39 protein-coding genes (1 of these 39 only partly in view) are annotated in these 40,810 nt (G+C 55.9%); 25 read left to right on the forward strand and 14 right to left on the reverse strand.

Features of this window, described 5'->3' with window-relative positions; genetic code table 11:
- Window positions 1-1,129, reverse strand: the 5' portion of a protein-coding gene (locus B5F76_RS02535) for a sigma 54-interacting transcriptional regulator (protein ID WP_162608641.1). It extends 1,001 nt beyond the left edge of the window; 1,129 of the gene's 2,130 nt are visible here — the first part of the coding sequence; the start codon lies at window positions 1,127-1,129; its stop codon lies beyond the left edge, outside the window.
- Window positions 1,130-1,521: 392 nt separating this feature from the next.
- On the opposite strand from B5F76_RS02535, the gene B5F76_RS02540 reads away from it, so the two are divergent.
- Window positions 1,522-2,463: an alpha/beta hydrolase gene (locus tag B5F76_RS02540; RefSeq protein WP_087350580.1), complete on the forward strand. Its 942-nt coding sequence runs from the start codon at window positions 1,522-1,524 to the stop codon at window positions 2,461-2,463.
- Between the two features lie 59 nt (window positions 2,464-2,522).
- Here the strand turns inward: B5F76_RS02540 and B5F76_RS14745 are convergent, their stop codons facing one another.
- Together B5F76_RS14745 and B5F76_RS14410 are read right to left on the reverse strand one after the other, a co-directional pair.
- Window positions 2,523-2,693 (reverse strand): hypothetical protein, encoded by a 171-nt coding sequence (locus B5F76_RS14745; RefSeq protein WP_162608642.1) that lies wholly within the window; start codon window positions 2,691-2,693, stop codon window positions 2,523-2,525.
- Window positions 2,683-3,699: an alpha/beta hydrolase gene (locus B5F76_RS14410; protein ID WP_144268370.1), complete on the reverse strand. Its 1,017-nt coding sequence runs from the start codon at window positions 3,697-3,699 to the stop codon at window positions 2,683-2,685. Before B5F76_RS14410 ends, B5F76_RS14745 begins: the two co-directional genes overlap by 11 nt.
- A gap of 116 nt (window positions 3,700-3,815) precedes the next feature.
- Between B5F76_RS14410 and B5F76_RS02555 the strand changes: the two genes are divergently transcribed.
- The 6 genes from B5F76_RS02555 to B5F76_RS02585 all read left to right on the forward strand — a co-directional run bounded on the left by B5F76_RS02555 (window position 3,816) and on the right by B5F76_RS02585 (window position 7,602).
- Window positions 3,816-4,409, forward strand: a complete 594-nt coding sequence (locus tag B5F76_RS02555; protein ID WP_087350588.1) for a LysR family transcriptional regulator — start codon at window positions 3,816-3,818, stop codon at window positions 4,407-4,409.
- Window positions 4,410-4,550: 141 nt separating this feature from the next.
- Window positions 4,551-5,303 carry a helix-turn-helix domain-containing protein gene (locus B5F76_RS02560; protein WP_087350591.1) on the forward strand — a complete coding sequence of 251 codons (753 nt, stop codon included), beginning with the start codon at window positions 4,551-4,553 and terminating at the stop codon, window positions 5,301-5,303.
- Window positions 5,296-5,766, forward strand: coding sequence for an IS630 family transposase (locus B5F76_RS02565; RefSeq protein ID WP_162608643.1), 471 nt, complete (start codon window positions 5,296-5,298; stop codon window positions 5,764-5,766). The genes B5F76_RS02560 and B5F76_RS02565 overlap by 8 nt, the downstream gene beginning before the upstream one ends.
- Before the next feature lie 329 nt (window positions 5,767-6,095).
- Window positions 6,096-6,404, forward strand: a complete 309-nt coding sequence (locus B5F76_RS02570; protein ID WP_087350594.1) for a hypothetical protein — start codon at window positions 6,096-6,098, stop codon at window positions 6,402-6,404.
- A gap of 225 nt (window positions 6,405-6,629) precedes the next feature.
- Complete coding sequence (locus tag B5F76_RS02580) at window positions 6,630-7,082, forward strand: hypothetical protein (protein ID WP_087350598.1); 453 nt, start codon at window positions 6,630-6,632, stop codon at window positions 7,080-7,082.
- 70 nt (window positions 7,083-7,152) lie between these two features.
- Window positions 7,153-7,602 carry a flavodoxin gene (locus B5F76_RS02585; protein ID WP_087350600.1) on the forward strand — a complete coding sequence of 150 codons (450 nt, stop codon included), beginning with the start codon at window positions 7,153-7,155 and terminating at the stop codon, window positions 7,600-7,602.
- Between the two features lie 74 nt (window positions 7,603-7,676).
- Here the strand turns inward: B5F76_RS02585 and nrdG are convergent, their stop codons facing one another.
- Window positions 7,677-8,201: an anaerobic ribonucleoside-triphosphate reductase activating protein gene (nrdG, locus tag B5F76_RS02590; protein ID WP_087350604.1), complete on the reverse strand. Its 525-nt coding sequence runs from the start codon at window positions 8,199-8,201 to the stop codon at window positions 7,677-7,679.
- 146 nt (window positions 8,202-8,347) lie between these two features.
- Between nrdG and B5F76_RS02595 the strand changes: the two genes are divergently transcribed.
- Window positions 8,348-8,638: an HU family DNA-binding protein gene (locus tag B5F76_RS02595; protein WP_087350607.1), complete on the forward strand. Its 291-nt coding sequence runs from the start codon at window positions 8,348-8,350 to the stop codon at window positions 8,636-8,638.
- A 122-nt stretch (window positions 8,639-8,760) separates the two neighbouring features.
- Here the strand turns inward: B5F76_RS02595 and B5F76_RS02600 are convergent, their stop codons facing one another.
- A complete protein-coding gene (locus tag B5F76_RS02600) occupies window positions 8,761-9,717 on the reverse strand; it encodes an AraC family transcriptional regulator (protein ID WP_162608644.1) in 957 nt (318 codons plus the stop codon).
- A 493-nt stretch (window positions 9,718-10,210) separates the two neighbouring features.
- On the opposite strand from B5F76_RS02600, the gene B5F76_RS02605 reads away from it, so the two are divergent.
- The 3 genes from B5F76_RS02605 to B5F76_RS02620 all read left to right on the forward strand — a co-directional run bounded on the left by B5F76_RS02605 (window position 10,211) and on the right by B5F76_RS02620 (window position 13,693).
- Complete coding sequence (locus tag B5F76_RS02605; protein WP_239406930.1) at window positions 10,211-10,657, forward strand: cupin domain-containing protein; 447 nt, start codon at window positions 10,211-10,213, stop codon at window positions 10,655-10,657.
- Between the two features lie 1,756 nt (window positions 10,658-12,413).
- Window positions 12,414-13,175, forward strand: coding sequence for a hypothetical protein (locus tag B5F76_RS02615; protein WP_087350615.1), 762 nt, complete (start codon window positions 12,414-12,416; stop codon window positions 13,173-13,175).
- A gap of 68 nt (window positions 13,176-13,243) precedes the next feature.
- The gene (locus B5F76_RS02620) at window positions 13,244-13,693 is read left to right on the forward strand and encodes an acyl-CoA thioesterase (protein ID WP_087350618.1); all 450 of its coding nucleotides are present in this window, start codon (window positions 13,244-13,246) and stop codon (window positions 13,691-13,693) included.
- Window positions 13,694-13,807: 114 nt separating this feature from the next.
- Here the strand turns inward: B5F76_RS02620 and B5F76_RS02625 are convergent, their stop codons facing one another.
- The 3 genes from B5F76_RS02625 to B5F76_RS15065 all read right to left on the reverse strand — a co-directional run bounded on the left by B5F76_RS02625 (window position 13,808) and on the right by B5F76_RS15065 (window position 16,719).
- Entirely contained in the window at window positions 13,808-14,929 is a 1,122-nt protein-coding gene (locus tag B5F76_RS02625) for a tyrosine-type recombinase/integrase (protein WP_239406931.1), read from the reverse strand.
- Window positions 14,930-15,759: 830 nt separating this feature from the next.
- On the reverse strand, window positions 15,760-16,155 hold the full coding sequence (locus tag B5F76_RS15060; protein ID WP_204218297.1) for a hypothetical protein: 396 nt from the start codon (window positions 16,153-16,155) through the stop codon (window positions 15,760-15,762).
- Window positions 16,156-16,221: 66 nt separating this feature from the next.
- Window positions 16,222-16,719, reverse strand: a complete 498-nt coding sequence (locus tag B5F76_RS15065; RefSeq protein ID WP_204218298.1) for a hypothetical protein — start codon at window positions 16,717-16,719, stop codon at window positions 16,222-16,224.
- A gap of 36 nt (window positions 16,720-16,755) precedes the next feature.
- Between B5F76_RS15065 and B5F76_RS15070 the strand changes: the two genes are divergently transcribed.
- From B5F76_RS15070 to B5F76_RS02685, 12 genes are all read left to right on the forward strand, one after another.
- Complete coding sequence (locus tag B5F76_RS15070) at window positions 16,756-17,676, forward strand: McrB family protein (protein ID WP_204218299.1); 921 nt, start codon at window positions 16,756-16,758, stop codon at window positions 17,674-17,676.
- A 2-nt stretch (window positions 17,677-17,678) separates the two neighbouring features.
- Entirely contained in the window at window positions 17,679-18,815 is a 1,137-nt protein-coding gene (mcrC, locus tag B5F76_RS02635) for a 5-methylcytosine-specific restriction endonuclease system specificity protein McrC (RefSeq protein WP_087350628.1), read from the forward strand.
- 400 nt (window positions 18,816-19,215) lie between these two features.
- Window positions 19,216-20,163: an HNH endonuclease gene (locus B5F76_RS15450; RefSeq protein ID WP_087350631.1), complete on the forward strand. Its 948-nt coding sequence runs from the start codon at window positions 19,216-19,218 to the stop codon at window positions 20,161-20,163.
- Window positions 20,164-20,633: 470 nt separating this feature from the next.
- Window positions 20,634-22,238, forward strand: a complete 1,605-nt coding sequence (gene nikA / locus B5F76_RS02645; RefSeq protein WP_087350634.1) for a nickel ABC transporter substrate-binding protein — start codon at window positions 20,634-20,636, stop codon at window positions 22,236-22,238.
- A gap of 192 nt (window positions 22,239-22,430) precedes the next feature.
- Window positions 22,431-23,372 (forward strand): nickel/cobalt ABC transporter permease, encoded by a 942-nt coding sequence (opp1B, locus tag B5F76_RS02650; protein WP_087350637.1) that lies wholly within the window; start codon window positions 22,431-22,433, stop codon window positions 23,370-23,372.
- Window positions 23,372-24,196 carry a nickel/cobalt ABC transporter permease gene (gene opp1C, locus B5F76_RS02655; RefSeq protein ID WP_087350639.1) on the forward strand — a complete coding sequence of 275 codons (825 nt, stop codon included), beginning with the start codon at window positions 23,372-23,374 and terminating at the stop codon, window positions 24,194-24,196. Before opp1B ends, opp1C begins: the two co-directional genes overlap by 1 nt.
- Window positions 24,193-25,074, forward strand: a complete 882-nt coding sequence (locus tag B5F76_RS02660) for an ABC transporter ATP-binding protein (protein WP_087350642.1) — start codon at window positions 24,193-24,195, stop codon at window positions 25,072-25,074. Before opp1C ends, B5F76_RS02660 begins: the two co-directional genes overlap by 4 nt.
- Window positions 25,071-25,895: an ABC transporter ATP-binding protein gene (locus tag B5F76_RS02665; protein WP_087350645.1), complete on the forward strand. Its 825-nt coding sequence runs from the start codon at window positions 25,071-25,073 to the stop codon at window positions 25,893-25,895. Before B5F76_RS02660 ends, B5F76_RS02665 begins: the two co-directional genes overlap by 4 nt.
- Window positions 25,896-25,956: 61 nt before the next feature.
- Window positions 25,957-27,351 carry an MATE family efflux transporter gene (locus B5F76_RS02670; protein ID WP_162608645.1) on the forward strand — a complete coding sequence of 465 codons (1,395 nt, stop codon included), beginning with the start codon at window positions 25,957-25,959 and terminating at the stop codon, window positions 27,349-27,351.
- Between the two features lie 42 nt (window positions 27,352-27,393).
- The gene (locus B5F76_RS02675) at window positions 27,394-28,350 is read left to right on the forward strand and encodes a M14 family metallopeptidase (protein ID WP_087350654.1); all 957 of its coding nucleotides are present in this window, start codon (window positions 27,394-27,396) and stop codon (window positions 28,348-28,350) included.
- A gap of 46 nt (window positions 28,351-28,396) precedes the next feature.
- A complete protein-coding gene (locus tag B5F76_RS02680) occupies window positions 28,397-29,350 on the forward strand; it encodes a LysR family transcriptional regulator (RefSeq protein ID WP_087350656.1) in 954 nt (317 codons plus the stop codon).
- Between the two features lie 273 nt (window positions 29,351-29,623).
- Window positions 29,624-31,162 carry an outer membrane homotrimeric porin gene (locus tag B5F76_RS02685; RefSeq protein WP_162608646.1) on the forward strand — a complete coding sequence of 513 codons (1,539 nt, stop codon included), beginning with the start codon at window positions 29,624-29,626 and terminating at the stop codon, window positions 31,160-31,162.
- Window positions 31,163-31,313: 151 nt separating this feature from the next.
- Here the strand turns inward: B5F76_RS02685 and B5F76_RS02690 are convergent, their stop codons facing one another.
- On the reverse strand, window positions 31,314-31,667 hold the full coding sequence (locus B5F76_RS02690) for a hypothetical protein (RefSeq protein ID WP_087350659.1): 354 nt from the start codon (window positions 31,665-31,667) through the stop codon (window positions 31,314-31,316).
- 415 nt (window positions 31,668-32,082) lie between these two features.
- On the opposite strand from B5F76_RS02690, the gene adhE reads away from it, so the two are divergent.
- Window positions 32,083-34,719 (forward strand): bifunctional acetaldehyde-CoA/alcohol dehydrogenase, encoded by a 2,637-nt coding sequence (adhE, locus tag B5F76_RS02695; protein WP_087350729.1) that lies wholly within the window; start codon window positions 32,083-32,085, stop codon window positions 34,717-34,719.
- A gap of 75 nt (window positions 34,720-34,794) precedes the next feature.
- Here the strand turns inward: adhE and B5F76_RS02700 are convergent, their stop codons facing one another.
- Together B5F76_RS02700 and B5F76_RS02705 are read right to left on the reverse strand one after the other, a co-directional pair.
- Window positions 34,795-35,949, reverse strand: coding sequence for an AAA family ATPase (locus B5F76_RS02700; RefSeq protein ID WP_162608647.1), 1,155 nt, complete (start codon window positions 35,947-35,949; stop codon window positions 34,795-34,797).
- Between the two features lie 53 nt (window positions 35,950-36,002).
- Window positions 36,003-36,935 (reverse strand): MerR family transcriptional regulator, encoded by a 933-nt coding sequence (locus B5F76_RS02705; protein ID WP_162608648.1) that lies wholly within the window; start codon window positions 36,933-36,935, stop codon window positions 36,003-36,005.
- Between the two features lie 629 nt (window positions 36,936-37,564).
- Here B5F76_RS02705 and B5F76_RS02715 point away from each other — a divergent pair.
- Window positions 37,565-38,653, forward strand: coding sequence for an MFS transporter (locus tag B5F76_RS02715; RefSeq protein ID WP_239406932.1), 1,089 nt, complete (start codon window positions 37,565-37,567; stop codon window positions 38,651-38,653).
- A 221-nt stretch (window positions 38,654-38,874) separates the two neighbouring features.
- Here the strand turns inward: B5F76_RS02715 and B5F76_RS02720 are convergent, their stop codons facing one another.
- The 3 genes from B5F76_RS02720 to B5F76_RS15455 all read right to left on the reverse strand — a co-directional run.
- The gene (locus B5F76_RS02720) at window positions 38,875-39,432 is read right to left on the reverse strand and encodes a hypothetical protein (protein ID WP_162608649.1); all 558 of its coding nucleotides are present in this window, start codon (window positions 39,430-39,432) and stop codon (window positions 38,875-38,877) included.
- Window positions 39,353-40,087, reverse strand: coding sequence for an AAA family ATPase (locus B5F76_RS02725; RefSeq protein WP_162608650.1), 735 nt, complete (start codon window positions 40,085-40,087; stop codon window positions 39,353-39,355). The genes B5F76_RS02720 and B5F76_RS02725 overlap by 80 nt, the downstream gene beginning before the upstream one ends.
- Window positions 40,036-40,810 (reverse strand): AAA family ATPase (locus tag B5F76_RS15455; protein ID WP_204218300.1); only part of this gene is annotated, 775 nt, incomplete at its 5' end. The genes B5F76_RS02725 and B5F76_RS15455, both read right to left, overlap by 52 nt.

Below are 40,810 nucleotides of genomic sequence, written 5' to 3' on the forward strand. Positions count from 1 at the left end.
CGATGATGGCGGCAAAGCGCCCGCTGTCGGAGGCAATGATGTCGCGCAGGGAGAGCAGGCGCACAGGGCACATGGCAATGAGGGTGAAAAGATCCTGCCTGAAAAGGCCAGCGCTCACATCCAGGGCAAGCTCCCTTGCCGTGGAGGCGACAATGCGCACATTGTCCACGCGCCTTTTTGCACCGCCTGGGACCTCGTACTCGCGTTCTGTCAGGGTGCGCACAAGAACGGCCTGCCACTCTGCGGGCAAATGTTCAACGCCGTTCAGGTAGAGGGTGCCGCCGCGGGCCTTCTCGAAGGCTCCGGGGCAAGGGCCTTCCTCGCTCTGTCTGCCAAAGAGGGCAGCAGCAAAGTCCGCAAACGGGCCTGCCGCAAGGGTTGCACAGTGGACCTCTGCAAAGTTGTTCCTGTGCCCGGCACAGGCCTCGTGGATCTGCCTGGCAAAGAAGGATTTGCCAACGCCTGTCTCGCCCGTGACGAGGATGCTTATGGCGCGCACGGGCGCGTAGATCTTGAGGATTTCCGAGGAGAGCGCTGCGTCGGCAAGGCAAACGTCCAGGGGAGCGGACCAGAGCTCTGCGGGCAGCCTGAAGGGCAGGCGAACCTCATGGCACTGTGTGCCGTCGGCAGCGGCATGGGCCGGGTCTACGGTGCGCCAGGCGTGACCACCGGCGTAGCGGACCTGGCTTGCGTAGAAAAGGGCCGCCTGCATGGCAGGTGTCCCGGCCGTGAGATGGAAGCTGAAGGAAGCGGCCTCATCGGCACTCCAGTTCCTGGCAAGGAAGGCCTCGGTGGCTTGCCACACCTCTTCGTGGGAGAAGGGATCCGTGACGCCTGTCTCGACCACTGTGCAGGCTGCCTTTGTTCCGCGTTCCACAAAGGCGCGCAAAAGCCCCGCGTCCCTGGCAGTGTCCGCTGCAGCAAGAAGATAGATCTGCCTTGCGGAAAGCCAGTCTGTCAGGGTGCGCACAGGGCCGTTTGCGCCCTCCCCGTCCAGCACGGTGCAGGAGCGGATGTCCTCTTCCCTTGTGCCGTCAATGCCGTTTCTTGCGCAAAAGGCGCGGGCAATTCGTACGTCCTCTGCTCCCACCCAGGAAACAATGACATTGTCTTTGGATGTGTTCTCCATGATACCCCCCAACTCCATATGCTGCGACATGTCCTGCCAGCCGCTAGTGTTTTCCCTGTGTGTCTTCACTGCGTCCAGGCTCCCCGCAAGGGACGCGGGACGCAACGGTCTGAAAATATGTGTCAGAATAGAGGACAAAGGCTCCAATAACAAGTGCCCGGTTTGCCTGTCCCATGGCAATTGCAAAAGCCGTAGAAGCAGGGGTACGCTTCGGGGTTGCTTCGGCAGGTACTTTGCTGGCATTGACAGGGCCTGCGGCTGGCGACTACTTTCTGTCCGTCAGGAATGCCTCTGACGTGAAGCCGTTTTTTCGGGAACACCCTCGGGAAAATGGCCTTTTTTGTGCACGAACCTTCTGTTTGTGGGCCATAGGCCCTCTGGAGATTTTGGATATGGACAGAAGAAACTTCATCAGGGTCGGCTCCCTTGCGGCCGCAGCCCTTGCCGGAGCCACTGTGGCCCATGCTGCGGAACCAAAGGTCTGGCTCAACATGACCCAAAAGGAACTGGACGACGCCTACACCCAGGACAGGTACGCTGCCAACGCAGTGCAGGTGAGCAGACGCTACGCCCTTGCCAGCGCCTACACACGTTCTCTTCTGGGGAAACCTGAGCGCATCCCCTATGGCAGGCAAATGGTCGAGGCCCTGGATCTCTTCAGGGCAAAAGGGGACAAGGCGCCCGTGAACATCTTCATCCACGGCGGAGCCTGGAAGACAGGGACAGCCGAAAAGTACAGCTTTGTGGCAGCCCCCTTTGTCATGGCGGGAGCTGCCTGCATCATTCCGGACTTTTCCTCTGTGGAAGACGCGGACGGGGATTTGGGCTATCTCGCAGGTCAGCTGCAAAGGCTTGTCCGCTTTGTGTACGCGGCGGCAGACAAGCTTGGCTGCGACAGGGAGCGCATCTTTGTGTCCGGCCATTCCTCTGGAGCGCATCTTGCCGCAGTACTGCTCACAACGGACTGGACGAAATACGGCCTTCCGGCAAATGTCCTCAAGGGAGGCATGTGCTGCAGCGGGATGTTCGACCTGAAGCCGGTTCGCCTCTCCATCAGAAGCAGCTATGTGCACATCACGGACGAGAGCGAGGAGGCCTTGAGTCCGCAAAGGCATATTGATCGCATCAATGCCCCGCTCCTTCTTGTCAGGGGCTCGCTGGAAACGCCGGAGTTCATTCGCCAGACGGACGAGTTTGCCCAAAAGTGCAGGGAGAAGGGAAAGGATGTGCAGAGCATGGTCCTTCAGGAGTACAACCACTTCGAGGTCCTGGAACCCCTTGGCAACCCCTGCTCTGCCCTGGCAGGGGCCACGCTGAAGCAGATGGGCCTGTAGCGACAGCCCCCCAGACACCGCAGATTGGCTAAACTCTGTTTCGCCAATCTGCTGTCGCACTACTTTTGCAGCGGAATGGTCACCCGGGAAGTCTTTGCAGGCATGGGTCCAGTGTGGGGATGACCTGAGCCATCAAGGCCCTTTTTGTGCAGCCACTCTTCCATGAGGCGCGCAACCTCAAGGTTGTTGGTGTCCGCAAAGGGCGCGTGGGTGTTGCCCCTAATCCCCATATCCGGAAGGACAAGCAGGGTTGCGTCCCCGCCGCGGCGGTTGATGGCATCCACAAAGGCGCGAGCTCTGGCCTTGGAGATGCGCCACACCTCCACATGAAGAATGTCGCTTATGGTTTCGCTGATATTGTCGCCGTAGATGAGAAGGATGGGCATGCGGGTGAGCCTTTCGAATTCTTTGGCTGGCACCTCCCTGCATGAGCTTGGCTATGAACTTGTCCTTCACTGGCACATCGGGGATTGGTTCATCGTCCGGGAAGACAAGCTGGCCTGGCTCAAAGGCGACAATGGCCCGTATGGAGTCGGAGGCAAACATGCCGGCAAACCAGCCGTACTGGCCGCTGTTGGAGTGGGTGACAAGGATGGCAGGGCCTGTGCGCTCAAGAAGGGAAGCCATGGCTTTCCCCATGAAGGCGCGATGTTCATTGTCTCTGGGCTCGCTCCCTGTGTCCGGGGTCTGCTGGCGGAAGAACTGCTCGATGGAGGCAGGATCAGATGGAAAGCGCACACCGGGATAGAGGCTTGCCTTGCCGGGCGGAACCCAGAGGCCGTTGCGAAAGGCGTTCCAGGTGAAGCTTTCCCTCGTAGTCGTGGGATCCACACTTTGCTCGATCCTTTCGCTTGTGTAGCCAGCCCTGCCCCTGCGCGGCTGATCGATGATGTAGGTGCCCCAGCCATGCCGTGGCAAAATGGCCTGATAGCCCTCGCGGCCATCAGGGGTGGACTCGAAGCATTTGCCGGATTGGCCTACGCCGTGCCAGAGGATGAGGGGATAGTCCCTGGCCTTTTCCGGGACGTAGAACTGCGCGTAGCCATGGTCCCCGTGAAAGGTCTCCCCGTCGGCCCTGTGGATAACGCTTCCGCCAAAGAAAAGGCTTCCCATGGTGGCAAGGACTATGAGGCCCTGTTCGGACTTTTGCGCAAGCGCCTGCCCGCCCTGCGCAAACATCAGGGCAAGAGCCAGCACGCAGGCAGAGCCAAGGTGCCAAATGTTTTTGTGTCTCATGCTGTCCTCCCTGGGGAGAGTCCCCGTATTCATGCAATAGGAAAAAGGGCCTTGCTACGGAATAGCAAAATGGTCTAAGAGTCTTAACCATGAGTTAATAGCCCCGGGAGGCATGCATGCTCAGTCAGCAGATGCGGATATTTTTGCGCGTGGCAGAGTGCGGAAGTTTCACAAAGGCCTCGCTTTTCGAGCACATGACGCCTGTGGCGGTGATGAAGCATATCAACGCCATGGAGTACAGGCTGGGGCTGACACTCTTCGAGCGCAGCAGCAGGGGTGTCAGGCTCACGTCTGCCGGGCAGTCGCTCTACGAAGAGGGACTGCGCATGCAGGAGGAAGAAGAAAGGGCTCTCGCACGGGCAAAGGCCGCGCAGGAGCGCGACGAGCGGACCATACGGGTGGGATCTTCCATGCTCAATCCCTGCACACGCATCATGGACATGGTGGCGGACAACAGGGAGCTTTTTTCGGGCTTCAGGTTTCGCGTGGTCCCCTATGACGACAACAGGGAGAAGATACTGTCCCTCATCTCTTCGCTTGGCTCGAATATCGACATTCTTGTTGGTGTCTTCAACTCGAAGCGCATGCAGGAGCAGGCAAGCTATCTTGTGCTCGGAAGCTACAGACTCACTGTGAGCCTTTCCAAGAACCACAGGCTGGCGGGAAGGGAGCGCATAGAGCTTTCGGACCTAGTAGTCGATAAATTTTGACGTGAAAAAATATTAGAAATTTATTATAGGATAGCCTGAATGGCTGGAAGCCGAATTGCTTCCAGACTTAACCCTGTGTTTTTCTGAATATTTGATTTAAAATTGACCATTTTTGATTTTCTTTTGAAGAGAGGAAAAAAAATGGAAAGATACATAATTAATTTGAGCTATGAAGAAATTCAGGCTATCAAAAAAATCATAGAATCCACTGACGAAAACAGCAAAGTCAATAGAAATGCCCACATAATTTTAGCATGTAACAGAAGCATATTTTCAAAAGCTCTTCAACTTAATATAGAATCAATATGTAATAAGTTTAATATTAGTAGTTTAACTGTATTAAACATAAGAAAAGGATATATTTCATCTGGAATTAATTTTCTTCAACCAAAACAAAAGAGAGTGTTAATTAATAAAAACAACACTAGCAAGTATAATCATTATAAAATTATATTAGAACAAAAAGAAATCATATTGTTAAATGAAATCATTGTTAAGAAACCAGAAACTCAGACAGCTAAAAAAGCTAAAGCTTTATTATTGCTTGATGAAGGTCCTTTTAATAAGAAAAATAAAACTTTGAAAGATATTAGTGATATGGTTTCTATTAGTATAGTCACATTAATGAGGATGAAGAAAAAATTTGTTGAAGAAGGTATAGAAGCTGCAATAAACAGAAAAGTTCAAGATATATCAACAAGATATCGTAAATTTGATGGAGATACTGAGGCTCATATTACTAGAATAGCATGTAGTGAAACACCAGATGGAGCTTCACGCTGGACATTAGGAATGATTCAACAGAAATTGATTGATGAAGGTATAGTAACTACAATATCACGCATGACGATCCACAACATTCTTCAAAAAAAATATCAAACCCCATTTGAGTGAATATTATAAAATTCCTCCCAAAGAAAATGCACAGTTTGTGGCAAATATGGAAGATATTCTTGCCGTATACAAGTTACCATATAATCCTGATGTTCCTGTTATATGTATGGACGAATCTCCAAAACAACTTATAGAAGAAATACATAAACCCCTTCCAACGAAAGAAGGGAAAGTTAAAAAGATAGATCCCGAATATAAACGAAATGGTGTTGCCAATATTTTCATGGCAGTGGAGCCTTTAGGAGGTAGGAGATACGTTAAAGCCACTGAACATCGTTGTAAGACTGATTGGGCAATTTTTATGAAAAATTTATCAGAATTATATCCATATGCTTCTAAAATTATTATTGTTATGGACAATCTTAATACGCACACAACTGGATCTTTTTATGAAGCATTTCCACCATCTGAAGCACGCAAATTATCAACAAAATTTGAATTTCACTATACTCCAAAACATTGAAGTTGGTTAAATATAGCAGAATCTGAACTTAGTGTTCTTGTTAGACAGTGTCTCAGTCAAAGAATACCAACACTTCATGAAATACAGCGCTTAATTACAATATGGCAAAATAATAGAAATAATAAACATGCAAAAGTAAATTGGCAATTCACAATTGATGATGCAAGGATAAAACTTCAAAGTTTATACCCAAAATTCGAATAAGTTTAAAATTAAATTCAAACACTATTTCAAGCAAATATTACGCCATATTACATAAGATTGTATTTATGATTTATTCTGTAAATTAGCAAATCAAAATTTATAGACTACTAGGTGGGGAAAGGCTCATGATGGTACGCCTGGGGGATACGGAGATCCTCGACAACTTTGCAGCCTCTCTCAAGGAAGAACACCCGGACATCGCAATCGAGGAGACGGACTACTATTATGATGTGGAAACCTTCAACATGTGCGAGCAAAGGGAGTGCGTTTTGCTGACCCTGGAGGCCTGGAAGGACGTGCACCCGAACCTTGTGACCATACCCCTGGTCACGGACTGCGTAATCCCCTACGGCATACTTTATGCCAAAAGGCCCAGTCCCCAGGTGGCTGGCTTCATGGCACGCCTGGCTCCCTTGAGCAGCCTTCACAACTGAGATTTCCTGCGACTGAAAAAGCGAAGCTGCTCGTTCCCGAAATGTGAAAAAAGTGCCGCGAGTTCCGCAGGGACAAGGGGACTTGTCCTTCCCGTATCCTGCCTGTCATAGCCCAAAAAAGTGATCTCCAGGTGTTGACTTTGAAATTCTATTTCATATAAATTGCCTCTCAGAAGGAAAATATGAATTAGGTTTTCAATTTCACCATCAACCCGGGAGTCAACCATGCAAGACAAGCTTCCCCTGTTCAGTTTTCACAGCAACGGCAGAAACCTTCACCTGAAACTGCGCAGGGAGCCCGACAGGGAAGCACTCTCTTCCGTCTCTGTGCTTCTGAAAGACCACGCCAGGGCTGACGGCAGGCTCTTTGTGGACGTGCGCGATTTGAACGACATGAAGCCACAGGCAGCCATGTCCCTCAAAAGTGTCCTGAAGGAAACTTCCCTGCCTGCGAACAGCATCTATTTCAAGGGCCCCCTGGGCTTCAATCTGGCAAGCACAGGCAACCGCGTCCTTGTTGTACGGGAAAGGGGGCAGGCCTCAAGCGTTCCACAGGCAGCCAGCGGAAGATTTGCAAGGCGCCCCCACAAGTGCCGCTGCGGCGGACGCTGCGGGGACAAGTGCTGCCAGGTGACCGGTGGTCCCTGCTGCTCTGAAGGGCACGATCACAACGATTAGCCGACAAGGGGTATCCCCTCCTCAAATAGACAAACACACAACCCTCTACACCATCTTGAAGGAGCATCACATGAGCAAGGTTCTCATCATCTTTGGTTCCACTACCGGCAACACCGAAGGCATTGCCGGCAAGGTCGCTTCTCTCATCGAAGGCGCTGGTCACAGCGTCGAAGTAAAAAACGCGGCCGACATCAGCGACTGCACAGACATTGCGAAGGACTACGATGCTGTCCTCATGGGCTGCAGCTGCTGGGGCGACGAGGATGTCGAGCTGCAGGACGACTTTGTGCCCGTGTTCGAGGGCATTGGCTCCATGGGCCTTTCCGGCAAGAAGGTGGCTGCCTTTGCCTCCGGTGACTCCTCCTACCAGCATTTCTGCGGCTCTGTGGAGGTGATCGAGGAAGCTGCCAGGGAAGCCGGTGCTACCATCATTGCCGGTGGCCTGAAGGTGGACGGAGACGCTTCCGCTGCTCCGGATGAAATTGAGGACTTTGCAAAGTCCGTGGCCGCTTCCCTCTAAAAAACGGACAAGGATTGGGGGAGGAGAGCCCACCCCTCCCCCATTCAACGCCTGGGCGCGGACGTTTTGCCCTGTCAGCGCGCCCTGGCGTTCTGCTGTTTCCAGAGACGGGCAAGCTCTTCCATGTCCGTTTTCTCCAAAAGGCGCTGGTTGGAGCTTCCGCGAAATTCCAGCTCGAGATTGCGCAGGGCTTCTACATAGGGGCCGTCCACAAGCCAGTCCACTTGCCCAAGAAGTTCTTCTGTGTGGCTGTCCTCCATGGCGCGGGCAAGCAGCTGCTCATAGGTGAAGCCAGAGTAGGCAAAGACGGTTTTGCCTGCCTCGTGGACTTTTTTGGCAAGCCAGACAAGCCCCTCAGGCTGCAAAAAGGGCTCGCCACCGGAGAAGGTGATTCCCGAAAGCAGGGGATCCTGGGCAAAAAGCTGCCAGATCTCTTCTGCGGACATGACGGTTCCACCGTCCAGGGCATGGGTTTGCGGGTTGTGGCAGCCAGGGCAGTTGTGCGTGCAGCCCTGCACAAAGACGCACATGCGTATGCCAGGGCCGTCCACGATGCTCTCGTCTTCGATGCCGGCAATGCGCAAAAGTGGTGAGCTCATGAGGGGCCTCCTTTTTTGTATGCCCCTTGCTACCCTCTTTGACCTGCGCAGTCCAGCCCGCCTGAAAATCAAGCAGCCTTTGGAAAGCGCGCTCACGCCTTCCAGGGGGGCACAAAAAAATACTACACACAAAATAAGGGGGTTCCATGACCAAGGCAGATCTTGTCAGACAGATTGCCGCAAAGGCAGGCATAACCCAGGTGAGCGCAGCCAAAATCCTCGAGGCCACCTTGTCCTCGCTCTCCGAAGTCATGATCAGGGGAGACTCCATAACGCTTGGGGGCTTTGGCACATTCAAGCTGAGCGAGCACAAGGAGCGCAAGGCCCGCAACCCTTCCACTGGCGAGGCCATGATTATTCCGGCGCGCAGGATGCCGCGCTTTTCTCCCGGAAAGGAGCTGCGAGCACTCATAGAGGCGACATCCTCGAAAGACTAGGACCAAAGGGCACGGGATTTTCCGAGACTCTCACGAAGAACGGCACAACACTGATTTTGTTCAGCGCTGTGCCGTTCTTGTTTTTCGAAGGGGATCACCCTTCATATATTATATGTATGGGCCTAGATTGCCTGCAGTCTGCGAATGTCCCTGTGCGGGGGTTCGCCAAACATTCGCTTGTACTCCCTGTTGAATTGGGTGACGCTCTCGTAGCCCACAATCATGGCTGCAGAGGCAGCCTGCTCGTTTTCCGAGAACATGAGGCGGCGAGCTTCCAATAGGCGCAGCTGCTTTCTGTACTGCAGGGGGCTGTAGCCTGTGAGCTGCTTGAAGTGGCGGTGCAGGCTCGAGACGGACATGTTCACCTGGCGGGCGAGATCGTTGACGCGCAGGGGGCTTGCCAGATCCTGCTTCAGAAGGGCAATGGCCTGCACAACGGAGCTGTTCTGGCTGTCCCTGCGGTAGAGTTTTTGCAGAAGGTGGCCGTAGCGGCCGGCAAGGACCACGTAGTGCAGCTCGTGCAGGATGATGGGCGCGCGCACGGCTATCTGCTCGGGCTTGTCCCACAGGCGGGCAAGGCGGAGCATGCAGGAAAGGACGTCCGCATCCACCATGTCCACGGCAGCGCCCCCGATATTCTCCCGTTCCATGGCAGGGAGCTGAATCTGTTTGGTCGAGTTCATCTTGAGGGTCAGATCCAGCAGGGTGCTCTTGTCGAGATAGACAAAGATGGCCAGGAAGGGCTTGTTGCTGTCCACGATGATGGTGGAGGATGTGGGCATGTCCACTGCCACAAGAAGGCTGTTGCCCTCTGTGAGATGGAGCTCGCGCGAGGTCTCGCGTATGCCGCAGGAAATGTGTTTCGATCCCTGCAGCACGATGGAGACCAGAGGCCTTTCGAGGCAGTGATCCGTGCCTGTGGTGCGGTTCAGGCGCACTGTGTTGAGCGTGGGGACGGAAGTCGCGATGACGCCCGAGGAACCTGCGCTCTGCCTGTCTACCAGGGCGCGCAGCTCGTCAAGCATGGAAAGCATTTCCGCGTTGCTCTGCTCGCGGGTAAAGACATTTTCTGTATACATGCTCTGCACCTGTTGTTTGACTGTCAGCCTTGCAAGGTATGTTTTTCGCCAGTCCCACAAGGCCTTTGGGGCAATGGGAGAGGGCTTTGGGGGAAGGCTATGTACACTTCCCAGTACGGGATATATACAGTTTTTGACGGCAAAGATCCAGAGTGGATGTGGTAAAAAATCGTTAAAAGACATGTATTTCAGCGTCTTGCAAGATTGTAACAAAGTCTTTCCCTGCCCTTGCAATACATGGGACAGGCACAATTGGGCAAGTATTTGGCTTTTTTGCCACTGGCAGAAGGGGCACTACCTTGCGTATGAATGAGGGAAGGTCATTCCTGCCCGGGGGAGAGTGTTGCGCGCTCAGCAAGGCTTGCTTCCAGGGCCCAAACAGACAACTACATACAACTAGAGGTTCCAAATGAAACATTCAGCGCTTTCCTGGACCAAACGCCTTCTCGCAGCCGCCCTCTTCTGCGCTCTTGTTTTGAGCCCTTGCCAGGGTATGGCAGCATCTGCAGGGACCTCCGGGGAGAAAAGCATGAGCACGGAAAATCTCGGACCCTTCCCCAAGGGTGAGGAAAACAAGGCCTACGCCAAGTACTTTATCGGCACAAGCTACCTTGCGCCCCTGGTCAGGGAAGGCGTCAACGTCTCAAACGTGACCTTCGAGCCCAGGTGTCGCAACAACTGGCACGTTCACAACGCCACCAAGGGCGGCGGCCAGATCCTGCTCGTCACTGCAGGCCGGGGCTGGTACCAGGAATGGGGCAAGGAAGCCAGGGAACTGAAGACCGGCGATACAGTCTACATTCCCGCAGGTGTCAAGCACTGGCACGGAGCTGCGAAGGACAGCTGGTTTGTGCACATCGCCATCGCAGTTCCGGGTGAAAACGCAAGCAACGACTGGCTCGAACCCGTCACGGACGACCAATACAACAAGCTTCCCTAAACTTCGGAAAAAGGAGAGCCGGGGGTGACCCCGGCCAGGGCGGATGCCTTTGGGTGTTCGCCCTTTTTTGCGGCCCAATGCGCAGAGCGGTATGCCCCGGGCGAACAGTGAGTGGCCTTGTGTGTGCGCCAGAGTCAGGTAAACGTCACCCTTGCGGGCATTGGGGAAAGTGCAGGGCCGTGCGAGCGGATTATTGGTGCACATGCGTCAAAAAGAATGGTGCCATTCTGTAGAAATTTTGACGCACATTGATGCAATTTGCACCAATAGGGCAATATCGGGAAATGTACATATATTGATGCACAGATGAAGGAGATTTGGCCTCCAAAGGCAGTATATCACTGTATGCGGGTACAGGAATACGGTATTCCCAGCTCGTGCCAGTGATGTCGGCATCTTGAGCTCATTTGTGGAAAGTATGGCATGCCCCTGGCCCGGTATCACGGCCGAACACGAGGTGCGCCAGGGTCGTTTTGCCCGCAAAGGCCGCGCGCATGGCAGGATGTCCGGGCGCAAATGGCGCACGAAGTGAATGCGACCATTTGCAGGGCTTGCCAGGGAAGCGTCGCATGCAGGAGAAATGCCCCAGTACCCCCTCGCAGTGGCCGTCTGCAGCGCTGCAGGGGCTACGAGGCAATGGCACAGGTGCGAATGTCAGAAGAGCAAAGGGCCGGGTTCAGGGGATTAGGGCTTGCAAGAGACCCCAAGTGTTCGAGATCCGCGACTCAATGGTCGCCTCTTGGTGCACCTTGTGGCGGCACAAGGGAGCATGGGGCTTGTACGCAGCGTCTTTTGGCCGGGTGCCAGGGCTTGCGCCAGGGCAGGAGTCTTGGTCGGAATCAAAGCAGGCCTAAGCCTTGCTGCGCCCTGAGCCCAAGATGCAGCAAGGGAAGCGTCGGGAGGAGCGACACGCGGGAAATCCGGGAGATTTGGGGTACAGATTCTTCACGTATGACGCGAAGAAAGGATGCGCGAACCAGGCCTCGGGAAGGCATGATTCGCTGGGAAAACTGGGCACTTTCCCCATTCATGCGCGCAAGAAATATTGGTGCACATAGCTTCAGGCAGAGGTTGAAGAAATGTCTTGCGCCAATATGTGCACTGTTTGTTTATCGGTGTATACACCAAAGGAAGCAGCAGGGATGGACGGGAATGCCTCCTGCCTGTTTCAGGGGAAGATGTATGCACCAAATAGTGGGAGCATTTCAAACGGTGCACAAGCCCTTGAGGACATCCTGCTCACCTTTATTTCCTTGCGCAACTACTGTATATTTTTTTTGTATTCCTGTCTGCCTCCAAGAATATGGCAAGGGCTGTACGTCGTCACTTTTTCAAGTAGTACTGCAATTATCAGGAGCAAAAAGCTAGTGGTTTGCACCAATAGGCGAAGATCTGTTTTGATGCAAAAATATGTAAATGCGCCTTTTGTGCTCCAATGTTTTGCTGGTTATTGGTGCATGCCCTTCTCTATCCATCTGGGCCATCCGGGGCCATGCGACGCTGTGGGTCAGCAAGGCAAAATCCCCTTGCGCGCAGCGCTGTGCAAGTAGTTCACAGTACCGGTCCGGGCACCCCCGCCTGCATCATATATATGGTACCCTGCCCTCCCCCGCCTCGAAGCCTTCTGCAGAGCGCCTGATCCCTGCGGCCACGGCAATTGACGCCTGACTGAAAGGCAGGTATTTGATCCTCCGGTTTTCCGGCCCTTTGCCCGTGTTGCCCACCGTTTCCCAATGCTGTCCCTGGAGTTTTTTGCATGCAGCTGCACATTGGAATGACAAGCGTGGATCTTGTCCACGAAAATGGCTCACTTTTGGCCAAACTGGAGGATTTGTGCGCCTGCTTCGGTCTCACGGACCCCGAATACAGGGAACTTGAAACCCATATGCCGAAAGCCCGCCCCTGCCGCCAGGGCTATGTCCCCCTGGGGGTCTTTCTGGCTGCCATGAGCCACTTCATGCAGGACGATTTCAACGCTGCCATGACAGAGCAACGCACAAGGGAGCAGCTGCGCGAGCTGGAGCTGAGGACCCACAACTACATCTTCCTCTTGGGTGCTTTAGGCCACGATCTTCTGGGCTCCCCGCTCGGAAGCATGGATGGAGAGTCAGGGGGCGGCGATTCCCTGGACATGGAGCAGGTAACAGAGCGCAGGAAGAGGATGGCGGCAGATGCTTCCTTAAAACGCATGAAGGGCGAGCTTACGATGGTTTGCCAGCGCATGCGCTACATGGGCGACCTCGGGCTTGCTGTGGCAGACCTTCTTGAGGATCTGCCCAAAAGGGGGCAGGATACGGCCAATGAGCTCTACGGAACGGCCATGAACCTTCTGGACCTCATGCACACAAGCTGCTGGGAATACACGCAGTGGTTTGGCAGGTATTCCGCCTGCTTCATTCACCTGGACGAACTTGTGAGAAACCGGCCGGACAGTCAGCAGGGCAATGGGGCGGACGCTTGCGGACAAAAGCCAGCCGACGAGCCTGCAACCAATGGCAACCAGCAAAACCACTCATAATATCAACCATACACCACCCATAATACAACACCGACACACACTGACAGCCAGTGAAGGAAGGCGGACATATGTCATTGCAAGACAATTTTCCCACGCCACATATCTGGATAGGCCACCGCATAGCCTACGGCGAGACGGACGCCATGGGCATAGTCTATTACGCGGAATATCTGCAGATTTTTGAAAGGGCCCGTGACGCCTACATCCGCGAGTCCGGCTTCAGCTACAACGAGGTCGAGGCCAGGGGCATCTATCTGCCCGTGCGCGAGGTGCAGTGCCGCTACCGCTCTCCTGCCCGCTTCGACGACGTGGTCCACTGTCGCGTCGCCATCTCCGAATGGGGCCGCGCTTCCCTGACCTTCCTCTACGAAATCACCAACGAGAGCCGCGACCTTGTCCTTGTGACAGGCATGACGCAGCACGCCTCCACAAGCCCCGAAGGCCGCCCGGTGCGCATGCCGGACTGGCTCAAGGCCATCACCGCGGGCGTGCCCCACGGAAAGTTTGTGCCACTCTAGACTGACAGATGGCTTTTCCCCTTTTGCATGGACTCCTGCCTTCGAGGCAGGGGCCCATGTGTTTTTTGAAGGGCTTGCAGGGCCTGGGACAAATCCCGGCCCTGCCCCGGGGCTTTACGCCTGTGCTTCAGTCGGAGACGGTGTCTGGGCCTGCGTTCCCGACTTCAGAAGCTTGCTCACAGTCTCAGCTGCTGTCACAAGCGCGTCCTGCCCAAGGTGCGCGTAGCGCATGGTCGTGCGCGGATCCGCGTGTCCCAGCATCTTCTGCGCCTCGTAGAGGGTGTGGCCAGCGTTCACAAGAAAACTCGCAAAGGTGTGGCGCAGATCGTGAATGCGCACGTCTGCGAGGTTCAGCTTGTCGCGCACTTCCTTCCAGTAGGCGAAGATGTCCGAGATGGGCTTGCGCGAGGAACGGCCCGGGAAGAGCCAGGGACTCTTCCCGCGACTCTTCAAGCCAGCCAGGATGTCCCTTGCAGCATCCGAGAGGAAGATGTAGCGCGTCTTGCCGGACTTTGAGATGGGCACGCTTATCATGTGCAGATCCAGGTGCACATTCTCCCAGCGGGCCTTCAGGATCTCGCTCTTGCGGGCGCCAGTGAGCAGAAGCAGGCGCAGGGCCTGCGCCTCCTGCCGCTCGCTCTGTTCAAGGATGGTCATGAGCCTGACTGCCTCGTCCGGGGAGAGGTAGCGCTCCCTGGGAGTCTGCAGCTTGAGCGAGAAGACGCCGCTGCAGGGACTGGCGCTTGCAGGCACAATTCCCTGGCGTACTGCGAGCGAGCAGATGGTCTTGAAGACTGCCAGAACGCGGTTGCAGGAAGAGGGGGCAAGCTTGTTGGTGAGCCTGTCCAGCCACCGTTCCACCTCGATGGCCCGTATGTTGCGGATCTCCCTGTTGCCGAAGGTCGGATAGATAAAGCGAGTGGCAAGCCTCGCGTCCACAGTCCAGCTTCTCTTGCGCAGCCGCATGTGGGGCAGGTAGATGTCTTCCACAAAGGCCATAAGCGTCCGCTTGCCGCTCTTTGTCCTTCTCCTGTACTTCGCGTTCTCCCCAGGCTCTTCGGGCTGTTCCGGCCAAGCCTCCTCGTTCTGCGGAGTCGGCTGGGATGCGACCTCCTTTGGCATGTTGTCCGCTGCGTCCTGCAGATGAGCGAGACGTTCTTCCGGCGTTGTGTTCAGATGCTGAGCTTGATTCTGAGTCTGATCCATTGCCGCCTGCGTGTCGTGTGCCTTTGTCATGGTACTTCTCCTTGAAGTGTTTGGGGGTGCAGGGGCCACATGGCCCCGAAACCATGGACAGGCATTTCAACTGCCTGTACTCACTGGTTTTCATTGCTTCCCCAGGAGAAGAACCGGCGGCAGGGCAGGCATAGGGACGGGCCTTTGCTCCCTCCCAGGACTGTTTTTGCGTGCCCTGAGCATGAAGACAGGCTCCCAAACCTTTGTGCCTCCCGCAAGGTTCGGCCCGCATCATTGGGCCAGGGCATGGGAAAAGAACGCGGCATTGGTGTTTGTCGCTTTTTGTGTTCCAGGACATGCGCAAAACCTCCCTTGTCCCAAGGACAACGGCTGGGTCAAGGGGTTTTGTTGCCCAGTCCGGGATGGGTCTCTTCCTATCCTCCCTGGTGGCAGGCCATTGTGAGGGTTTTGGATATTCGGAATCTTGTACTTTGCGCGGGAGGACCAGGAAGGCCCGGCATCAGGCTCTTCAAGGGGTTTTGAGCAAGATCTACGGTTGATTGAGAGGCTTGGCAAGGGAACGGTACGCCTTGGGATGGAGCTTTGCTGGCAGGAGATGTTTCTTTGCGTGACAATCAAAGCTTTGATGGATATAGTTTCGCTATATTCCCCTTGTACCACTTGAATTTAAGGAGATTTATATGTTGCCGTTGCCGCGTTACTTGCTTGAAAAGAGTTCAATAAGACCATGCTGGTTTGTTGGCGCAGCATTTGGTGGCAAAGACGATCAAACCGATCGTTTCATCAGGGAAAAGATATGGGAGACCAACAGGGACGAGGCCAAAAAGCAGATAAAGACCGCACAACCTGGAGATCGCATAGCTATCAAGTCAACCTATGTTCGTAAAAACGATATTCCCTTCGACTGCAACGGAAACGCGGTCTCTGTCATGGCCATCAAGGCGACTGGCACGATTCTTGAAAACCTTGGCAATGGTCGCCTTTCCGTGGATTGGAGTCCTTGTACTCCTGTCAGGGAATGGTATTTCAATACCTATCGTGGAACGGTCTGGCAGGTTTTTCCTCAGATGTTTCCCAATGATGATCTCATAGCCTTCACCTTTGAAGGCAAGGCACAGAATATCGAGTACTTTCGTAATCTGCCCGATTATTTTGACAAATATGGGGATAAAAAACGTTTTGGCTGGACCAGCTTTTATATGGCTGTGGCTGACAAACTTCTGACATACATGGACAGACGGGAAGAGCTGATCAAGGGAATTCACGCCATAATGAAGGACAAGGAGAGTGTCATTGTTTCGCGGGACAAGAACGCAGACGAATCCTTGGAATCACTGACTGATATCTGCCCCTTTACTGTCATGGCCCTTTTCAACAGGGGAATTGGAGATGGAAATCGTGCGCGGTTTGCTCGCGAGCTTGCCGATTTTTTGGGTGTCAAGGTAGATCTTCCTACGTCTTTTGAGGCGATTCCAGTCGTTGATAATGGAAGTTTTTTGTTCTTTGATCATGCCGACAAGCATCTTCTTGGGGATATAGATACGCTCTGGGAGGTTTTTGCCAAGGCTATTGCGTTCGCTAACGTTAAAGAGGGGAACGATAAAGAGCAGAAAGATTTTTGTAAAGCCTATGACGCAGCGAGCAAGGTGAACGGCGTCAAATGGAATTTGAGCATTGGTCTCCACTGGGTACGTCCATGGTTTTACCCGTCGCTTGATGCTCTCACAAAAAAATATATTTCTGAAGTCATTCAGAAACAGGTAGATGTGTTCAACTTGCAAAGTTGTTGCAATGCCCGCAACTATCTTTCTCTGCTTGAAATATTGCATGATGAATCAAAAAATATTGATTTCCCTGTCTACTGCATGCCGGGACTATCCCTTGCAGCATACGAATACTCAATTTACACAGTACAAAAAATAGTGGATGAGGGCTGCTTTATTCCAAGGGACGAGCTCGACACGATGCTCGAACGTCTGCGGGAGAAGAAGAATCTCATCCTGCAGGGCCCTCCTGGCACGGGCAAGACCTGGCTTGCGAAAAGGCTGGCCTATGCCCTGACAAGGAAGCGCGATGACTCCCGCATTCGGGCCGTACAGTTTCACCCTTCCCTCTCCTACGAGGACTTTGTCAGGGGTTGGCGTCCTGCGGGGAACGGGCAGCTGACGCTCACGGACGGGCCCTTCATGGAAATGGTAGAGAGCGCGCACGCTGATCCCGAACATCCCCACATCGTGCTCATCGAGGAAATCAACAGAGGCAACCCAGCCCAAATCCTTGGGGAGATGCTGACCCTGCTCGAAGTGGACAAGCGCAATCCGGAGTCTGCCTTGGCTCTTTTGTACCGCAAGGAGAGTGACGAACGGGTCTACCTTCCCCCAAACCTCTACATCATCGGAACCATGAACATAGCCGACCGCTCCCTGGCCCTTGTGGATCTTGCCCTGCGCAGGCGCTTTGCCTTTGTGAGCCTCTTTCCCCGCATTGACGACACTTGGCAGAAGTGGGTGCACGACACATGCGCCATCCCCATGAAAATTCTTGTGCTTATCCAGAGGAATCTGTCCGAGGTGAACAAGAAGATCGCGGGTGATAGCCAGCTTGGACCCCAGTTTCAGGTGGGCCACAGCTATGTGACGCCCTCGCAGGGCACGACAATTGCGGATCCCGTGCAGTGGTTCATCAATGTTGTCGAGACAGAGATTTTCCCCCTGCTTGAGGAATACTGGTATGAGAATCCGAAAAAGGCTGAGGAAGCAAGAAATCTTCTGCTTCGGGGCTTTTGATCATGGCGCTTTCTGAAAGCCCGGAACCGACAGGGGGCTGGACAGCCGAGCAGGAAGAGCAGAAGGAGATTGTGCGGCTCATTGGCAAGATACCTGTCCGCAACCTCTATCTGCTCATGCTCTATGCCTCGGAGTTCTACAGGGAATGCGGCAGGGCATGGACTGCCGTTGAGGACAACCCGGACAACATCCCCGATCTTGTGGGAGAGATATTGTGCGGCTGCGTCGAAAAACGCCTGCGGCGCAGGCTGAACTACGGTTATCAGACCTTTCGGGAACCGCTCTCGCGCGTGCGCGGCCGCATCGATTTCTTGCGGACATATCGTCACAACCTGTTAGCCAAGGGCAAAGTTGCCTGCGTCTTTGAGGACATGGTGGTGGACACGGCGCGCAACCGCCTTGTGCGAACAGCGCTGGAGAAGATGGCGGCTCTGGTCAAGAGAACGGATTTGGCATGCCGCTGCCGCGCCCTTGTTGCCACAATGCACGCCATGGGTGTGACCGGTCCCTGTCCCACACGCTACGCCATTTCCCTTGAGCGCTTTGGCCGGCACGACGCGGAAGACGTGCCCATGGTCACGGCTGCGCGGCTGGCCCTTGATCTGGCCCTTCCCACTGAAGATCCGGGCCCAAGCCTTCTGCCAGCTCCGGAAAGGGAGATACACTGGGTGCGACGCCTTTTTGAGTGGGGCGTTGCGGGATTCTACACAGTTGTACTGGGGCAAGAGTGGGATGTTGTCCATGGCGAGCGGCTTGAATGGCCCATCACGGACTGTAGCCCGGGGATGCGTGCCATCTTTCCGGGCATGGTGACGGACATTGTGCTGACAAACAAAGACCAGGGCCGGCGCATTGTCATAGACACCAAGTTCAATTCCCTTCTGAAAAAGGGGAGATACGGAAACGAAACACTGCGCAGCCACTATATCTATCAGATGTATGCCTATTTACGCTCCCAAGAAGGAAGAGGGGCTCTGTACGACACGGCGGAGGGGATTTTGCTGCACCCATCCGTCGGAGAGAGTGTTGACGAGCATATCATCTTTCAGGGACACAGGATGCGCTTTGTCACAGTGGATCTGGCAGCTTCGGCAAGGGACATCCGGAAACGGCTTTTGCAAATAATCTTCGAGGGATAGGAAGCCATTTGCCTCTCTTTGGACACCGGGGACAGGCTTGGATATACCTGAAATGCACAGGGGAAAACGGCCCGATTCTTGCAAATCGCAAAAGGCATTGCAAGGGGCATCTTGCGTGCGGGAATGGCTCTTGGGAGCAGGACAGAGAAAGCGCAGGCACGAAAACGCGAACGTCGCACAGAGGCCTTGCCAGAAGGAATGACCTCTGTCTGCCAGGGGCGCCTTGGACACAACGCTTGTTGCACCGGATGTGAGGCGGCTGTACGACAGCGCCTGGAAAAGAGAGGGGGCGGACATGCTCACAATGGAAGTGGAACAGCCCATGCGCGCCAGGAAAGCGCACAAGAGGAACGAACACGGTCTTGCAAACTGCCTGAAACACAGGATGCGGGGATAGGCCATGCAGTTCGCGGTGGAAAAATATCAGGCGGATCTTGTCCCCTGCCCCATCTGCGGGAAGGCTGTGGCGCTTGCCCCTGTTCTTGAAAAGCGCACGGGCACGGTGCGTCTTGGGATCACCTGCGCAAGGAACTGTTTCCAAAGGGACCTCTATACCTGCGAGCAGGATGACGCCAGGGCATCCAAGCTGGTCAGACGCTGGCGAACCGAGATTGCTCCGGCAATAGAAAAGTGGAAGGTGTTATCCCGGCAGTCGCCCCGTTGCTCTCATTGCGACAAGCCCACGCGTCTTTTGCCTGTGCCGGACAAGAACGGTACCCTTGTCATGCGTCCCGTATGCGTTCAGCAGGGGTGCCGCCTGCCCGCGCAGTGGCACTTTTCCCCCACCATATGGAAACCCTCCGAGATGGCTGGCCAGGTGCGGCGCTGGTCGCGGGAACGGTTGCAGTTTGTGCTGTGGTTTTCCAAGAAGCTGGAGCCGAAAATCTACAAGAAGTCCGGCGTCCTCTCGTGCCCTGTCTGCCACGCACGGGGGTATCCTGTCCTGCAGCGCTCCTGCGATTTTGTGGGCGAGGTTTTGTGGGCCTGCCCGGAGTGCGCAACGTCCATCTGTCCAGCGGAAAAGGCCGCCAAGGCCAACAAAAAGCGGCGCAGCAAGACCGCAAGGGTCCAGATTCGCAGTCTCGACGCTCCTGTGTGCGCCATCTGTCATCGCACACAGAGCGAGGTCGAGGCCTCGGGATCCAGGCTCGAGAAGCACCACAGAATCCCCCTGTCTGACGGTGGGGACGATACAATGGCCAACCTCGTGATCCTTTGCCGCGAATGCCATGAGGCCTGGCACAGGGCCCATCAGAAGGTAAAGGATGAGCTGAAGGAACAGGTGACTGCCGAGGAGCAGCCCGCAAAGGGGCTCTGGCAGCGCCTGAAGGGATTTCTGGGCTTTTGAGAGAGTGCGTGGAACCTTCTCCGACGAGAATTGGACTCTCCCCGCCTCCACCAACCTGTTTGCGACACAAAACTGATCCCCCGCATCCGGCCGGGGGGCTTTTTTTCGCCGCAAGGAGAGCGCCCATATCTCCAATGATGCGCGATTTTTTTTTGAAAAAAGTTGTTTGAGCGCTCAATCTGTTGATATGTCTTGTGATTTGTTGCAGCAAGCAGTGAATAACAAAAAAGCATATTCTTCAACAAAACGAAAAAGCGAAATGCATCTTGATACATAAAAACATAACAATTGCAGGATTTAGCAGCATGAATACATTGCTTTTCTGGCACTTTGCTATTCAAATTGTGAATAGTCCGCAAAACAAACATTCTATTTTGCGTTCACTCTGCTCCATGCTATCAAGCTTCCCGCTGACGAGGCTCTTCTTTTGGAAAATGAATTCCACATTACTTTTCACAAAGGAGTTTTGCATGAAACACGTGCGCCCCTTGAGACTCTTCCGGAATACCCTGTTTACGGGACTTTTGGCGGGATCAGTTCTGCTCGGAGCCTGGCAGGGCGAGGCCTATGCCGAAAAGGGCACAAAGGACACCCTGAATTTTGTGAACTACCGTGACGTCAGGGACCTGAACCCGCATCTGTACGCTGGCGAAATGTACGCCCAGGAAATGCTCTACGAGACCTTGATCGACATCACCCAGGACGGTTTCAAGCCCTGCCTTGCAGAAAGCTGGACCATTTCCGAGGACGGCAAGGTCTACACCTTCAAGATCCGCAAGGGAGTGACCTTCCACGACGGCACTGTCTGCGACGCCTTTGCCATCAAGGCCAACTTCGACGCCATCCTGGAGAACAGGGCCCGCCATACCTGGCTGGAAATGATGCATCTTCTGGAAAAGATCGAGGCTCCGGATGCCGAGACCTTCCGCATCTACATGAAGGCACCCTACTGGCCCATGCTGATCGAGCTTGGCGTGACCAGACCCTTTGCCATGATTTCTCCCAAGGCCATGAAGGACGGATCCACCAAGGACGGCGTGAAGGCCTTCATAGGCACAGGTCCCTACAAGCTGACCAAGGTCGTGACGGACGAGTACGCTGTCTTTGAGGCAAACGAGAACTACTGGGGCGAGAAGCCGAAAATCAAGCGCATTGTCGTCAAGGTCATTCCCGACAACCAGACCCGCATCCTGGCTCTGGAAAAGGGCGAAATCGACCTCATCTGGGGCAAGAACATGCTCGATGCCGATGCCCTGAACAAGTACAAGGGCAGCAAGGAATTCAAGACAGCTCTCTCCTCCCCCACCTCCACAAGGCAGATTGTCTTGAACGGCCAAAACCCCATTCTCGCGGACATTGAGGTGCGCAAGGCCCTGCAGCACGCAACCAACCGCGTTGCCATCTCCAAGGGCGTGTTCCACGACACCGAACCCCCGGCAGACACCCTCTACGCTCGCAGCATTCCCTACTGCAACATCGAGCTTGATCCCTACAAGTACGATATGAAGAAGGCCGCGGCCATCCTGGACGCTGCCGGCTGGAAGATGGGCGAGGACGGTGTTCGTGCAAAGAACGGTCTGCGCATGGAGCTGGGACTTCTCTACAACAGCAACAGCGTGACCGAAAAGACCATTTCCGAATATCTGCAGCACGAATACGGCAAGCTCGGCATCAGGGTCTCCCTGCGTGGCGAAGAGGAACAGTCCTACCGCGACAATATGAAAAACGGCCTCTTCGACATGATCTTCAACATCTGCTGGGGCATGCCCTATGATCCCCAGTCCTCCATGGCGGCCATGCGCCAGCGTGTGTACGGCGACTACGCAGCCCAGCTCGCCCTGCCGGACAAGAAGGAAATAGACGCTGCCATCACCGAAATCATGTCCTCCACGGACATGAAGCGCAGGCAGGAGCTGTTCACCTACGCCCTGACCCATCTGCACAACGACGCCATCTACATTCCCCTGACCTACGAAACCAACAAGGCCCTTTTCAACGCGAAGCTCAAGGGCGTTGGCTTCACCCAGACCCAGTACGAAGTGCCCTTTGTGAAGATGTACTTCGAGGACAAGTAGCGGGAAAAGCCCGCAAGATTAGTTTGACGTAAACGCTTCCCCCTCCCGGATCCCAACGTGTGCTGGAGGTGTCGGCTCCCTGCTTTTCCCAGGGGCCGTTCACCTCCCGCACTGTCCACACAGCCCGGACGGATGGAGCGTTGCGCAACGCGTATTGCGACCTCAAAGCCCGACATCGACGCGGAAATCCAAATGAAAAACTATGTCATCAAGCGCCTGCTGGCAACGATTCCGCTGTTGCTGGCCATATCCTTTCTCTGTTTTGTCTTCATCAACCTTATTCCCTCGGATCCGGCAGAGGTAGCCCTTCGCATACGCCAGACCCCCATCATCACCGAGGAACTCATTGCCCAGACAAGGGAGGAGCTGGGCCTGAACGACCCCTTCCTGGTTCGCTACGCCACCTGGTTGTGGGACTGTCTGCACTTTGATCTTGGCATCAGCTACACGAACCCTGCCCGTACGGTTCTCGGCGAAATCGGCCGCTGCCTGCCCGCCACCCTGGAGCTTGCAGGCCTCTCCCTGGTCTACGTCATAGTCTTGAGCCTTCCCATCGGTTTCCTTAGCGCCGTCTACAAGGACACCTGGTTTGACCGCATCATGCGCGGCCTTGTCTTTGCCGGCACTGCCATGCCCGTCTACTGGGTTGGCCTTCTGCTCATCTGGCTTGTCAGCATCAAGATGGACCTTCTGCCAACCAGTGGCTACGGCGGCTTTTCAAGCCTCATCCTTCCGGCCTTCACGGTGGCCCTAAGCTACATCTCCACCTACATCCGCCTCATCCGCAACAACATGCTGGAAAACATGCGCGAGGACTACGTGCTCTACGCCCAGGCAAGGGGCCTCAAACAGCGCGCAATCCTTGTGCGGCACATTCTGAAAAACTCCCTGCAGTCCTGCGTAACAGCCATAGGCATGAGCATACCACAGCTCATTTCCGGCACCATCGTGGTGGAAAACGTCTTTGCCTGGCCCGGTGTGGGGAGGCTGTGCATCACCTCCATCTTCAACCGCGACTACCCGGTGATTCAGGCCTACGTTTTGCTTGTGGGCGTGCTCTTTGTCTTCTTCAACCTCTTTTTCGACATCCTGCAATACGCGGCTGACCCGCGCCTGAGGGAAAGGAAGGACTGATGCTCAAGCAACTTTTCAAAAGCCCCATGGCTCTCCTTTGCATGGGCATCATTTTTGTGACAGCCCTTCTGGGCCTCCTTGCACCCTGGGTTGCGCCCAATGATCCGTACGCCAACGACATTCTCAACAAGTTTGCAGGCCCGTCCTTAGCCTACCCCCTGGGCACGGATCACCTGGGTCGCTGTGTGTTCTCGCGCATGCTCTTCGGTATCCGCCCCACCCTCTTCCTCTCCCTTCTGACAATGCTCGGCACCATAGGCATTGGCGTTGTCATGGGCATTACGGCAGGGTACTTCCGCGGGGCGGTGGACGAAGTCATCATGCGCGTAGTCGACGTCATGCTCTCCTTCCCGAGCCAGATCATCATCCTGGCTGTGGTGGCCCTTTTGGGCGTGGACATCATGAACGTGGTCATAGCCTCCATCTTCATCAAATGGGCCTGGTACGCGCGCATGATACGCACAGCGACAATCAAATACACGAGCATGAACTTCGTGCTCTTCTCCCGCAGCATAGGCTCAGGCAACTTCTTCATCCTGACAAGGCACATGCTCCCCTGCATTGCGGCAGAACTGGCAGTTCTCGCCTCCCTGGACACGGGCTGGGCCATACTGAACATCTCCACCCTTTCCTTCCTGGGACTTGGCGTGCAGGCCCCCACTCCCGAATGGGGCGCCATGCTCAACGAGGCCAAGAACGTCATGGTCTCCAACCCCGAGCAGATGATTGTGCCAGGCATTGCCGTTGTGGTGCTTGTCGGAGCATGCAACATGCTGGGCGACTGCCTGCGCGATGCCCTGGATCCCAAGGCGGTGCGCCAATGATTGAGAAAAACACGACAACAGATCCCATTCTGAAGGTGAGCGACCTTTCGGTCCATTTTTGCGAGGGAAAGAAAAGGCACTGCATAGTCGATGGCGTGAGCTTTTCCGTACGCCCCGGAGAGTGTCTTGGCATTCTCGGCGAATCGGGCTCAGGCAAAAGCATGACATGCAAGGCAGTGCTGGGCCTTCTGGACAAGAACTTCCTGGTTACGGGAAGCTCCCTTTTTCAGGGGCAGGAGCTTGTGGGCGCAAACCCCGAGAAACTCAGAAGGCTTCGCGGCTCAAGCATAAGCGTTGTGCTGCAAAACCCCATGTCCTGCTTTGATCCGCTCTACCGCATAGGCGATCAGATGGAGGAAACCATAGCAGAGCACATGAGCCTTTCTTCCAGGACCATGCTCAACATGATGCTCGACATCCTCACCCTCATGCGCATACGCGATCCGAAGGATGTTTTGCGCAAATACCCCCACCAGCTCTCGGGCGGCATGCTGCAGCGCATCATGATAGGCCTTGCCATAAGCCTGGATCCTGTCCTCATCATAGCGGACGAGCCCACAACGGCCATAGACAGCATAAGCCAGTTCTCCATCATGAAGGAATTCGTGCGCATCAAGCACGGCGGCGACGTTGCCATGATCTTTATCTCCCACGACCTTGGCGTGCTCTCGCTCATAGCGGACCACGTGATAGTCATGCACAACGGCAGGGCAGTCGAGCGGGGAAGTGCTGCGTCTGTTTTCGACAACGCAAAAGATCCCTACACCCACCATCTCATAGGCCAGCACAAGGCAGTCATGGAGCGCTTTTTGCGCGCCATAAGGGCCAGGGAAAAATCCGGAAATTTCCACGAACATATCCGGGAGGTGACGGCATGAGCGTTTTGCTTGAGGCAAGGGACATACGCGTCTCCTTCAGAAAGGAAAACCAGACCAGATTGTTCGGCAGGGAGCGCCAGCAGGTCCTGCGCGGCATAAATCTGACCCTGAACGAAAGGGAGTGCCTTGGCATCATAGGCGAATCGGGCTCAGGCAAGAGCACGCTCGGGCGCGTCCTCTCCGGCCTTTTGAGGCCGGAGGCAGGCCGGATAACCATCTTGGGCCACGACCTCTACGCACGGCACACAAGGAAGGACGCGCACTTTTTGCAGCATGTCCTCTCGGTAGTCTTCCAGGACTATACGTCTTCTGCCAATCCCCGCTTTCGGGTCTCGTCCATCATAGGCGAATCCCTGCGCGCGCTCGAGCGCGCGACAGGAAAGACAGTGGACAGGAAAAGGCGCGTTGCGGAACTTCTCGAACAGGTGGGCCTTCCGGCAGGCTTTGCCATCCGTTACCCCCACGAGCTTTCGGGAGGCCAGCTGCAAAGGGTGTGCATAGCAAGGGCCCTGGCGGTTGAGCCGCACATCATCCTTCTCGACGAGGCCATCAGCTCCCTGGACGCCTCGACCCAGGTGCAGGTCATGGATCTGCTCGATACCCTGCGCAGGGACCTGTCCCTCTCCTACCTCTTCATCACCCACGATCTCACAAGCATCACCTACATCTGCGACAGGGTGGTCTTCATGAACCAGGGTGAAATCGTGGAGCGGGTTGACGACATGGAGCAAATTTCCGCCATACGCTCCCCCTACGCGCGCCAGCTTCTGCGCGCAGTCATGGGCATTGGCGCGGAATATGGCGCAAGCCAGGCCTCCTAGAAACTGGAAGGGGCTGTCCTCTTGAATGGACAGCCCCCGGGCAAAAAAAGGTCAGGGAAGCATGGCGGAAAGCGCACATCAGAAATATCAGGCACAAAAGACACAACAGACATCCCATACCGTTTCCGGGCGCGACTACGCGCGCATCCTTGTGCCCTTTGTGCTCTCCACAATGACGCAGCCATTGCTGGGTGTGGTGGATACGGCCATCATGGGACACATGTCCGACTCCTCCTACATTGCCGGCGTGGCAGTGGGAGCGGTGATCTTCAACACCATCTACTGGCTTCTGGGCTTCTTGCGCGTGGGCTCTACTGGCTTCAGCGCCCAGGCAGGCACGAAAGGCTCAGTGACGGAGCTCTACAAGGCCCTGCTTGTGCCGGGATGCATGGCACTTGTTCTCTCCCTTGTGCTTCTTGCACTTCAGGGCCCCATATTCGGGGGCGCCATGCTCATCATGACCCTGGATGCGGCCACAAGGGAGGTTGCCTGGACCTACTACAGCATCCTCATCTGGGGTGCGCCCCTGGTTCTTGGCAACTATGTGCTGCTTGGCTGGCTCATGGGGCTTTCCAGAATACGCGCAAGCCTTGTCATGCAGATGGGCAGCAATTTTCTCAACATCATACTTGCCCTGCTCTTCGTGCCTGTGCTGGGATGGGGCGTCAAGGGCGTAGCCCTTGCCACCCTCATTGCCCAGGCCTTTGCCCTTCTTGTGGGCCTTTGGGCAGCCTGGAAGGTTTTGCCGTCCCTGCCCAAGGAGAAGGCGGAAAGAATGGCTCTTTTGCGGGCGGCCATGAATTTCAGGGACATGCTTTTCATGGCAAGGGTGAACGCAAACCTTCTCTTGCGCACAGTGTGCATGCTGGCCCAGACCAACATCTTCATGGCGACTGCGTCCACCTTCGGGACAACAACGCTTTCGGCAAACGCAGTCCTTGTCCAGATTCTGCTTGTCTTCACCTATGTCTTCGAGGGTATTGCCAATGCCTCGAGCGTCTTCGCAGGAAAGGCGCGGGGTGGCAAAAACCCTGCCCTCATGAAGGCCGTCTACAGGATGACACTTGGCTGGACGGCTGTCTCTGGCCTTGCCATGACAGGCATCTGCCTTTTGTGGCACACGCCCATGCTTTCCCTGTTCACGGATCTTGAAGACGTCATTTTGGCAGCCTCTGCCCTGTCTTTCTGGAGCGTCTTCTTTCCCCTGGTGTCCGGACCAGGCCTTACGGTCTACGGCCTTTTTACAGGCGCAAGCGTCACAAGGCCTGTCTTTGTCTCCACCCTGCAGGCCCTTTTGGCCTTCCTCGCGGTCTGGGTCCTGGCTGTTCCTGCCCTTGGAAACCACGGCCTGTGGCTTGCCTACACCGTCTTCTACCTTGGCCGCAGCGTCTTTTTGCTCCCGCACTTCGGAAAGCTTCTGGCAGTCTGCACTCCAAAAGACTCCAAAGACTCATAAGGATTCCAGGGACGACTCTCCCATATCCAGGAGTACCAACGCATGAATCAGATACCCACAGCGCAAAACCCTTCCCCGGAAAATCTTCTCTCCTTCCTTCCAGGGGAAAAACGCGCCCTTGCCCTTCCCCCCTTTTTCCTGCCGCTCACGATTGTGCACGGCATGCATCCGGGAAAGAAGCTCCTTCTCACTGCAGGCGTGCACGGCTGCGAGTACTGCAGCATAGTCGCTGCCATGGAGCTTTGCCGCGAGCTTGACCCCAAGGAGCTTTCCGGCAGTGTGGTCATTGCGCCCATAGCCAACATGTCGGGCTTTTACGAGCGTCTTGCGGCCCTTGTGGCAGAGGACGGCAAGAATCTCAACCGCGTCTTTCCCGGAAAGGCGGACGGCAGCCACTCGGAGCGCCTTGCCCTGGAAGTTACGAAACTGCAGGACTGGGCGGATTTCTATGTGGACATGCACGGCGGGGATCTGCACGAGGCCATGCACCCCTTTGTCTTTGTTCCGGGAATGGCGGACGCTCAAGTGACGGACTATGCAAGGGAGGCTGCTGGCTACCTTGATGTGGATGTGCGCGTGCTCTCGAAGGCCACGACCGGTGCCTACAATTCCGCTGCCATTCGCGGGGTCCCTTCCCTGCTCATCGAGCGCGGGGGCCTTGGCGTGTGGACCAGGGCAGAGGTCGACGCCTACAAAAGGGACATATACTCCCTTCTGCACTTTCTGGGCATGCTTCCCGGCAAGGCAGAGAAAGGGCCTGCTGCGCAACGCGAGTTGCAGCGCGTGGTCTACCTTGAGGCCAAGGTGCGGGGACTGTGGTTTCCGGCAGACGACACAAGGCCAGGGAAGAGTTTGCGTGCAGGCCAGTTTCTTGGCGAGATACGCGATGTGCAGGGCACTGTCGTGCGAAGGTACGAGGCCGAGTTCGACGCCATGGTCTTGTACATGACAGTCTCGCTGGCAGTGAAGGAAGGCACACCCCTTGTGGCCTATGGCTAGGGTGTTGCAAGAGTGACGATATCCTTTTGGGGGGATTGGGAAGGATATGGAAATACGGCACATTGAATGCTTCAAGTATGTGGCAGACTACGGCAGCACCATGCGGGCAGCGGAGTATCTCTACACGTCGCAGTCCAGTGTGAGCAAGAACATAGCCATGCTGGAAGAGGAGCTAGGGCAGCGCCTCTTCGAGCGCAGCAACAGGGGCCTTTCCCTGACACCGCACGGGCGGGAGCTCTATGAGCTTGCAAGCAACATACTGCACGATCTCGCCCTGTTTCGGGCTGTGAAAAACGAGCCTGCCCCGCAGTTTCTGCGCGTGGCAAGCTATCCGTCCAAGATGATTTCCCACTACCTTTGCGTGCTCTACAACGAACTTCTGGAAGAGGCTGCACAGGAAGGGAAAAGTGCTCGCTACAACTATGTCTTTCTCGAGGGCAGCATTTCCGAGGTTGCGGACTTTGTGGAAAAGGGCATGGCGGACATTGGCTTTGTGTACTTTGCCAGCAGCCAGATGAAGGCCTTCAGACACATTCTGGGGCACAAGGAACTTGTCTACGAGGAGCTTGATACCTTCGAGCCGTGCATCTACGTGGGGCCAAAGAATCCCCTCTACGAAAGGGAAGGCATTACCTTCGAGGAACTGCAGGGCTGCAAGTTCATTCAGTCGACCAAGGACTACTTTTCCATTGAGCACCACCTGCATTCCATAAGCCTCGGCATGGCAAAGGCAGGCTCCTTTCACAATGTGGTCACGACCAACAGCGACAATCTGCTCATAGAAATGCTGCTCTACACGGACATCTGCAACTTCAGCATCAATCTTCTGAAGGACGCCTACCGCATCCACGCCATACGCGCCCTGCGCATCGAGGACGCTGGCAAATGCCTTTCGCTTGGCTGCATACGCAGGCGCAAGCAGCAGCTTGGCAGCGAATACCAGCGTCTTCTCAAACTTCTGTGCACGCAGCTTTTCGGGAAAAGGGAACCAGGGGACTGAAAATCTAGGTCTCTCCAGGAAGAGCGACACTTTTTTGTCAGGAAGAGGCAGGAAGCCAGGCTTTTGTGAGAAAGCCAGGTTTGTAAGGATGGCTTCCTGCCAGGCCAGGGATTGGGCGTCAGAACCATCTGGAAAAGCCGGGGCCTCCAGGGCCTTGTGCTCCTTGGCAAACGGCCATTTGCCGGGATGCAACCCTTCGGAGGTCTGGACCGGGAAGGTCAGGTCCCTTGCGCCATTGTATCACCCAACCAAAACTGTTTTCGAGGAGAAGGTATGAAAAAACGGCTCACAACCCTTTTGCTGGCTGCGGGTCTGATTCTTGGAGTGACAGGCAGTGCCGAGGCCATAGAGTTCAAGGCCAAGGGCATCTGGATTTCCATGTTTGAATATGGCGGAGGCGGCAATTTCGTCAAGGAGGATCGCCAGGGAAGAAACGTCACGGGCTGGGGACGCTGGGGCGAGGACGAGTTCGAGGCCAAGACTCGTGTGCGCCTGCAGCTGGACGCGGTAGCCTCGGAAAACCTCTCTGGCACGGTCTACTTCGAAATGGGAGCCTTTGCCTGGGGCCGGGCAAGCAAGGGTGGCGCCCTTGGCGGTGACGGCACCATCGTGAAAATCAAGAGCGCCTACATGGACTGGGCCATACCGGGCACCAAGATCAAGACCCGCATGGGGCTGCAGCGCATACACCTTCCGGACTACTCTTCCGAGGCCTCGCAGGTCTTTGACGGCGACGTGACAGGTGTTTCCGTGAACGTGCCCGTAAGCGACAACTTTGGCGTCACTGCCTTCTGGGCCCGTCCCTTCAACGACAACTGGGGTGGCGCAGAAGACAGACCTGCCAACTATCTGGACAACGTGGACCTCTTTGCGCTCACCATTCCCATGACCTTCGAGGGCGCACGCATAACGCCCTGGGCCATGCTGGGCATTGTGGGTGAAAACGCCTTCAGAAGCTCGGACACAGGCAAATACTACGGCGCAGGCTATGGTGGCGGCCTCTCCCCTGCTGCCTATATGCTCGACGGCAAGGAAGACGCCTACAGCTTTGGCACTGCCTTTTGGGCTGGCATCACAGGCGAGATAACGGCAGCCGATCCCTTCCGCCTGGCCTGGACCTTCAACTACGGCTCCTTCTCCACAGGTGAAAAGGCCCTGAACAAGCAGGGCTGGCACGCCTCGCTCCTTGCGGAATACAAGCTCGACTGGGGTACTCCCGGCATCTACGGCTGGTACTCCTCGGGCGACGACGGCAATATCAAGAACGGTTCCGAGCGCATGCCCTCCCTGGACTACAACAACGAGTCTACCAGCGGCTTTTCCGGATTTGGCCAGCTCGGCACCTGGACCATCGGCAGGGACGCTGTCCTTGGCTACACCCTTGCCGGCACCTGGGGCATAGGCGCGCGCCTGAAGGACATAAGCTTTATCGACAAACTGAAGACAACCCTGCGCGTGAACCTCTACAACGGCACAAACGATGCGGAAATGGCGCGCCACATCAAGAGTGGTGCTGCAGGCGTTGAAGTGCCGAGCGCAACCTACAACGGCTACGACAGGGACTTCTATTCCGCCAACCCCAATGGCATCTACCTGACAGAAAAGGACTATGCCATGGAGATTGGCATGATGACCACCTATCAGATCTACGAGAACCTGCGCCTTCTTGTGGAAGCCAACTACATTGCGCTGTGGCTGGACCAGTCCTCGGATGTGTGGGGAGGCTTCCGCAATGCCCGGGGCCAGTGGGTCGGAGCCAACAGCGTCGAGGACTGCTGGAACGTGAACGTGAGCTTCATCTATCGCTTCTAGCCGATGTCCCTTTTTTCCTGGCAGGCGCGTCCTGCTATGCCAGGCAATCGGGGCTCCCTATCCGCGGGCAATGGGGGGGAGCCCTTTCGTTTTGCCTGAAGGCCCGGGGTATGAGACTCCGGGCCAAATCCTTTGGCAGGGCGCTGAACAATCACTCGCCGGGCTTTGCGTCAGCCGCGTTCCCCTGTATTTCACGCGGACACTGGGAGGGCCTTGGGCCCTCGGGGCCGTTTTCCCACATCTGTACTGCGTACTGCATGGCCGCATCGTTCGTGAGATAGCGATAGCCGTCGATGCACATGATGGTGAGATTGTGCTCGCTGTTTTTTTGTTCCTTGTAGGCATTTATCTCGGGAAGAGCGCTTTTCTCCCTGTAGTCCGAGACAATGAGATAGGCTGCTGCCAGCAGGGATATGATGATGGCGACACCCAGCAGGATTTCCGGGCCTGATTGGGGGAGGAGCGTGGATGTTTTGGACCTGTTTTCACTGTTCGTTTGCGACATGAACGTTTCTCCTGTTTTTCGTTTCGTCTGTACCGCGGCAGATACCCTCACGAAAAGACACAACGTTGATCCCTTTTTCCTGCCTGTCCCGAAGGACAAGGGAACCTGCCACGCAGTATCTTTCCTGTATGCCAGGCCAGGGAAGAAGTCAAAAACGCACGACCGTGCGTCCAGGGCAAGATCCGGGAAAACTTCGGATTTTTGTCTTGCAACTGTGACAGGGGAGCCCTGGACTGAAGCGAAAAAAAGCGGACCTTGCGCAAGAGGATGCAAGATGTTGTCTTTCTCGGCCAGGGGCCCGGATGCGATACAGCTCTTGCAAGTCCCTGCCCGGGGAACTACCCTTTGCCTTGCTCTTGCACACAACCATGCCCATTTCTCGCGCCCTGCGACAACCATACAAAGGACAGGACACATGGAACAGAAGCAAACCGAAGCAGAACAGCTTGACGCCCTGATCGAGAGCGTAGTCGAGGCCCAGAAGATCTACGCAACCTACTCCCAGGAACAGGTGGACGCCATCTTCCACCACGCAGCGGCAGTGGCTACAGCCCACCGCATAGACCTTGCCCGCATGGCTGTCGAGGAGACAGGCATGGGCATTATGGAAGACAAGGTCATCAAGAACCACTTTGCCGCGGAATACGTCTATAACAAGTACAAGGACGTGCCCACCTGCGGCGTGATAACCGACGACCCCGTGGACGGCTACCGCGAGATAGCGGAACCCTTGGGCGTTGTGGCCTGCATAGTGCCCACTACCAACCCCACCTCCACAGCCATCTTCAAGGCTCTTATTTGCCTCAAGACCAGAAACGGCGCTGTCTTTTCTCCCCATCCGCGCGCAACCAAATCCACCAGGGAAGCCGTCATGCTCATTTTGAAGGCCGCAGTGGAAGCGGGCGCTCCTGAAAATATCCTTGCCTGCATAGAGCATCCCACCATGGAGGCCTCGCGCCAGCTCATGGGCCACAGGGGCATTGCGCTCATCCTGGCAACTGGCGGGCCCGGCATGGTGCACTCCGCCTACAGCTCCGGCACGCCGGCCATTGGCGTGGGTGCAGGCAACACCCCTGTCATCATCGACGAGAAGGCCGACATCCGCATGGCCGTGAACTCCATTCTGCTCAGCAAGACCTTCGACAACGGCATGATCTGCGCCTCCGAGCAGACCGTGATCGTGGTGAAAAGCGTGGCTGACGCAGTGCGCGAGGAGTTCCTGCGCCACGGTGCCTGGTTCGCAAGGCCGGAAGAGGCTGAGAAGCTTGCAAGCGTGATCTTTGCCAAGGGGCGCCTGAACGCAAATATCGTGGGCCAGTCCGCTGCCAGAATAGCGGATATGGCGGGCATCGAGGTTGCCCCGCAAACCAAGGTGCTCATAGCCGAGCGCGCGGCCATAGATCCCGCGGATCCCTTTGCCCACGAAAAGCTCTCCCCTGTGCTTGGCTTCTATCAGGCAGAGGACTTTGAAGCGGCAGTGGAGATGGCGCGCGAGCTCATCCTGCTTGGCGGTGCTGGCCACACCTCTGCCCTCTACACGGACGAGACCTGCAAGGAGAGGGTGCAGCTTTTCGAAGAGCGCATGCCCACGGGCCGCACGCTCATCAACATGCCTGCCTCCCAGGGTGCCATTGGCGATGTCTACAACTTCCGCGTGGCCCCGTCTCTGACACTTGGCTGCGGCAGCTGGGGCGGCAATTCCGTGAGCGAGAACATCGGGGTGAAACATCTCATGAACATCAAGACCGTGGCCTGCAGAAGGGAAAACATGCTCTGGTTCCGCGTGCCGCGCAAGATCTACTTCAAGCTTGGCTGCCTGCGCCCTGCCCTGCAGGAATACGCGCACAAGAAGCGCTGCCTGATCGTCACGGACGAGTCCATGGTGAACCTTGGCTTTGTCGCCAAGGTGACGGATGTTCTGGACGAACTCGGCATGGATGTGCGCATCTTCAGCGACGTGCACCCGGACCCGGACATGGCTACGGCAAAACGCATCCTTGAGCTTGCCAACGGCTTTGAGCCGGATCTGTTCGTTGCCCTTGGCGGCGGCTCGCCCATGGACGCTGCCAAGATAGTCTGGCTCATGTACGAGGTGCCCTCCATGCAGCTGGACGACATTGCCCTGCGCTTCATGGACATACGAAAGCGCATTGTCTCCTTTCCGGAACTCGGCCGCAAGGCGGAGATGGTCTGCATCCCCACGACCTCGGGCACAGGCTCTGAAGTGACGCCCTTTGCGGTCATCACGGACGAGAAGACTGGCATAAAGTACCCGGTTGCGGACTACGCCCTGACTCCGGACATGGCCATAGTGGATCCGGAATTTGTCATGAACCAGCCGCGAGCCCTTGCGGCAGCGGCAGGCCTTGATGTCCTGACACACGCCATAGAGGCCTACACTTCGGTCATGGCCAGCAACTACGCGGACGGCCAGGCCATGGAGGCCATACGCCTGGTGTTCAAGTATTTGAAAAAGTCCGTGAACAGGGAAGAAAACTGGATGCAGGCAAGGGAGAAGATGCACTATGCGGCAACCATTGCCGGCATGGCCTTTGCCAACGCCTTCCTTGGGGTCTGCCACTCCCTTGCACACGCTCTGGGCTCCACTTTCCATCTGCCCCACGGCATGGCGAACGCCCTCATGCTCTCCTATGTCATAGAATACAACGCCACGGACAATCCCACCAAACAGGGCATGCTTCCGCAGTACAAATACCCCTGGGTGAAGGGCCGCTACGCGCGCATTGCCGACATGCTGCATCTGGCAAACGACATCCCGGGCGATACACCCGAAGACAGGACCCGCAAGACCATGCGCCTTGTGCGGGCCATCGAGCAGCTGAAAAAGGATGTGGGGATCCCTGGCTCCCTGCGCGAGGCAGGGATAACGGAGAGCGATTTTCTGGCAAGGCTTGACGAGATGGCCCTGCACGCCTTTGACGACCAGTGCACAGGCGCAAATCCCCGCTATCCCCTTGTGAGCGAGCTGAAAGAACTCTACCGCAAGGCCTTCTACGGCGAACTGCCAAGGGCCATGCAGAACACGGATTAGACGTCTTCCCCAAAGAGGGATGTTATCGGGGCTTGTCGGGAAACCGGCGGGCCCCTTCCTGTACAGTTTGCCTGGTTATTCCCGCGCGGCAAAGGAGGCGCTGTACCAATGGCTCCCCTGCCCTGTCGGGCCTTGCCAGGGAGAATTGTCGAAGGCACGCCTTGCATGGGCAAAGCCGTTGTCCCCTTTTTCGAGAAGCCAGACTGTGTCGGGCGCAAGGGCGTCCACAAAACAGGGATTGTTGGCTGTGACAAGGAGTTGCGTGTTATGGGCGCGCTCCAGAAGCTTGCGTGCCAGGGGAGCAAGAAGGCTTTGGCAAAGCCCCTTGTCGGGTTCTTTGAGACACAGCAGGGGTGGCAGGGCTGGATCGTGCAGCAGGAGCAAAAGGGCGAGAAGCCTCAAGGTCCCGTCCGACATGTGCTGTGTGAAGAGGGGTGTCTGAAAGGCCCTCTTATGGAAGCGCAGGATCAGGCGCCCGTCAGCGGTTTTTTCCGTCTCAATGGCCTCAATCCCGATCCTTCCGGAAAAATCCTTCAGAATGTCTCGCAAGACCATGGGATGATCGCGCTCCAGGAAGAGGACAACGTTGGCAAGGTTTGCCCCGTTGAGGTCGAGACGTGTCTGCGGCACGGCACAGGGCAGGCTTCTTGCAGCGTCCGGGGAAAAGGCGTGGTGCTGCCAGCCCCGGATATGGCTCCTCAAGGCCGAGAGGCGCGGGTAGCGTTTCAGATTGCCCAGGACGGCAATGGCGAGCTTTTGGCGATCTGCCAGTTCCACAGCGTCCGCCATGTCAGCGTCCGGGCGCATGGCATAGCCCCTGCCCTCCCTGAGTGTCAGGAGAAAGAACGCGTTCTTCTGCCCAGGCTCGCTGCGCGCAAGGCTTTCTTCTGCGACGTATGGCCTGCCATGTCTGTCTGCGTCCAGCACAAGCTTGTAGACGAGTTCCTCCCCATTATCTTCGTACGCAATCTCGAATTCTATCGCACCGACTTGCCCCAGCGAGCGCAATCTTCCAAAGCCACCATGCGCATCGCAGGAGGCCTCAAGGCCGTCTTTCAGGCAGGCGGAAAGAAAGGCAAGGGCGTCAAGGAGCGTGCTTTTGCCTGTACCATGATCGCCAACGACAGCCGTCAGTTGGGTGAGGGGCCTTTTTCCCCTGGCGATGCTGCCGAGGGAGATGTCATGCAACACCCTGTAGTTGCGTATCCTGATTCCTTCGAGTTTTGGCACTTGTCCTCTCTCCTTGCCTTGTCGGGATGGATGCAATTGTCCTTGTGCCACGCTCATTCCTGCCCTGCATCAAGGGGAAAGGTCTTTCCCGCAAGAGCGAACGTGTCTGCGTTTTCGCAAAGGCGCACGCTGTATTTGTTCACGTATGCGGTCTCGTCCCTTTGCCTTGCATAGACAAGCATGTCGCTGCAAAAGATCTGTTCGTCGTGGGAAAGGCCCCTCTCCTCAAGAAAGGAAAGAAAGCTTGCAAGGGCTCGTTCCTGTTCCGCGTGACTGCCCTTGTGGAAAAGGATTGCGTAGAGCCCTGCCCTTTGCACAAGAAGGGAAAGAGGAAGAGAGGGCCCGGAAGCGTTTTTTCCACCCCGGCTTGCCTTTTCGGCAAGGCCGAAGAAGTAGCGGGCAACACTTGCGCCCTGAGCGGGGCCCTGCTCCGTATCGGCAGATCCTTGGGCTTCCCATTCGAGAATGGTGCCAAAGGGCCAGCGCGCCATTTTGTTCTGCTCCCGATAGTAGCCAAGATAGTCGTAGAAGGTCTCCCAGACAGCACGGGCGCTTTTGGCAGCGGACGGGTCTATGGGCCAGACCTCGAGAAGCGTTTCTTCCTGTCTTGCAAAGGTGATTGTATCAAGGCTGTTTTGGGAAAGCTCCTGCAGGGAGGAGAGCATGTCGGAAAGAAAGAGCTTGCGCTGCAAGAGCCTTTCTATCTCCTCATCCAGGGCACTGTCCTTTTCCCGCAAAAAGGAGAGAAGCCTTTCCGGCTCCGTATCCTTGAGGTAGTAGCGGATTTCCTTGAGCGAGCTTCCAATGTCCTTGAGTGTTGCTATGCTCTCGAAATCCCAGAGCTGATCCAGAGAATAGTAGCGATAGCCGTTGCTCGCCTCATACCTGGGCTTCAGGATGTCTTCCCTGTCGTAGTGGAAGATGGTTTCCTTGGTTGTCTTGCACAGTTTCGCAAAGGCACCGGTGGTGAGCATTTTTTTCGACATTGGCATTTTTCCTCTTGACCGTTGGGTTACCCAATACTTTATCCTTGGCACAAAAACCTGTTCGGATCAAGCTCCTTCAAGGTGCCTTATCCGGCGTCTCGAGGAAATCATGTCGATGTTCTGCAAGATGTACTCTTTTCCCTACCCGCTTCCCTGTTCTTCGCCCTCGCGCACACGCGCAGACGCTGAGGGCTGCAGGGCGGCCATACCGGGATGGAAGGCAGGCAAGTGTACCCAAGGTGCGTATGCACATGCAGGGCAGCCGGGAAAACGGGCCTGCCCCGCATGCAGGTTCATGGACCTGTGGGTGACCTGATTGGAGCCGCTTGCAGTGCCTGATTCCCCACCCTGTGGGACAGGGCGCAAGGCGTTTCCCTGCCAGCATCAGGGCTGAGGCCTTTTTGCGCAAAAGCTTCCCCTGGTCCATGGCTCGCTTCCCCAAAACGGCTTTCTCGCAGCATGCGTGATGTCCTGTTTCCTGCAGAAATGGCTTTGGGAAGAGCCAAATTTCCAGATGCTCGCTTGCAAAAGAGATGCGCATAGCGGGGAATGCGGGACATGTCGCGAATTTTTCACAAAGCTTTTTTCGGCCATTTGGGCCGGATTTTACAGGAATATTTGGAGAAAACATGCGTTGGAATACACTCGCAAGAACGAAGGTGGCCTGTGCCTACTTCTTTGTTGTGCCAGGCCTTGTGTACGCCCTTCTTGTTTCGCGCCTTCCTGCCCTGAAGGAGCAGGTCGGGGCCAACGAGGCGGAAGTGGGCTTCATTTTGTTCTCCTACGGGCTCTCGGGCCTTGTGGGGCTCATCTTGAGCGCTCCGATTATCCGCAAGCTTACGTCACGCCGGGTCCTGCGCGTGGCCTCGCTCTCGCTCCTCTTTGCGCTGCCCGTAACAGCACTTGCAACTTCTCCGCTGACCCTTGGCCTTGCCTGCATCTGCGTGGGCCTTGGCACTGGCTTTGTGGACGTTGCCATGAACGCCCAGGCCATCGAGGTGGAAAAACACCATAACGTGCGCTGCCTTGCCTTCATGCACGCAGGCTATGGCCTCGGAGGCATGCTTGGTTCCGTGAGCGCTGCCGTGTTTGCCGGGATTGGCGTTACCCCCTTGTGGAATTTTGGCCTGCTCATGGTGCTCCTTGCCATCCTTCGCCCCTTCACTGTGCCAAGGCTTCTGGACGACACAAGCGTTATCCCAAGATCCGAAGAGACCGACTCCCGGGCAAGAACAGGAAAAAAGTCCAGGGCCCTTGCCCTGCCGCCTCTCTTTGTCATCTTCTGCGGCGTGGTTGCAGGCTGCAACTACGCGACTGAAGGCAGTGTTGGCGAATGGGGTGCCCTCTTCCTCTGCACAAAGGGTGCTGGCGAGCAGACTGCGGCCCTTGTGTATGGTGTCTTTTCCCTGGCAGCAGTGTTCTGCAGGCTTGTGACGGATGTTTTGCGCACGCATCACGAGGACTTCCACATCATGCTCTGCGGAAGCCTTCTGGCAGTGGCCGGCATGGCGACAGTGCTCTTTGTGGATAGCGCCATTCTCGCACTTTTCGGCTACGCCTGCATGGGCTTCGGGATTGCCCCCATTGTGCCCATACTGTTCAGCAGGGCAGGAAGCTGCCCGGGCGTATCGGCCAGTGCTGCCAGCGCAGTGGTGTCGGTCCTGGCCTTCCCTGCTCCTCTTCCCTCCGCTCATAGGCGTCATTGCCCATGCCCGTGACCTGCAGACAGGACTTTTGCTGCCCCTTGGCCTCACCTGTCTGCTTGTCGTGGCCTCCTTCTTCTTCAGGGAGAGAAAGGACAGGAGTCAGGGGTGATGAAGGCGGGGAACAATTCCCCGGAAAGTGACATATCCTGAAGGTTTGGGGCATCCGCACGGCTTGTCGTGCGGTTGCCCTGCTTTCTTTGGAAGGTCCCGGTCCTTGCCTTTGCGCAGAGGAGCTAACGCTCAAGGGAGAGCCTGGCCCTTGCAAGGCAGCTCTTTCTGCAGAAGGCCACGCTCCAGTGATGGATGGTGCGGATCTCGGGATTGGCCCTGAACCTCGCGTCGTACTGGTTGTCGACAATCTGCTGCATACCCTTGTCGAGAAGAGCGGAGAGCTCTTCTTCGGAGTCTGTGCTCTTCACCGCAATGACGGCCGCCTTGTCCAGATGCCAGACGAGGATGTGCGAGCTCCCTTCCCCTGTATCGGGATAGGAGACAGCCTGTATCTGCGTTGCATGGAAGATGGCTGTCAGAAGGCAGTGGCAGAAGGGCTCACTGAGCACGTGCAAGCCGATACCGGCAGGCAGACTGTCGGAAAGAAGCCCTGCAAAGTGTTCCGCATCCGCTTGCCAGAAAGCCTGATAGAGCTCAGTGCGCTGGGAGCCAGCAAGGCGATGGGAAAACCATTCCTTCAGGTCTTCACGAAAGATTTCCTCAACTTCCCTGTTGGGAATGGTCAGAATCTCCCTGCTTGAGCTTGGCAGGAAGGATCGCTCCATCCTCGCATTGGTCATGGTCAGATACCCCGTGAAATGGAGGATGGAACAGGCATTGTCCCGGGTGAGGTCCCAACAGTCGGGGAAGAGGTTGGTGTGGGCGGCAAGCGTGCCATCCGTCCAGCAGGGCATCAATATCACGAGGATCCGCGATAGCCTGAGCGACAAGGCGCTGCAGAAGATCGTTGCCGCCTGTACCCAGCCAGTAGGCCTTTGGCGCAAGCTGCGGATCCCTCTTGTGATCGACAACGTAGTTCTGAACGTTCCAGGGACAGTACATTGCCTGAGTGCCCCCAAATCTGTAGCCGCCGTACCAGTCCATTACCTCTTCCCTTTTGGAGGAGAGGCCAGCTTTTGCAAGAAGAGTGTCTACTTCGTCTTGCGTAAAGCCAATGGCATCGGCGTAGTCGCTGTCGGAGACGCCGTAGTGCCTGAGACTGTCGAGGCCGCCGAAGAGGCTCTTTTTCGTTATGGGCATGACCCCTGTGAGAACGCCGAATTTGAGAGCTGCATTGGCTGCGAAGGTGTAGCCAAAAAAATCGCGCACAAAATCGGCCATCTCGTCGTAGTAGCCCCCTCGCGCGGCATTCACGACAGGGGTGTCGTATTCGTCTATGAGGACTATGACAGGACGCTTGTAGTATAGCCTGCCAGAGCCCTGCTCATGGTGCACAGAGCTTTTGCCAATTCGGATTTGCCTGCCTTTTGCTGCAGTATTGCGTTCAGGTACAGCCTGTCCTGGGGGGTCACAGCCGGATCCTCGTAGAACCTGTAGTATCCGGAAACGCATTTCAGGATCTGGTTGCGAAACTTCGCAAACGCGTCCTCGAAGCATAGTCCGCCAACTGCCTTGAGGCTCAAGGAAATGACGGGATAGCGATTCATCCACTCTTTGCACAGATTCGTGTTGCGAGACACGGCAAGGCCTTCGAAAAGCTCGCGGCTGTCCTTGGTAATATCGACAAACGCGGCCAGCATGGACATGAAGAGCGTTTTGCCAAAGCGGAGAGTACGGGAGGACTTTTGCCTTGCGCTTGTCTTTCCTTGTTCCGTACGCGTTCTTTTGAGACGGGCCTTGTCGCTTTTGCCCTGGCCCATTATGGAGAGGAACAGCCTTTCCCGCAAGAGGGGAGTTTGAGTGCTCTCCGGCGAGGCCGGACAAAAAGTTGTTGACAAGGGGAAGAGGAAAACAGAACTATCAATGCCGCCCTTTTCCAGGGCCCTGGTGTCCAGACACCAGGAAAGCACGGAAGAAGGGCTTTGCATCTCGCGAGCATTTGTCGCGCCAAACCATCTTGGGAGCAGGCGATACACGGGACTTTCGTTGCACGGATTTCCGAAAAACATGAGGGACACTTCCTCTGACAGGGTGTTTTTCGGAGCTTTCCCGGACAGC

It is taken from the genome of Desulfovibrio sp. An276, from assembly GCF_002159665.1.
Classification (GTDB): Bacteria; Desulfobacterota; Desulfovibrionia; order Desulfovibrionales; family Desulfovibrionaceae; genus Desulfovibrio; species Desulfovibrio faecigallinarum.

Coding starts and splice junctions, on each gene's coding strand:
- B5F76_RS02540 (WP_087350580.1), top strand. CDS start 1,522: ATGGACAGAAGAAACTTCATCAGGGTCGGCTCCCTTGCGGCCGCAGCC.
- B5F76_RS14745 (WP_162608642.1), bottom strand. CDS start 2,693: ATGGGGATTAGGGGCAACACCCACGCGCCCTTTGCGGACACCAACAAC.
- B5F76_RS14410 (WP_144268370.1), bottom strand. CDS start 3,699: ATGAGACACAAAAACATTTGGCACCTTGGCTCTGCCTGCGTGCTGGCT.
- B5F76_RS02555 (WP_087350588.1), top strand. CDS start 3,816: ATGCTCAGTCAGCAGATGCGGATATTTTTGCGCGTGGCAGAGTGCGGA.
- B5F76_RS02560 (WP_087350591.1), top strand. CDS start 4,551: ATGGAAAGATACATAATTAATTTGAGCTATGAAGAAATTCAGGCTATC.
- B5F76_RS02570 (WP_087350594.1), top strand. CDS start 6,096: ATGATGGTACGCCTGGGGGATACGGAGATCCTCGACAACTTTGCAGCC.
- B5F76_RS02580 (WP_087350598.1), top strand. CDS start 6,630: ATGCAAGACAAGCTTCCCCTGTTCAGTTTTCACAGCAACGGCAGAAAC.
- B5F76_RS02585 (WP_087350600.1), top strand. CDS start 7,153: ATGAGCAAGGTTCTCATCATCTTTGGTTCCACTACCGGCAACACCGAA.
- nrdG (WP_087350604.1), bottom strand. CDS start 8,201: ATGAGCTCACCACTTTTGCGCATTGCCGGCATCGAAGACGAGAGCATC.
- B5F76_RS02595 (WP_087350607.1), top strand. CDS start 8,348: ATGACCAAGGCAGATCTTGTCAGACAGATTGCCGCAAAGGCAGGCATA.
- B5F76_RS02600 (WP_162608644.1), bottom strand. CDS start 9,717: ATGTATACAGAAAATGTCTTTACCCGCGAGCAGAGCAACGCGGAAATG.
- B5F76_RS02605 (WP_239406930.1), top strand. CDS start 10,211: ATGGCAGCATCTGCAGGGACCTCCGGGGAGAAAAGCATGAGCACGGAA.
- B5F76_RS02615 (WP_087350615.1), top strand. CDS start 12,414: ATGCAGCTGCACATTGGAATGACAAGCGTGGATCTTGTCCACGAAAAT.
- B5F76_RS02620 (WP_087350618.1), top strand. CDS start 13,244: ATGTCATTGCAAGACAATTTTCCCACGCCACATATCTGGATAGGCCAC.
- B5F76_RS02625 (WP_239406931.1), bottom strand. CDS start 14,929: ATGACAAAGGCACACGACACGCAGGCGGCAATGGATCAGACTCAGAAT.
- B5F76_RS15065 (WP_204218298.1), bottom strand. CDS start 16,719: ATGCAATATTTCAAGCAGAGAAAGATAGTTGCGGGCATTGCAACAACT.
- B5F76_RS15070 (WP_204218299.1), top strand. CDS start 16,756: ATGCCGGGACTATCCCTTGCAGCATACGAATACTCAATTTACACAGTA.
- mcrC (WP_087350628.1), top strand. CDS start 17,679: ATGGCGCTTTCTGAAAGCCCGGAACCGACAGGGGGCTGGACAGCCGAG.
- B5F76_RS15450 (WP_087350631.1), top strand. CDS start 19,216: ATGCAGTTCGCGGTGGAAAAATATCAGGCGGATCTTGTCCCCTGCCCC.
- nikA (WP_087350634.1), top strand. CDS start 20,634: ATGAAACACGTGCGCCCCTTGAGACTCTTCCGGAATACCCTGTTTACG.
- opp1B (WP_087350637.1), top strand. CDS start 22,431: ATGAAAAACTATGTCATCAAGCGCCTGCTGGCAACGATTCCGCTGTTG.
- opp1C (WP_087350639.1), top strand. CDS start 23,372: ATGCTCAAGCAACTTTTCAAAAGCCCCATGGCTCTCCTTTGCATGGGC.
- B5F76_RS02660 (WP_087350642.1), top strand. CDS start 24,193: ATGATTGAGAAAAACACGACAACAGATCCCATTCTGAAGGTGAGCGAC.
- B5F76_RS02665 (WP_087350645.1), top strand. CDS start 25,071: ATGAGCGTTTTGCTTGAGGCAAGGGACATACGCGTCTCCTTCAGAAAG.
- B5F76_RS02670 (WP_162608645.1), top strand. CDS start 25,957: ATGGCGGAAAGCGCACATCAGAAATATCAGGCACAAAAGACACAACAG.
- B5F76_RS02675 (WP_087350654.1), top strand. CDS start 27,394: ATGAATCAGATACCCACAGCGCAAAACCCTTCCCCGGAAAATCTTCTC.
- B5F76_RS02680 (WP_087350656.1), top strand. CDS start 28,397: ATGGAAATACGGCACATTGAATGCTTCAAGTATGTGGCAGACTACGGC.
- B5F76_RS02685 (WP_162608646.1), top strand. CDS start 29,624: ATGAAAAAACGGCTCACAACCCTTTTGCTGGCTGCGGGTCTGATTCTT.
- B5F76_RS02690 (WP_087350659.1), bottom strand. CDS start 31,667: ATGTCGCAAACGAACAGTGAAAACAGGTCCAAAACATCCACGCTCCTC.
- adhE (WP_087350729.1), top strand. CDS start 32,083: ATGGAACAGAAGCAAACCGAAGCAGAACAGCTTGACGCCCTGATCGAG.
- B5F76_RS02705 (WP_162608648.1), bottom strand. CDS start 36,935: ATGTCGAAAAAAATGCTCACCACCGGTGCCTTTGCGAAACTGTGCAAG.
- B5F76_RS02715 (WP_239406932.1), top strand. CDS start 37,565: ATGCGTTGGAATACACTCGCAAGAACGAAGGTGGCCTGTGCCTACTTC.
- B5F76_RS02720 (WP_162608649.1), bottom strand. CDS start 39,432: ATGACCAATGCGAGGATGGAGCGATCCTTCCTGCCAAGCTCAAGCAGG.